The sequence below is a fragment of the Corynebacterium sp. L4757 genome, from assembly GCF_043673995.1.
Lineage (GTDB): Bacteria > Actinomycetota > Actinomycetes > Mycobacteriales > Mycobacteriaceae > Corynebacterium.
In genome coordinates this window covers 172,447-221,815 of record NZ_JBIMEN010000006.1, presented here as the reverse complement: position 1 = coordinate 221,815, position 49,369 = coordinate 172,447, and the positions used below count along the sequence as shown (strand labels likewise).

Genomic DNA, 49,369 nt, shown 5'->3' with positions numbered 1-49,369 from the left:
TGTTAGGACCACGGATTTAGTAACACCGTGGTGAGTATCCAGTAACGCCCGGGTGAGTATCGAGTAACACCCGGGCGTTGACTATGCGCCGCTACTGCGTATTGGCTTCGAGGCGCATGTTCGGACCTTCCAGCGTGATGATCTCAGCGCCAACGACAAGCCGATTCAGTATCGACTCGGCGATGACAGCATCCGGGATGGACTTGTACCACTCATCGGGCGTGAACTGGGAGGTGACAATGGTTGATCCCCGGTGTTCACGCTCAGCAAGAATGTTGAGCAGCTGGTGTGCTGTGGCAGCATCAATCGGCGTTGTTAAGAAGTCATCAAGCACGAGTACATCCGCCAGGTGGAGATCTTGAAGAAACTCCATGCGTGCTGCGTCATCATGGCGCAGCACCATCAGCTGGTTAGCCAGGGTGTCTGTGCGGAAGAAACGAGCAGAGTAGTCGTTTCTGCACGCAGCGGTAAGTAGTGCTTGGGCCAGGTAGGTTTTGCCGACGGATGATTTGCCGAGGATGACAATGCTTTGCGCTTTTTGACACCATTGGCAGTGAGCGAGTCTGGTGATTTGCTCTTTGTTGAGGTTGCGGCCGGGTGTGTAGGTGATGTCTTCGATACACGCATCGAGATTTGGCGATCGGGATGCTTTGAGTAATTTGTTGACTCGTCGTTCACGCTTGGCCGCAACTTCTTTATCGAGTGCGTAGAGCACCTTGTCAGAAAAACTCCATGAGTCGAAGATGGGATCTGCTGCAATATCAATCACGGTTCGGCCAAAAGCCGTCATCCGGAGATCGGTAAAGACAGGCAGGATCGATTCATCAAGAAAGCGCGCTGATGCTGACGCTGGTTGTGGCTGTGTCATGACTGCGAAGGTCCTTTCTTCGTGAGGTTTTCCATACTGAACTGGGCAGACCCACCCAGATATGCACCGCGGGTATCGCGTGCGTGTTCCACCGGTGGTGTTTCAGGCGGTGTTGCAGCTGGCAGATCATGGCCTGTCGGGCGGGTTGATTGGTCTTTGCGTACCGCGGCCATCATGTTTTTCACCGCGGTATACGACACAGCCCTCCTGGTGCCATCAGGTGCGATCAGGCGTGCACAGGCTTGTTCCAGAATCACTTTGTTGGCGTGTTTGCCCATATTCAGTACGTTTCGGCACGACTGAAATGCCTGGACAGGGATTGCCTTTGCGCTGATGAGTTCTTCGATGACTGTCCGGGTTGCTGGACCGATCTTGGCTGCTTCACGGTAGAAGTACTCACTGGTCCACAATCCTGTGGTATCAGCCATGTTGGCAGGAATATGATCCACATCGGTGACATAGATCCCACGGGCTTGGGCAAGCCGGTGGGTTGCAACACGCTGCCCGGCATCAAAGACGGTTACTTCATTGCCAGTGATACGTACATCGACAGTCCGGCCGACAAGCTGGTAAGGCACCGAATAACGTGCAGTGTTGACGGTGATGTGGAAGTTGGGGGCGACTTTCGCACGTTTCCATTCGGTATGCTGCCACGGTGTTGTGGGAAGTTCGCCGAGTACATCGTGTTCAAACTCGTCAAAGAGCATCCTTCTGCTGGTGTTGTTACCGCGAAACGGTACCGCGTCATTGATGCCGTCAACCAGGCTGCGGATGCGTGCATTGAGTTCATCGAGCCCAACGCATTGATGCCCGTGGAGGGTGTGGATGACTTTTTGGGTGATGATCTTGACTGCTGCTTCTACATTCGCCTTGTCCTTTGGACGCCGAGCACGAGCAGGCAGCGCGGCAGTGTTGTAGTGCTCAAGGAATTCCTCGTAGGTGGAATTGACCTGCCGGTTGCGGTCAGCAGCACTAATTGCGTGTGATGCTGTCGAAGCATTATCAGGCACGATGACTTCAGCAACCCCGCTGAAGTATTCAAATGCTTGGATATGTGCCCACAGCCACGCTTGTTGTCGCTGGTTCGGGCAAGCACAGGCAAATAACATGCCGGAATACGGTAGTGATGCTACGAAAATGCTGACTTTTGCACCTCGGGCATGGGTTGGGTCGAACAGGCGCATTGCGGTGCCGGCCCAGTCGACTTGCATGGTGTGTCCCGGGGCATGGGTAATGCGTGCTGTAAGTCCTGTGACATCGACGTGTTCAGCAACAAGCTGGCGGAAGCGCTCGTAGCTGTAGTAACGCTGGGATGGGTGGGCTGGTTGGGTGGTGTAGCGGCCCCACAGGACTTGGAGGGTGACTTTGTTGCGGCCGGTGCGTGCTTTGGTCACTGCGTCGAAGTCGATGGGTACGAAGTCGCCTTGGGCAGCACTTCGGCCATCAACAAACCATGTGGCCATTTCTTCGTCGGTAATACCGGCGAGTTGTTCGCAGGTTGTGATCTGGTGTGCCGCTATTGTGTGGCGGGCTTTTTGGACTGTGGTGTGTGAGCATCGCACAGTCGAGCAGATTTGGCGGACGGACCAGCCTTGTAAGACTAGGTCCATCACGGCCCGGTAATCAGTCACGATCGGACTCCTCTGATGATGCCGCGTGCCCTGTTGTCACGCGGTCAGAAGAATCTTCTCCCAAAGCGTTACTCGATACTCACCATTGCGTTATCCGATAGTCACCACGGTGTTACTAGATACCCCCGCGCAACAAGCCATTCCATATGACTTTGATCTCTAAACATGGCATTGTTCTTATGTCAGGTCATTAGTATTTTGCCTTCTTTTCGAGGCAATCAGCGCTCAGTTGTCCCTGCCTGGCTGGTGGCCGTCCTCGAATTTTCTACTAGACCTTTCTCTCGCTGCATAACCGGCAGAAATCGGGGAGATCCCGTATTCCCGTCTTCACGGCCGTCCGGTAGATTGTCAGAGGTAATTGTTTTAAGACAATATCTCCCGGTTCCTGCTTAAGGAATGCGTGAGTGTGAGGAAAGTACCGGAGTATATGAGCAACCAGAACACTTCTACCCCTGGCAATGGGGCGGATAATGATTCCGTCCCGGAATCTGGCAGTGAAGAAAACGCCGGCGTAGGTGAGTCATCGGCAGCGACCAAGGAATCGTTGGGTGATAAGGCAGCGGCGCGTGCGATTAATTTGCACAAGCAATATGGTGAGGGCGAAACCGCCGTTGTAGCGATTGACCACATCAACATCGAGTTTGAACGCAATAAGTTCACTGCGATCATGGGGCCATCGGGTTCTGGTAAGTCGACTCTGATGCATACGATGGCGGGCCTTGACCGTGCTTCCTCCGGCGGCGTCTTTATCGGCGACACTGATCTGTCTTCTCTTAATGACAAGCAGACCACTGCGATTCGCCGTGACCGCCTCGGCTTTATTTTCCAGTCTTTCAATCTGGTTCCAACTTTGACGGCGGAAGAAAATATCACTCTGCCAACTGATATCGCGGGCAAGAAGGTAGATCGCGAGTGGTTTGAGGAGATTACCACCCGCCTGGGTCTAGCTAAGCGCCTTCAGCACCGTCCGGCAGAGCTCTCCGGTGGTCAGCAGCAGCGTGTTGCTTGTGCCCGTGCTCTCGTGTCACGTCCTGAAATCATCTTCGGCGATGAGCCAACCGGCAACCTGGATTCGAACTCCTCCGCAGAGGTGCTGGATATTCTGCGTACCGCGGTGGACAAGGATGATCAGACCGTGGTCATCGTTACTCACGATCCGAAGGCGGCTGCTTATGCCGACCGCGTCGTGTTCTTGTCCGACGGCAAATTCATTAATGAACTGCAAGACCCATCTGTAGAAGCCATCCACCAGGTGATGGCGGAGATTGAGAGCTAATGGCTAGTGGATCAACTATGCGCAGGGTGTCCCTGCGTAATATTCTCGCGCACAAACTAAGGCTCGCGCTGACGATTCTCGCGGTGGTTCTGGGTACCTCATTCATTGCAGGTTCTTTCATGTTCACCAAGACGTTGTCGGATACCTTCGACTCAGCTATTTCCTCATCTTTTGATGGGGTGGATGCGGCAGTGAGCCCAGCTGACGGCCAAGACGGAATTTCTGAGGAGACCCGTCAAGCCATCGCCGCTGATCCAGAGGTCGGCTCAGTCAATGTTCGTGGCAGCCAGACCGTGGTCGCGGCTAATGAGGACTCTGAGGCTTTCCAAACCGGTGGCGGTTCCTCATCATTGGTGCCTTTCTATCCGGAAGACGAGTATGTCGGTGAGTCCTACACCATGTCTGAGGGAAACGCCCCGGAAGGCACGGATGAGGTAGTCATCAACCAGGGTGCTGTCGATGAATATGGCATCGCTGTGGGGGACACGTTGATTCTGGTGACCCCAGATGAGCACATCAATGTTGAGGTCTCAGGCATCTACGATCCGCCGGTAAGCTCCGGGTCCTCGATCACGTTGATGATGGATGAAGCCGGCTACTTGGAGCGCTTTGTTACCAATGGCGTAGTTACCTCCTTAGCCGTCTCTGGTGCTGGTGATTCTGAGCCAGATGCACTGGTTGAGCATCTCAATAATGAGTATGACGTCTCAGCCGAATCTGGTGAGAAGCTAGCGGAAGAGATGACCGAGGCAATCGCGCAGGGCATGCAGTTCATCAACTACTTCCTCGTTGCTTTCGGTCTCATCGCGCTGCTGGTGGGCACGTTTATTATCGCGAATACGTTCTCGATGATTGTCGCGCAGCGCACCAAGGAATTCGCGCTGTTACGCGCATTGGGCGCATCGCGGCGCCAAATCACTAATTCAGTGGTTACGGAGTCCTTCATCGTTGGTGTAATTGGTTCTGCGGTCGGTGTGCTGGCAGGCATGGGTCTGGTTGCCATCATCAAGCTAGTACTCAATGCCAATGAGATGCCGATGGGCTCAGGTCTTGGCCTGACTCCAAGCGCGGTGCTGGTGCCAATGATTTTGGGCACCATTGTTACCGTCATTTCCGCTTGGGCGCCAGCACGTCGCGCTGGTTCCGTAGAACCGGTTGAAGCGATGCGCACGACCGAGTCCGCTGCAGGTTCTTCGCTTAAGGTTCGCACCATTATCGGTACTCTGATGCTGCTAGTAGGTGCAGCATTCGCTATCTGGGGTGCGGTATGGACCGATGGATCCACCGGCAGCCGCGCCTCCTTGGTTGGCGTGGGCGCATTACTGGTGGTCGTCGGATTCTTCCTTGCCGGTCCTGCACTGAGCTTGCCGATCGTCCCAGCGTTCGGACGACTTATTGGCGCACCATTTGGTGCGGTGGGTTCTCTTGCGGCGACCAACTCGAAGCGTAACCCGCGCCGTACCTCGGCGACGGCATTTGCACTGACCTTGGGTCTTGCGCTGGTGACTGCGATTGGCATGCTGGGCGCGACGATGAATAACTCCATTGAAGATTTGATGGAAGATAACGTCTCCGCCGATTACATTTTAAGCGGACCGACGGATGGCTCTTTCCCAACCCCCGGTAATACCGCTGAGGTGGCGCAGGAAGCAGAGGGCGTGGCAACAACCACCACCGCTGGTATGGCGCCAGTGCTTATCGATGGCCAGTCTGCCATGAACTATGGTCCCCAGTTTGAATTCAGTAATTACGTAATTGGTAACCCTGAAGAACTGGTGACATTCGAGGTCGTTGAAGGTTCCATGAACCTGGAGGAGAATCCGGGATTCATTGCGGTTGACACCATCGCTGAAGAAAACGGTTGGGAAGTCGGTGAGTCCTATGAACTTACCTCCCCAGTAGCGCCAGGGGAGACCCGTGAGGTTGAGCTGATTGGTACCTATAAGCAAAACCCAATGCTGGAAGGCTTTGCGGTATCGAAGTCCATCTTTGAGGATTTCGTTCCTGATAACACCGGTTACCTGCTGTACGTGGGCGTTAACGGTGAAGAAGGCATCGACCAAGAAGAGCTGCGCACGAATCTGGAGGAGTCCCTGAAGGAACTCATCGTTGTCCAAGTGATGACCTCTGAAGAATATGGTGGTGAGGCAACCGCCATGATTACGCAGATGCTGTCGATTCTCTACGCGCTCTTGGCTCTGGCGGTCATCATCGCCATCCTGGGCATTGTCAACACCTTGACCCTGGGTGTCATTGAGCGCCGCCAAGAAATTGGCATGCTGCGCGCTGTAGGTACACAGCGCCGCCAGGTCCGCACCATGATTACGCTCGAGGCAGTTCAGATCGCTGTCTTCGGTGCAGTCATGGGTATGTTGATTGGTCTCGGCCTGGGCTGGGCATTTATTGAAGTGCTTTCCGGTACCGGCCTTGAAGGTGCGGTTGTTCCGTGGGGTCAGCTGGCCATCATGCTGGTCTCCTCCGCAGTTGTTGGCGTGATTGCAGCCATCTGGCCATCAGCCCGCGCAGCGAAAACCCCGCCGCTCGAAGCCATCGCTGATTAGTGATTAGCGCGAAAGCTCCGCACTAAACAGTAGTCAAAGGTCACTGTCAGGATTGATTCCTCACAGTGACCTTTTGTATTTCATGCGCACGCTTCACGGCAGGTGTCTAGCTGGGAGTGATTCCCCAACCGTTGTAGATACGCCCGGCCCAAATAGTGCCGCGGTGGGCAACAATTAAACCAACGGCGAGGGTGAAAAAGAGATATCGAATCAGCCGCTTATAACGCTTGGATTTGATGAGCCCAGAAAGCTCGGATGCAAGGGTGGACCACGTGGACAAAGCTCCAGCGAAGCCAGTAGCGACAATGGCCGGGAGCATGGTGGAGAGTGAGTCAGATTCAACAAGCGTGGCAAACCCGATTGCCAGCCCGGCGGCGAGCGAGGCGAACATATTGGCCACGAAGGTGCCAACGTAGCGAGGAAGCCACTGCGAAAGCATAGAGCGCAGCATGCCGCCTAGAAACGCGGCGGCAGCAAAACCAGTGATGAGTATAATTGTGTCAGTCATGCTGCACGTACCTCGCGCTGCTGAAGGAGTTCACCGGCCATGTAGCAAGCAATACACCCGGCAACGGTGAGGACTACGTATGCGATGGCTCCTTGTGCAGTCATCGCGACAGTAGCAGTGGCGAAAGCAGAGAAACTTGTGAAACCACCTAGTACGCCTTTGCCCCAAAACGGACCAGGCTGAAAATAGCCCATCAGCGCAGCGCCGATGAAATTGATGGCTAACAAAGGCCAGACCGGCGCGAACGCGCTTAGCGCGAGCGTCAGTCCCCATCTGGCGAATGCGCCCACGACGGCCCCGGCGCCGACTAATAAATGTTCCCGCATGGCCTAAATCATACGTCCGCAGTCAGGGGAGTCGTGTAAAGATGCACTGCAAAGAAGTGCACTACGGGGGATACTAGAAGAAACATCGCTTTCACCAAGGAGAAACCAACATGGCGCATGAGCGTGCCGGGCAGCTGGCCCAACCCAGTGATTTGATTGATATTGCGAACCTGGTCACCGCGTATTACACGCTGAAGCCGGAGGTTTCTAACCCCGATGAGGCAGTGTCCTTTGGCACCTCCGGTCACCGCGGTAGCTCCTTGGATAAGGCGTTCAATGAGGACCATATTCTGGCGATCACGCAGGCTATCGTGGATTACCGTGCTACCCAAGGCACCACTGGCGCGATCTTTGTTGGACGCGATACACATGCGCTGTCGGAGCCGGCCATGGTTTCTGCATTGGAAGTTCTTCTGGCAAATGACATTGAGGTCCGCGTGGATGGCGCGGGACGGTTTACACCGACCCCTGCGGTCTCGCACGCTATTTTGACCAACCCGGGCACCGATGGCGTCGTGATCACGCCTTCGCATAACCCTCCGCGTGATGGGGGATTCAAATATAACCCGCCAACCGGTGGCCCAGCAGATTCTGAAGCTACTGACTGGATCGCGCAGCGCGCAAATGAGTACTTGGGAAAGGAACTCGAAGGCGTGCAGCGCCTCAGTGTGGATGGCGTACTGGATGAGCGCTTGGTCAAGTGGGATTTCATGGGCAATTACGTGGAGGATTTGGCCAATGTGATTGATATGGAAGCCATCGCGAAGTCGAAGATTGCGATTGGTGCGGATCCGATGGGCGGGGCCTCGGTGGACTACTGGGGAGCGATTGCCAAGCGCTACGGGCTGAACATGACCGTGGTCAACGAGGACGTTGACGCCACTTTCCGCTTCATGACGTTGGATACTGATGGAAAAATCCGCATGGATTGTTCTTCACCGCATGCGATGGCCTCGTTGATTGAGAACCGCGAAAAGTTTGATCTGGCAACGGGTAATGATGCTGACTCGGATCGTCATGGCATTGTGACTCCGGATGCGGGATTGATGAACCCGAACCACTACTTGGCAGTGGCTATTGACTATCTCTTTAGCCATCGTCCGCAGTGGGGTGATGCTGGTGTGGGTAAGACTTTGGTGTCATCATCCATGATTGACCGCGTGGTCGAGCAGTTGGGCAAGACACTTGTTGAAGTACCCGTTGGTTTTAAGTGGTTTGTGGATGGTCTGCTCGATGGCAGCATCGGCTTTGGCGGTGAAGAATCCGCCGGTGCGTCCTTCCTACGCTTTGATGGCAGCGTGTGGACCACGGATAAAGACGGCATCATCCTGAACCTGTTGGCAGCAGAGATCATTGCCGTGACGGGGAAGAGTCCATCGCAGCGTTATGCGGAATTGGCTGAGCAATTCGGTGCGCCGGTCTACGCGCGAACTGATGCTCTAGCCAACCGCGAGCAGAAGGCCGTGCTGAAAGCACTGTCCCCAGAGCAAGTGAGCGCAACGACGCTAGCTGGCGAGGAGATCACGGCGAAGCTGACCGAGGCTTCTGGCAATGGTGCTGCGATTGGTGGGTTGAAGGTCACCACCGAGAATGCGTGGTTCGCGGCACGCCCCTCCGGAACAGAGGATAAGTACAAGATCTACGCAGAATCCTTTGTTGATGAAAAACACCTGAGAGAAGTGCAACAAGAAGCCCAGAGTCTAGTGTCCGGGGTTTTAGGGGACGCATCAACCGACTAGGGTATTAAGGGTGAAATTTCTTAACAAGGCGTTCATTCTTGACTGTGTCAGCGCGTTTGCGCGCTTTTACATGGCATATATCTGGATTTCAGCAGGTATTTCGAAGCTGGACCAGCACGCCACAGTCGCGATGACCATCCGAAACTATGATATTTTCACCGGCGAATGGTCGAATTTCCTTGCACACCTCATCGGGCCTTTGGAAATCATGGGTGGTGTGCTGCTGCTTCTCGGCCTGTTTTTGAAGAAATCCAACACGGTGGCAATCATCGTGCTGACCTTGTTCGTCATCGGTATTTCGCAGGCCTGGATCCGCGGGCTCGAAATTGACTGTGGTTGCTTCGAAGCAGATCCAAATGCGACCGACGGTCCAATGAACTATCTGAAGACTATCCTGCGAGATGTTTTCTACATTGCGTTGTCAGCGTGGACAATCTTCCGCCCATTTAAGAAATTCGCCATCTACCCTTAAGAGATGACTCACTATGGGGCGAATACCAGGCGGGAAGTGCTGCACCCCATAGTGTTTGTTTGATCAATATAAAGTAGCATCTAGGTGCGAAAACCTATTACGTATTAGTGAAGAAAGTTGGAGCGAACTTATGGCTAAGACCGCCAAGGTTTCAGACCCGAATAAGAAGGGCGGTGCCGGTTTCCTGTGGGGCATCGTTGCCTTGCTCGTCATCGTTGCTATTGTCATCGGCTACATCGTTATCAATGGTCAGCGTGGCCGTGCAGCTGAGATCGAAGACGTGAACTTCAACGTTGCATTTGAAGATGATGCGGTTGTGATGTCATCCGATAGCGCTACTGCGGATACTCCACAGGTTGACCTGTACGAGGACTTCTCTTGCCCTCACTGCTCGGACCTGTCCATTGAGACCTCCGATGATATGAAGAACGCTGTTGAAGCGGGCGACTTGATCGTCAACATTCGTCAGCTGAACTTCCTTGATGGCAACGATCCTTCAACCAATGAGGGCCACTCCACAATGACCGTTGCTGCAGTTACCCCATTGGCTGAGGCAGGCGACGCCAAGGCATGGTGGAACGTACACAAGGTCTTGATGCAAGACCAGCAGCGCGTCTACAACAACTGGTCCGCTGATGACGTTGCAGATCTGGCTGCTGAAGCTGGCGCTGATTCTGAGGTTGTAGATGAGGTACGCAACTCTGAGCTGTCCACCGGCCAGGAAATTGCTACCGCCAACTATGAGCTGCTGGAAAGCCAGACCGGCTCTGTTTCCTCCCCACGCGTTGTCATTGATGGCGAGGACATCCCGGATGAAGAGCTCAACAACTGGGTTGCATACTCCATCGAAAACGCCTAGAACCAGAGCTAATCCTCTATAGACTTCAGGTGTAGTGACCTCACCCGATAACACCGCCAGCGATTTGGTTAACCAATCGCTGGCGGTGTATCTTATAACAAGTGCTTTCGGGCACTATGAACACATGTTTTCATGTGTTTGGGGCTATGGCGCAGCTGGTAGCGCACCACACTGGCAGTGTGGGGGTCACGGGTTCGAATCCCGTTAGCTCCACAAATAACCCTCTTTCCACTGGTCAGAGGGTTTTAATTTTTGCGTGGAACTGTTGGGATAAAGTTCCGTGATGGCTTAATGAGAATGCACGACAGTCAAGAGAACAGCGCTATCCTCGAGCGCGGTGAGACCATGGCGCTGCTGGGGGACTACTGCGTGGTCGTTTGCTCCTAGTTCGAGGGAATCTTCCGCGGCGGTCAGCTTCACCCGTCCGCGCAGAACATGGAGTAGGGCCTGTCCAGGATTCTCATGTTCCGAAAGTTCTTTGCCTTCCTTCAGGATGAGCAGCACTTGTGTGAGGGAGCCGCCAGGTACCGCACGAAATGGGTGGGTAGCGCGGCCGCTGGACACTGATGCGGCCTTTTCCATCAGCTCATCAATCAATGAATCTAGATTTACGCTATTCAAGGCATCTGACATGGCCTGCACTCTCTTTCTGTGGAAGGGTGAACAAGGAAACACGCTCTATAGCCGAGCTTAGACCGCGTGGCAGATGTTGGCTATAGATCTTGAGTAGTTCCTCGGACTGCTTATCGTGGGGGTCTGTCTTGCGTAGTGTGGGCGACATGAATGAATTGATCGTGACGGAAATGATCAGTCTCGACGGCGTCATGGAGGCCCCTGGTGGTGAAGATGGCTACCGCAATGCCGGATGGACGTTTCAAGGAATTGAGTTCGCCCCAGCTGCCTATGAGATGAAAGGCACGGAACAGCAAGAAGCTGGCGCGCTCTTATTAGGCCGGGTGAGCTATGAAGCATTCGCTCCGGTGTGGCCTGCGATGGAAGAGTTCGCCGGATATAACGCCATGCCGCGCTTTGTTTTATCCACCACGTTGGATTCCGATGATGAGCGCTGGCCCGCACAGATCTTGTCGGGGATTGATGAAGTGTGGGCGTTGAAAACGGGGGAGCATGGCACTTTTGACGGGCCGATTCTCGTGCACGGCAGTGCCACGGTGGTGAAGTCACTGCAGGAAGCAGGGCTTATCGATAAGCTGCACCTGCTGGTGTTTCCTGTGCTGCTTGGGGAAGGCAAGAAGCTATTCTCTGACGCTAAGCTCTCCGCGCAGCACCTTGAGCTTGAAGACTCTGAAAGCTATTCAAATGGCATCATGAAGATGGTGTACCGGTTCAAGAAGTAGCAAGAAAAGGGGAGGGCTATGTCAACGTTTACCAAGACGACCACCGTTGCTGACCAGGCCGGTGCTGAGGCAGCCGGGCTGAAGTGGTTGGCCAATGCCACCGAGGAAGCAGCTGCGCACGTGGTGGAAGTAGTTGGGGTCAATGGAAACCAGCTGATGGAAAAGCGGGTGGAAACAGTACTCCCGGACCAAGAATCGGCGTTTGAATTTGGGCGCGTTCTGCGGGGCATTCACGAAGCCGGCGCTGACGCTTTTGGTGCACCACCAGAAGGCTGGAATGGTAAGAACTACATTGGCCGCATTGAACAGTCGTGTATTCCACAAGAAAGCTGGGTAGAATTCTATACCGAGCAGCGGGTGTTGCCTTTCGCGCGTCAGGCAAATCTACGCCCAGATATTTTAGAGGCAGTGGAGAAGGCGTGTGAGAACATCGTTAAGCATGCCGATGCCCCGGAATTTAACGTAAAACCTGCACGCATTCACGGCGACCTGTGGGCAGGCAATGTGCTCTTCGGCCCTGATGGTGTGGTCATGATTGACCCGGCCGCACATGGCGGGCACCCGCATACTGACCTAGCCATGCTGGAGCTCTTTGGCACACCACATCTGGTGGATATGTTGGCCGGATATGGCAATCCCGATGTGGACTTTGCACTGCATCAGCTTCATCCTTTAGCAGTGCATGCGATGACCCATGGCCTGGCTTATCACCGTGCACTCGGGGATGCAGCCCACCAGGTGCTTACGCGTTTTAGCTGAACGTCCATACGCGTAAGCACGGTTAATGAGGGCAAACCTATTCTTCACCATAAGTAATTGGGCCTTGCGGCATGTGGCGCTTGTGCGCGCCGCGGCGCCATAAGGATTCGATGGTGGCGGCGGAATCGGCAGGCACCTGCTTGCCCTCCAGATAATCATCGATGTGGGCATAGGTGACGCCGAGCGCCTGCTCATCTGGCAAGCCCGGCTTATTATCTTCCAAGTCGGCGGTAGGCACCTTGGCCCATGTTGATTCTGGTGCGCCGAGATACTCGAGCATCTGCGCGCCCTGGCGCTTATTAAGCCCCTCCAAAGGCAGAAGGTCGGCTGCGCCATCGCCCCACTTGGTGAAAAATCCCGTGACATTCTCCGCCGCGTGGTCGGTGCCAAGTACCAGCAAATTCCTCTCACTTGCCACGGCATATTGCGCAATCATGCGCAGGCGAGCCTTGACATTGCCGCGGTTAAAATCACCCAAATCCTGCCCGCCAAGGCTTTGCGCCACCTGGTCATCCATGGCTTTGGTGGCATCAGCGATATTGATAACTAAAGAGTGATCTGGCTCGATGAAGCCCAGTGCTACCTGCGCGTCTTCTTCATCTGACTGCACACCATGCGGCAAGCGAATGGCATAAAACTGCGCACCCTCAACTTTGTCGGTGGCTAACTGTGCGAGCTTGCCCGCCAGCGTAGAATCCTGCCCTCCGGAAATTCCCAGCACGAAACCCGCAGCGCCAGTGTTTTTCAAGTAGTCGACCAAGAATCCGACGCGGTGCTCGACTTCCTCACCCGGATTAATGCTGGGCTTGGTGCCGAGGGCGTCAATAATGTGCTGCTGCAGGTTGTCCATGTGGCCATTCTAACCTTTGTTGCCAGGCAGTATTACTGGTCATCTTGATGGATCAAGAAGGTGCGCGACTCTGGGCATGGAAAGTAGCTCGGTGCTTAAATAGTTTCTTGTGAGTAATGACAGATATGTAAAGCTAGTCGCAGCAATCGCGGCATTAGGCGGCCTCCTCTTCGGCTATGACACCGGCGTTATGTCCGGTGCTTTGTTATTTATTAGCCCAGAATTCGACATGACCGCCCACCAAGAAGGTTGGGTAACCTCCATGCTCTTGGTCGGTGCAGCTGTAGGTGCGCTCATTGCTGGCCGGGCAGCCGATGCACTAGGACGGCGCACGACCCTGCTGATTGGTGGCGCGGTCTTCGTCTTGGGCTCCATCTGGTGTGCGCTGGCTGATTCTATTTTCATGCTCGGCGCTGCCCGGACCTTCCTGGGCGTGGCTGTTGGTGGTGTCTCCATTGTCTCCCCGATGTACATCGCTGAGATGGTCCCACCAGCTATCCGCGGACGCATGGTGTCTTTGAACACTTTGATGATTGTGGTCGGTCAACTGCTGGCTTATTTGGTCAACTCCGCGCTGGCGCCAACCGGGAGTTGGCAATGGATGCTGGGGCTGGCCGCAGTACCAGGCGCAATGCTTTTTGTCGGCATGCTTTTTGTCCCCGATTCCCCGGTCTGGCTGGTCTCCAAGGGGCACGTGGATGCAGCGCGCCGGGTAGCTGGTCAGCTTGGTATGGGGCTCGATGAGCTCGCGCCACCTGAAAATAGCCGTGGTACGGCAACAGAATTCTCCGTGCTGAAATCCACCCGCTGGATTCGCGTGACCGTCTTGCTGGCCATGCTTATGGGGTTGACGCAGCAAATTACTGGTGTCAACGCCGTGGTGTACTTCGCGCCAACCATGATGAATCAGGTCGGCATTTCCACCACCAACTCCGTCTATACCTCCATTGTTATCGGCGTTGTATCGGTGCTGGCATGTTGGGTCGGGCTGAAAGTAGTGGATCGCATTGGACGGAAGCGCCTGCTGATGATCGGTTTGGCCGGCAATACCGTGTCTCTATTCATTTTGGCCGTGGTGTACTCATTTGCTGATGGTTCCTTCTTCTTTGCCATGTTGTCACTGTTCTTTATGGCAACGTTTATCGCATTCCAGCAGGCCGCTGTATCTCCTGCGACGTGGCTGCTGATCTCCGAGCTCGTTCCGGCGCAGGTGCGTGGTTTGGGCATGGGTATTGCCGGTCTGAGCCTGTGGGTGACCAACTGGGCAGTGGCCCAATACTTCCTGCCGCTGGTGGAGTGGTTGACTGGCCCCGTTGCCTTCGCAGTATTTGGTGTCCTCGGCATTGTTGCTTTGGGCTATACCCGCGCCCTGGTACCAGAGACCATGGGTAAATCCTTGGACGAGGTTGGTGCTGAGATGCGTTCGCGTTATGATCGTGGCTAGGAAGGTGCAGCATGCGCCGCACGCTCTAGGGCACACGTGTTGATTTCACCATTTTGGTCTTTACGGTGCTATAGGGTAATATTCTCCCTCGTGTCATGACCAGGGTTTTGAACAAACTCTTCAGTCATGCTTGAACAGTATTAACCGCAATTAATCTTAAGGCTCGTCTATTGTTGGATGGGTCAGGATGCGCATAACGAAAGGAGCGCCCGATGAAGGTTCGCAAGTCGCTTCGGTCGCTGAAGAAGAAGCCGGGCGCCCAGGTTATTCGCCGCCACGGTAAGGTCTTCGTGATCAACAAGAAGGATCCACGTTTCAAGGCTCGTCAGGGCTAAGATACGCCGATTCACCCTAAAGCCACCCAGGTATCCCTAGTGACTACCTCGGGTGGCTTTAGTCTTGCCTTCGGGGGCTTGAATTCTAGGCGTCATTGCTCGTCTCGATACTTGCCTAGGGAACCTCTTCCAAGATGCCAAAGGCGATTAAGTGGCGTAGGCCACTCAACTTGGGGGATACCATACTAAAATGTGAACTTAGTCACAAAGGGTTTGGCGGAAAAGGTAAACCTGCAGGTAATTTCACGGATGTAGTTCTGGGGAGTTTCAACGATGTAATTGTTGAGGCCTACATGTGGGGTCGAGGGAATGTCTATCCTGGTAATTTCACGACTGTAACTACTACATGTTGTTATGGTTGCGGGTTATTGGCACAAAGTATAGTGTTGTCAGTGTTGCTCAGCGGATAGGGATAACCGCTCGAGAATTGTTCTAAAAGGCTCAAATCGGGCGCATACGCAGCCCACATGAAATTAACAAAGGTTAGGTTCGCACCATGTCCATCACTCTCTACACCAAGCCAGCTTGCGTCCAGTGCACCGCTACTAAGAAGGCCCTTGACCGTGCGGGACTGTCCTACAACACTGTTGATATCTCCATGGATGATGAAGCACGTGACTACGTCATGGCGCTCGGCTACGTTCAGGCTCCAGTTGTTGAAGTAGACGGCGAGCACTGGTCTGGCTTCCGCCCAGAGCGCATCAAGCAGCTCCAGGCAGCCTAAGCCATATTGCAGTTATGTGGAGGGCCTAATCCCTCTGCGAGCGTGCCTGCTTTGCCCTGTGGGGCACGCTTAGTGCCAATCCAGTAAGGCGCTAGAAGAAGTACTGGAAGCTAGTCGCATGAGAGTTCAACAAGGAGGGGGTCGGCCGTGCTGGTCGTCTACTACTCTTCTGTCACTGATAACACCCATCGCTTTGTTCAAAAGCTCGGCCTGCCGAATGTTCGGATTCCGCTTCGGTTAAAGGACGAGCCTTTAATTGTTAATGAGCCTTATGTGCTGGTGTGTCCAACTTATGGTGGCGGAGTTTCGCTTAATCACGAAAATAGTAAGCCTGTTCCGAAACAGGTCATCAAGTTCTTAAATAACGAACATAACCGCAGTTTCATCCGCGCTGTGATCGCCGGCGGAAATAGTAACTTCGGTCCAGACTTCGGCAAGGCCGGGGATATTATTTCCGGAAAATGTAAAGTCCCATACGTGTATCGTTTCGAGTTGATGGGAAATGACGAAGACGTTCATCTCTGCCGAGAAGGTCTTCTCCAAAACGCCCGCAAGCTGGGGTTGCTTCAGCAAGCAAGCTAAAACTCAAGGCCGTAAATACTATTAGGAATTACGTCTTAAATTTTTTGATGAAAGGTCGAGTGCTTCACAGTGACTCAACAATTGGGAAAGACCGTAGCTGAGCCAGTAAAGCAGGAAGAGAAGCTGGACTTCCACGCGCTCAATGCACTGCTTAACCTCTACGACGAAGATGGCAAGATCCAGTTCGATATGGACCGCGAGGCCGCGAACCAATACTTCTTGCAGCACGTTAACCAAAACACGGTCTACTTCCATGACTTGGAAGAAAAGATTGAGTACCTGGTTGAGAATAAGTACTACGAACCAGAAGTTATTGAAGCCTATGACTGGGAGTTCGTGAAGTCCCTGTTTAAGCGCGCTTATTCCTTCAAGTTCCGCTTCAAGTCCTTCTTGGGCGCATACAAGTACTACACCTCTTACACGCTGAAGACCTTTGATGGTCGCCGTTACTTGGAACGCTTTGAAGACCGCGTTTCCATGACCGCATTGTTCTTGGCTGATGGTGACACCGCTATCGCTGAAAGCATGGTGGATGAGATCATGTCAGGCCGGTTCCAGCCAGCAACCCCAACCTTCCTCAATGCTGGTAAAGCACAGCGCGGCGAGCTCGTGTCCTGCTTCCTGCTGCGTGTTGAAGACAACATGGAGTCCATCGGTCGCGCAATCAACTCCTCCCTGCAGCTGTCCAAGCGCGGTGGAGGCGTCGCTTTGCTGCTGTCCAATATTCGTGAGTCCGGCGCTCCTATTAAGCACATTGAGAACCAGTCTTCAGGTGTTATCCCAGTAATGAAGCTGCTGGAAGACTCCTTCTCTTATGCCAACCAGCTAGGTGCCCGTCAGGGCGCCGGTGCCGTTTACTTGAGCGCACACCACCCAGATATCTTGAACTTCCTGGATACCAAGCGCGAGAACGCGGATGAGAAGATCCGTATTAAGACCCTGTCTTTGGGCATCGTTATTCCGGACATTACTTTCGAGCTGGCAAAGCGCGATGAGGACATGTACCTGTTTAGCCCTTATGACGTTGAGCGTGTCTACGGCAAAGCATTCGGTGACATCTCCGTGACCGAGCACTATCACGAGATGGTGGAAGACCCACGTATCCGTAAGAAGAAGATCAACGCACGTCACTTCTTCCAGACCGTGGCTGAGCTGCAGTTTGAGTCCGGTTACCCATACATTATGTTTGAGGACACCGTCAATGATTCAAACCCAGTGAAGACTGGTCGCATCAACATGTCCAACCTTTGCTCCGAGATTCTGCAGGTCAATGCACCATCTACGTTCAATGATGATTTGAGCTATGAGAAGATGGGCAGCGACATTTCCTGCAACCTGGGTTCCATGAACATCGCTTTGGCGATGGATTCCCCAGACTTCGGTGCCACCGTTGAGGCAGCAATCCGTGGCTTGACCGCAGTTGCGGATAAGACCGCTATTGATTCTGTACCTTCCATCCGCAGCGGCAATGATAAGTCCCATGCGATTGGCCTGGGTCAGATGAACCTGCACGGCTACTTGGGCCGCGAGCACATCTACTATGGCTCCGAAGAAGGCTTGGACTTCACCAATGCTTACTTCGCGGCAGTGCTTTACGCAGCGCTACGCGCATCCAACAAGATTGCGAAGGAACGCGGTGAGACCTTTAGCGAGTTCCCACAGTCTGAGTATGCATCTGGTGCTTTCTTTGACCGTTATAACCCAGCGGACTTTGAGCCAAAGACCGAAAAAGTCAAGGGACTATTTGCTAACTCTTCTATCCACACTCCTTCCGAGGAAGACTGGGCGGATCTGAAGAATGAGGTTATGACCCACGGTCTGTACAACCGTAACTTGCAGGCTGTTCCGCCAACGGGCTCCATTTCCTACATCAATAACTCCACTTCCTCGATTCACCCAATCGCTTCCAAGATTGAGATTCGTAAGGAAGGCAAGATTGGCCGTGTGTACTACCCAGCGCCACACATGGACAATGACAATCTTGACTACTTCCAGGATGCATACGAGATTGGTCATGAGAAGATCATTGACACCTATGCGGAAGCCACCAAGTACATTGACCAGGGTCTGTCATTGACCTTGTTCTTCAAGGACACGGCCACCACCCGTGACATCAACAAGGCTCAGATCTATGCATGGCGCAAGGGCATTAAGACCTTGTACTACATCCGTCTGCGTCAGATGGCTCTGGCTGGTACCGAGATTGAGGGCTGCGTATCCTGCATGCTCTAAAGCCCGGCTCAATACAACACAAAAATTGAGCTGAGTGTGACGAAGGCCTGCGATAAACACCACAGAAGGTGACTATCGCAGGCCTTTGTTGATCTCCAACCAAAAGTTCGAGGAAACTTTCAAGGAAGCTACTGATAAAGCTCGCTCGTTTCATCACGACTATCGAGCAAAATGCGGCGGTTCAGTTCTTGGGCCTCGACGTGCTGGCGGTTATTAATCGCTTCCGCCAATTCCACGTGCAGGCTGGCAGTATTTCCCACTGGGTTGCGCTTTTTCGAGCCGAATATTGACTTGCCCTTGAGAATCATCAGCAGCGAAGGCGCGAGTGCAACAAACATTTCATTGTGCGAAGCAGTGAAAATCAGGGTATGAAACTTCAGGTCTACTTCCAAGGCTTCACCCACGCGTGAGGAGGGGTTGGTTTCCAACTCTAAGAGACGGTGCGCCAACGTTAAGATTTCCTGTCGTTCATCCTCTGTGGCCGACCCTGCAGCTACGGACGCGGCGATTGGTTCGACAGCAAAGCGCAATTGGTTCAACGAACGCTGCTGTGCAGGGCGTGCCTTGTCATTATTGAGCCGCCAGGAAATCACATTCGGGTCAAAGCTCACCCAGCGCGAAGAAGGCAGCACCGTCAGACCCACGCGGGGAGAAGTTTCCACTAGCCCCATGTGTTCAAGAGTGCGCATGGTTTCGCGCGCAACGGTACGAGAGACATCAAACCGGTCAGTAATGTCGGTCAGTGTAAATTTCTCACCCGCAGGAATTTTGCCTGTGACAATCTCATTGCCGATTGATTCAAGCACAGGATTAACCAAAGGCACACGCCGCGGATCCGTCACGTTGGTCTCCTTATCACTATTCGAGTTTTTCAATCCAAGACCCAAGATGGAACATCTTTCCACTTGCGGCCGATGAAATATTCTTTAGCTCTCCATCATATTCTTATCTCTGGATTCAACACCTTTCTGCCCGTGTGCAAGTGAGTATTTGAAGAGGAAACTTTTGGCGTTTGAACTGGTCAAACGTTCCGATACGCCAAGGTCTCCCTGACGCTGTGTCGATTTCTAGAGTTGGGTATGCTGGGTGAGGAATTAATCGGATTTTGAAGACTAAGACAGGTGGCTTGATTTCGTGTCTAACGAATATGACGAGTATGTCTCCAACCATACGGAACCAGTTAAGGCGATTAACTGGAATGTCATCCCAGACGAGAAAGACTTAGAAGTATGGGATCGTCTGACCGGCAATTTCTGGCTGCCAGAAAAGATTCCAGTTTCTAATGACATCCAGAGCTGGAAGAAGATGACGGAGAAGGAACAGGAAGCCACCATGCGTGTGTTTACTGGTCTGACCCTCCTAGACACCATCCAGGGCACTGTTGGTGCTGTTTCTTTGCTGCCTGATGCAGAAACCTTGCACGAGGAGGCCGTGTACACCAACATCTCCTTCATGGAGTCGGTGCACGCGAAGTCATATTCCAATATCTTCATGACTCTGGCATCGACGCCACAGATCAATGAGGCATTCCGCTGGTCTGAGGAAAATGAGAACCTTCAAAAGAAGGCAAAGATCATCATGTCCTACTACCAGGGAGATGATCCTTTGAAGAAGAAGGTTGCCTCCACCTTGCTGGAGTCATTCCTGTTTTACTCAGGCTTCTACTTGCCGATGTACCTTTCTTCCCGCGCGAAGCTGACCAATACTGCAGATATCATCCGTTTGATTATTCGTGATGAGTCCGTGCATGGCTACTACATTGGTTATAAGTACCAGCAGGGCGTGAAGAAGCTCTCGGAAGAGCAGCAGGAAGAGTACAAGGCGTACACCTTCGATCTGATGTATGACCTGTACGAAAACGAGATTGAGTACACCGAGGATATCTATGATGAGCTCGGTTGGACTGAAGATGTGAAGCGCTTTTTGCGCTACAACGCTAATAAGGCTCTTAACAACCTGGGCTATGAAGGTCTCTTCCCAGCAGACGAGACCCGAGTATCGCCGGCGATTTTGTCCTCGCTCAGCCCAAATGCTGATGAGAACCATGACTTCTTCTCTGGCTCTGGTTCTTCTTATGTCATTGGTAAGGCAGAAGACACTACCGATGATGACTGGGATTTCTAACACCTCCCAGATATTTCACAGAAACCTCGGCTGAACCCTGTTGATTTCTGTGAGTTAAGGCGGCGGAGCCGACACTTTATGTGCGGGTCCCGCCGCCTTTATTTCATGGTTTAGATCTGCGCAAATGCCCGAAGAATTAGTGGGGGAGAGGTTGGCAAGATTTACATCATGTGCGCGTCATTCTTAAGGTTGACATCAACTGGGGGTGTAAGGATGGCGGCAACCTGCGGGTTTTGAACTAGAAGCTGGAGCAAAAGTGTGGTCTATCCCACCTAAATGCCGGGAACCGTTTTTGTCCCCGCTACGACACCGGCAATCTTGCTGCAGCAATGCCGTCACTTTAGTAACAAAGGCCTAATCAGGTGGGGGAGGAAGGATTATGATGAGCTGGCAATAAGGGGAAAGAATGCCTAATATAAAGCGAGTAAACCTTTAAGTACGTCAGGTTTGGTACTGACGTGCTTTATATTCAGGAGGAAAACAATGACCGCTGTGGCGCCACGGTTGGACGACTACGTTCAACCAACTCGTCCAGAGCCAACCGGTAACGCGAAGACCGGTTCCAAGGCCTGGATGATGCTGACCACCACCGACCACAAGCAGCTGGGCATCATGTACATCATCATGTCCTTCAGCTTCTTCTTTCTCGGTGGCTTGATGGCCCTGCTGATCCGCGCTGAGCTTTTCACCCCGGGTCTGCAGTTCCTGTCCAATGAGCAGTTCAACCAGCTGTTCACCATGCACGGCACCGTGATGCTGCTGCTATTCGCAACCCCAGTTGTTTGGGGCTTTGCAAACTATGTCCTTCCACTCCAAATCGGCGCGCCTGACGTGGCTTTCCCTCGTCTGAACGCATTTGGTTTCTGGATTACCTCTGGCGGCGGCCTGATCATGCTGTCTGGCTTCCTGACCCCAGGCGGCGCAGCTGACTTCGGCTGGACCATGTACATGCCTCTGGCAGACAGCATCCACACCCCAGGTGTTGGTGCTGACATGTGGATCGTCGGCGTTGGTGCAACCGGTATTGGTACCGTGCTGTCCGCAATTAACATGCTGACCACCATCCTGACCATGCGTGCACCAGGCATGACCATGTTCCGCATGTCCGTATTCACCTGGGGCATCTTCGTTACCTCCATCTTGGCTCTGATGATCTTCCCACTGCTGCTTGCTGCAGCGTTGGGCGTTCTCTATGACCGCAAGCTGGGCGGCCACATCTTCGACTCCGCTAACGGCGGCGCCATCCTGTGGCAGCACCTCTTCTGGTTCTTCGGTCACCCAGAGGTATACGTTCTGGCACTGCCATTCTTCGGCATCATTTCCGAAGTTGTTCCAGTGTTCTCCCGTAAGCCAGCCTTCGGCTACATCGGCCTGGTCTTCGCAATGCTCGCGATTGGTGCACTGTCCATGGCTGTGTGGGCACACCACATGTTCGTAACCGGCGCAGTTCTGCTGCCATTCTTCTCGTTCATGACATTCCTGATTGCGGTGCCAACCGGTATTAAGTTCTTCAACTGGGTCGGCACTATGTGGAAGGGCCACATCACCTGGGAAACCCCAATGATTTGGGCAATGGGCTTCATGTCCACCTTCCTCTTCGGTGGTATGACCGGCATTATGCTGGCTGCGCCAGCACTGGACTTCCACTTGGCTGAGTCTTACTTCCTTATCGCTCACTTCCACTACACCCTGTTCGGTACCGTTGTATTCTCCGCATTTGCTGGCCTGTACTTCTGGTTCCCGAAGATGACCGGTCGCATGCTCGACGAGCGCCTGGGCAAGATTCACTTCTGGCTCACCTTCATCGGCTTCCACGGCACCTTCCTGATTCAGCACTGGGTCGGCAATATGGGCATGCCACGTCGTTACGCTGACTACCTGGAGTCTGATGGTTTCACCATCTACAACCAGATCTCCACGGTCTTCTCCTTCGTTCTCGGCGCATCCGTTATCCCACTGGTCTGGAACGTCTTCAAGTCCTGGCGCTACGGCGAGGTTGTTACCGTTGATGACCCATGGGGCTACGGCAACTCCCTCGAGTGGGCAACCTCTTGCCCTCCTCCACGCCACAACTTCAACTCCTTGCCACGCATCCGCTCTGAGCGTCCAGCCTTCGAGCTGCACTACCCGCACATGATTCAGCGTCTGCGTCGAGAGGCCCACTTCGGCCAGCACTAAAGGATTGAGATAGTGCGCAAGCGCTACTGATCCTCCTGACATCAAGCCACCTACCGAATCTTCGGCAGGTGGCTTTGTCGTATCATGACTGATGTGACTACTACTCAAATGCTCATCATGTACGGCACCACCATTCCCGAAGGCATCTCTCAGAAAATAGAGGCTTCGGGATTTGTGATTGATTCCCAGCGCGAAATTTCCACCGCCGGTTGGCCCGGCGTTGAGTATCTCGTCTCAGGTGATGGCTCCGCAGAATCTTTGGCAGATATTGCCAAGGCCAATGGCGTTGATGTCGCTCTACTGGCGCAAGCTGAGCACCCTGACCGTGGCCTAATCTGCTTGGACTGTGATTCAACACTGATTACGGGTGAAGTAATTGAAATGCTCGCTGCTCACGCGGGCAAGGAGGCGGAGGTTGCGGAGGTCACCGATCGCGCCATGCGCGGCGAGCTCGACTTCGAAGAGTCCCTGCGTGAACGCGTAGCCACCCTGGCGGGGCTGGACGCATCTGTGATCGAATCGGTGTCGAATGCGATTGAGCTGACCCCCGGTGTGAAGGACGCATTGGCAACACTGAAGGCCAATGGCTTCCGCGTAGCCGTAGCATCCGGCGGGTTTATTCAGGTACTGGAGCCTCTGGCGCGTGAGCTGGACTTAGATTATGTTCGCGCCAATACCCTGGAGATAGAAGACGGCAAGCTGACGGGCCGTGTAACCGGCAAGGTCGTGGACCGTGCAGCCAAGGAAGAATTCCTGCGTGAATTCGCCGCTGACTCCAACCTGGATATGTCCCAGACCGTTGCTGTAGGCGATGGCGCCAATGACATTGACATGATTAATGCCGCGGGCTTGGGTATCGCCTTCAACGCTAAGCCAGCGCTGCGCGAGCACGCGGATGTGTCTATCAACCTGCCTACTCTGGCAGGCTTGGTGCACATCCTTGGTGCAACGTCGGAGTAATTAGCTCTCCTGGTTCATTGAGATAGTTATCGGATGGAATCATTGGGGAGGAAGATTCGTTGAAGAATGATGTGATTACGGAAGAGTTTAAGATTGCGCATGAGCGCCTCGTGGATGCCTGCACGGGCCGTTCCTGGCGTGATATTGATGAGGACCCGGAGCATCCGGAAACTATTCAAGCTATGCAAATAGCGCTGAATATGCCGAAACAGGATCCTCCTTCGCGCACTGAGCTCTTGGAATCTGCTGCGCGCGCGGTTGTCGCGGTCTGCCTTGATGAGCAAGCCGGTCAAGAAGGCTTCTTCGCCAAGTCATTGGGGGACTGGTACGGCCACCGCATCCGCAAGGTAGCTCGCCGTGCCCGCAATAAGGCATGGGATGACGTGCAGGGACTTGCTGGTGCAACGATCAACAACCAAGCACGCGCATTTATCCCCTCCGCCGTCAAAGACGTGCACCCGCTGATTGCGAAGCTCCAGATCGGCCACACTGACATGGTTCATGATGAGCCCGGTGCACCGGAGCAGAATGCACCGGTGATCTACGTTGATGATGCCTTGGAGATGACTGCTGGAAAGGCCGCCGCACAGGTAGGCCATGGGTCCATGTTGTTCGCAGCTTCCTTGACCACCGAGCAAGCTTGGGAATGGGCACAGCGGGACTATGCCCTGAGCGTGCGGGAGGTAAGCCGCGAGGTATTTAACCAAGCACTGGCTGTAGATGGCGCGGTGGTTATCCGGGATGCCGGCTATACCGAGGTTGCACCTGATTCCGCCACCGTGGTGGCCGTGCCACAGCCCGTGGAATCCGCTTAAGAGGCAACTAGGCGCTTGAGGGCGCCGCGTACTACTTGTGGGTCGGTGGTGGGCCAAAACCGTGGCATGGAGTTCTTTAAGAAGCTGCCATAGCGTTTGGTCTCTAACCGATTATCTAGCACGGCGACCACGCCACGGTCGGTGGTGGCACGCAGCAAGCGGCCAGCGCCCTGCGCCATGAGCAGCGCTGCATGGGTCGCGGAGACCTCCATGAATCCACTACGGCCGGCAGCATTGGCGGCATCAGTGCGTGCCTGCAGCAGCGGCTGGTCGGGCCGAGGAAACGGAATGCGGTCAATGAGCACCAGCGAGCATGCCGGGCCCGGAACGTCCACGCCCTGCCACAGCGTGAGCGTGCCAAAAAGACAAGAATTCTCATGCTTAGAGAATTTCTCCACCAACGCACCGGTGGTGTCTTGGCCTTGGACGAAGATTTCAAAAGGTACTTGCATCCGCAGTTTCTCTGCAGCCTCTTCTGCTGCACGGCGGGAAGAAAACAGGCCCAGGGTGCGGCCACCAGCAGCCAAGATGAGCTCTTTCATCTCATCTAGAGTCTCTTTCGCCAGACCATCGCGGCCAGGAGCTGGTAGATGTGAGGCCACATATAAGATTCCGGACTTCGCCGGATCAAAAGGCGTTCCGGCATCCATAGAATCCCACGTACCCTTCGGGATACCCCATTGGGCAGCCATGACATCAAAACGTCCACCCAAGGCCAAGGTGGCTGATGCCAGTACCACGGTATTTTGGCCGAAGAGATTTTCGCGCAGCAAGTCCGCAACCGAAAGCGGGGCGACGGCGAGTGAAGACTCATCCACCCAGACCACGTCATCTTGGTCCGCTGCGTTGTCAGTATCAAAAACCTCTAGGATGCGGTGAATAGTTTCCGCCATCTCCGACAGGTGATTGGTAAGATTTTGGCGCTCAGCGTACTTTTCCGGGTCATTCGCCGATTCCCCTTCAGGCGTACGCGAGACTGCCAACTTGCAGTCAATAATCGCGGTTGCCAAACCATCCAGTTGGCTCTTCGAAGGCTCGTCCATGTCCACCCAACGGCCGGAATCATAGGAGCCGATGAAGATGGCAAAGTCATCGGCAAGCTCTGCTAAACGTACGTCTTTTCCTTCGGCGCCAAGCGACTTGGCGCGGTTGGCGGCCATCTTGATAGAGCGCGCATTAATCTCTGCCGTCGACACGGAAGTAATACGGGCATCTAGTTCATGCGCCTCATCCACGATGACCACGTCATGTTCTGGAAGGATCTGCGTTTCTGCTGCGGCATCGATCGCCAAAAGCGCGTGGTTGGTCACCACAACGTCCACCTTGGACGCCTTCTGCTTGGCCAATTCGGCGAAGCATTCTTCACCTTGCGGGCAGCGGGACGCGCCCAGGCATTCGCGGGAGCTGACCGACACCTGGCGCCATGCCAAATCAGGTACGCCGGGGGTGAGGTCATCACGATCGCCGGTCTCCGTTTCATCGGCCCACTCAAAAACCCGCTGAACGTGCTTGCCCGTCCATGAAATCTCTGATTCCTCAAAGAGCTCTTCTTCCGGTGTAACACCGGCTTGTGCGACCTTGTTGAGGCAGACATAGTTCTGCCGGCCCTTCATGATGGCAAACGTGGGCTTGCGCTCCATTACGGGCTCAAGTGCCTCCACGAGTCGCGGCAGGTCGCGTTCAACCAGCTGGCGCTGCAGGGCAATCGTCGCGGTGGAGACGATAATGCTGGAATTCGTATTATGCGCATGGCGAATAGCTGGCACCAGATACGCCAAGGATTTACCGGTGCCAGTACCCGCCTGAACCGCTAGGTGTCGTTCTTTTTCTAATGCTGCGGTCACAGCATTAGCCATTTTGTGCTGGCCCTCGCGGCGGGCACCACCCAAGGCAGCGACGGCATGGTCTAGCAGGGTGTCCGTTGTCTGATTGAGTGGTTCATCCTTCACCACACTGAGTCTAAGCCATAGCCTTCATAAACCCAGAACGCCCCTTCGGCTCGAGAGCACTGGGGCGTGCAAGAGTCGAAGGGGCGGATAAGGCCAAGATGGGATTAATGAGTCTTAGTCGAAGCCGACATAGCGCGTGTGCACCGCTGGCTCATCGCGGGTTAGCGCCAGGCCTTCCCATGGCAGGGTCTTGATATTTTCTGCCAGGTATTCACGGGACTCGTCCAGGCTGTGCTGGCCTTCGACAATCTCGCCATCGCGAATCAGCGGCACGGTGAGCATCTTGGAATCGAGGTGGCCGGTGTCAGGAACATCAGCGGCGAATGGGAAGATGATCTCTTCAATCGCAACACCGGAAGAGCGGTAGGAGCGAATCGCGCGCTTAGCGCCGCCCACGGATTTCTTGGATTCGGAGCGCTTAGCCACCGGATGGCCATCTACTTCCACAACCTTGTAGACCATGCTGGCCGTCGGTGCGCCGGAGCCAGTAACCACGGAAGTGCCCACGCCATAGACATCTACTGGGTCACCACGCAGGCCAGCAATCGCGAATTCATCCAGGTCAGATGAGACCACAATCTTGGTATTGTGTGCGCCCAAATCATCGAGCTGCTTGCGCACACGGCGGGTGATGGCGCCCAAGTTGCCGGAGTCAATGCGCACGCCACCAAGTTCAGGTCCTGCTACCTCGATGGCATTGGCGACACCCTGGGTGATGTCGAAAGTATCCACCAGCAAGGTAGTGCCCACGCCGTGGGTCTTGATCTGTGATTCGAACGCCGCCTTTTCATTTGGCGTGCCATCATCATTGACGTGCGCTAGGGTCCAGGAGTGCGCAGCGGTGCCGGAAGCTGGAATGCCATATTCAGCCGAGGCTTGCAGGTTTGAGGTGGACTGGAAGCCTGCCAAGTACGCGGCGCGCGCCGCGGTCACAGCTGACTTTTCATGGGTGCGGCGTGAGCCCATCTCAATAATTGGGCGACCATCAGCAGCAACCACCATGCGCGATGCCGCCGAAGCCACCGCCGAATCAGAATTCATGATGGACAAAATAACCGTTTCCAGCAGGATAGATTCAGCAAAAGTGCCACGCACCGTCAGCAGCGGGGAGTTCGGGAAATATAGCTCACCCTCGCGGTAGCCATCAATCTGGCCCGAAAAACGGTAATCGCGCAGATAAGTCTTGGTCTTGTCATCTAAAAAGTCCAGGGAATCTAACTGCTGTTCGCTGAAACGGAAATTCTTAACCGCTTCCAGCACGCGCGGAATACCGGCGACAACACCATAGCGGCGCTCATTGGAAAGTCGGCGCGCAAATACTTCGCACACGACTGGGCGCTCAGCGGTGCCATCGGCGAGCGCTGCCTGCAGCATAGTCAGCTCATACATGTCAGTGAGCAGCGCCGTGGATTGAGGTTGAATCGTCTTTGGGTTCACAGCGAACCAGTCTAACGCCTCCAAGGCGCAAACCGTTCGATTTTGCTCAGGACTTCACGCTTTTGCTTGCCGATGCCTTCTCTATGCTTGCCGATGCAGCGCCCTGCGGCGGGGATAATCACTCGAATTGAATAACCAGCCACACGGTGTCATCATGCGCCGAATATGCGGTGCCGACCGCCATGAACTGATTGGTTGGCTCCATTAGAACGTTATAGTGAGGCTCAGACCCACGGAAGGCTTCAATGAATTCATAGCCAGATGCTGCGGGAACCAATATTTCGCCATCTGGTCCGACTTCGGCTTCACGCGGCAAGTGATGCTTCAGCATACCGATATTTTCATCGGAGTCTTCCTCGGTACCGGTCACCGCGTTGTACTCAGCCTTACGCTGTGCTTCCTCGGCTCGCTCGGGGTATTCAAAAGCATTGCCCAAGCCGCCTTCAGCACGCATGAGATTGACGGCGTCATATACTTCCGACTGAATGGTGTTGAGCCTTTGCTGCACATCAGCGGGTGGTGCCTGATAATCAGGAGCATCGGGATCCTCGGGGGAGGTATTCCCACCGCCATCCTGGGATGAGCCATCATCATTATTATTCGGTGCGCTGCTTCCCGCGGTAGCTGCGGTGAGCAAAGTCAGTACTAAAGCTATGGCAGTGATGCCAATTCGGGTCATATCGGCGGGGCTTTTTCCGGCAGCAAATTGATCGTAGATGCGCTGTAGAGGCTGCGGCAGATTCATGTGAGTGAAGACCTTCTTTGGGTTTCCTTATTACTGTATTGGGATTAACTGTAGCGGTTAACGCCATGTAAAGAAATAAAATTAGTTAAGCTGGTTGGCATGTGCGTGCAATTAAGTTCCCCCATGGCTTCCCCGGAGCTAGATGAGGCCATTGATGTCTCCGTTGCTTCGGAAGAAAACCTGCCTTGGATGTGCATCGTCTGGGATGATCCCGTCAATCTCATGAGTTATGTTTCCTACGTATTTCAAACCGTTTTGGGTTATGACAAAAAGCGCGCGAATGAGCTGATGATGCAGGTGCACACCGAAGGCAAAGCAGCCGTCACTTCCGGCGAGCGTGACAAAGTAGAAGCTGATGTAAAGAAGCTGCAAGTAGCAGGCCTGTGGGCCACCATGCAGCAGGCAGGTTAAATAGATGCAACCATGGCGTAAAAAGAAAGCGCTCCTTCGGGGCGTAAAGTTTCAGACCGTTTTGGAGCCCATGGAACGTGAAGTTCTGGGTAATTTGACCTCAACGGTGAGTGAGGCGATCATCTCTCGTGCGCAATCTGCGCCTAAAGATGAGCTGGCGGAGATGATGGACATGCCCACCGGGCATAAAGAGGCTCCAGAAGATCCATCTTTGCGTCGGCTGTTCCCAGAATTCTTTGCCGAAGGTGAAGAAGAATATGACGGCGATGCCGGTCTGATGCGTTCATTGCATGAAAATGATATTGCTAAGAGCAAGCTGACCAATCTCCAAGTCATCAACCATGCGCTTGGCCCAGTTGGTGGGGTAGAGGTTTCCATTGAGGAAGCCGATGCTCACGCATTCTTGGCAGGGCTCAATGACCTGCGCTTGTACCTCGCCAGCGGTCAAGTCATCAGCGAGGAAGATGAGCAAAACCGTGATTCACTCGTGGATTGGCTCGGCTACTGCCAGGATTCTCTGCTTGAAGCCTTGATGGGCTAAGCCTGGCTGAAAGCTTGCTCATTGACACCCTTGAATTTCCTAAGGGGCGTGTGGGCGCAACTGCGAACCACGGCAATTGTTGCGCCCCTAGGTTAAACTTGGCTGCATTATGACTTACCCGATGCCCAGCCCTACACCGGCAAATAGATCCCCGCGTAATAAGGGAATCTCTGCCAACTACACCAAGCGTGGCCGTATTGCCACGGGCGCTACCTTCGCCTTTGGTTATGTTGCTGTGCTGTGGATTGTGCATCTGGTTAACACATTTCTTTTCGGCGGTGGGCTGACTTATTTCGGTATCCACCCCCTGGATTTCAACGGTCTGCTGGGAATTATCTTCTCCCCGCTGCTGCACGCAAACTTTGAGCACCTGATTTCCAACTCGATTTCGGGCGCCATTTTCTGTTTCCTAGTTGGTTTATCGGGTCGTCGGGCATGGTGGGAAGTCACCATCCTGGTCGTGCTCATCGCAGGTATCGGCACGTGGCTGCTGGGCGGGCCGGGCACTAACCACATTGGCGCATCCGGATTGGTCTATGGCTGGTGGGCATATCTGCTGCTGCGCGGTATCTTCAACCGTTCTCTCTCGCAGATTGCGTTAGGCGTAGTGCTCGGTATCTTCTACTCCGGTATGGCGTGGGGAGTCCTGCCGATCTATGAAGGAGCGTCCTGGCAGGCTCACCTCTTCGGTGCGATCGGTGGTGTCATTGCTGGCAGTGTGATTACTTCTGATGACACCAAGGCGCAGATTGCACGGCGAAAGTCGAAGGCGATCAAATAGTGGATCCTCTAGCTCCCATCGGCATCTTTGATTCAGGTGTCGGTGGTTTAACAGTCGCGCGCACCATCATGGAGCAGCTGCCACAAGAATCGATCATCTATGTGGGCGATACCGCGCACAGTCCCTATGGCCCGCGTGAATTAGCAGATGTGCGCAATCTTTCGCGCGCGATTGCTGATGACCTCGTTGAGCGCGGCTGCAAGATGCTGGTTATTGCGTGCAATACCGCAACCGCTGCTTTCTTAGAAGAAGCTCGTGAACGCTATGACATCCCGGTTGTTGAGGTGATCCGTCCCGCGGTCAGACGTGCGCTGGCGACCACCCGCAACCACAAGGTGGGTGTCATTGGTACGGAGGGCACCATCCACTCGCAGGCGTATCAGGACCTCTTTGCCCAAGCCGGAAACGTCGAAGCACACGCAGTAGCCTGTCCTGATTTTGTGCCTTTTGTCGAGCGCGGCATCACCGCCGGACGGCAGATTCTAGGCGTTGCTGAATCCTATCTGGCTCCACTTCAGTCCGCGGGGGTGGACACACTGGTTCTGGGATGCACGCACTATCCACTCTTAACGGGCATTATTCAGCTCGCGATGGGCGATAATGTGACCTTGGTGTCTTCAGCCGAAGAAACCGCGAAGGACGTGCTGCGTATTTTGACCGAGCGTGATGAACTCGCACCCACGGACAATGAGGCGTCCCACGTATTTGAATCCACTGGGGACGCAGAAACTTTTGCACGGTTAGCGCAGCGTTTCTTAGGTCCGCGGCTTTAAGCTGACATTGCAGATATTCTCAGGTGAGGATGAACACATATACAGAACTTTCGTGTCTTTAGGCCAGAACGGAAGAATTTTTTGAAAATTCATGACACCATAGCTTCATGAAGTTGACCATTTTGGGTTGCTCGGGAAGCATCCCCAGCCCTCATAACCCTGCGTCAGGTTACTTGGTTTCTTTCCCAGACGCTCCGTCCATCATTATGGACCTAGGTCCCGGCACTTTTGCTGCGCTGCAGGAAATCCAAGACCCATGTGATGCACACATGACCTTTAGCCACTTGCATGCTGATCACTGCACCGATTTCCCATCGTTGATGGTGTGGCGCCGTTTCCACCCTGAAGCGCCAGCTGCCTCCCGCAACTTTATGTTCGCGCCCAAAGACGCACCTGTGCACCTGGGGCGTATGAGTGCAGACCACGTGGATGAATGGGATGATTTCTCTGATACCTTCGCTTTCTCCGCATGGGAGCATGGCCAGCGTGAGCTCATTGATGACGTGTATATGACGCCATATCGTGCCATCCATCCAATCGAGGCATATAGCCTGCGCATGGAACATTCACGCACCGGCAAGGTGATTTGCTACACCGGTGATACCGCATACACCGAAGACCTCGTGCCAGCGGCACAGGATGCGGATATCTTCCTCGCTGAGGCAGCGTGGGGATGTGAGACTGAAGGCCGTCCACAGGGCATGCACATGTCTGGCAGCCAAGCAGGCAAGCTGGCGCGCCTTGCAGGAGTGAAGAAGCTCGTGCTGGTGCATTTGCAGCCATGGAGTAACCCACAGGCCACCCTGGATGCGGCAAAGACGGAGTTCGACGGGGAAATTATTCTGGGTAAGCCGGGCATGGAGTTTGATTTAGGCTAAGCGCTGTACCCTTGAGAGCATGACTGATTTTCAACGTGCTGATGGTCGTGACCTCGACCAGCTGCGAAGTGTCCGTATTACCCGCAATTTCACCACCAACCCAGCCGGTTCCGTTCTCGTAGAATTCGGCAACACCCGCGTGATGTGTACTGCTTCTGTTCAGCAGGGCGTCCCACGCTTTAAGAAGGATTCGGGTGAGGGCTGGTTGACCGCGGAATACGCAATGTTGCCATCAGCTACCCATGACCGCATGCCGCGTGAATCCATGAAAGGCAAGGTCAAGGGCCGTACCCATGAGATTTCTCGTCTGGTTGGCCGTTCCCTGCGTGCGGCAATTGACCTGTCTGAGCTGGGTGAGAACACCATTCAGATTGACTGCGATGTGCTGCAAGCTGATGGCGGCACCCGCACCGCATCGATTACGGGTGCATACGTGGCGCTTGCCGATGCCATCGCGGTACTCAAAGAACAGGGCGTTGTTCCTGGTGAGCCACTGCTGCAGCCGATTGCGGCTATTTCTGTCGGAATCGTGGACGGCCACGTCTGCCTGGATTTGCCTTATGAGGAAGATTCCCGTGCAGAGGTTGACCTGAACGTGGTCATGCAGGAATCCGGCAACTTTGTGGAAATCCAAGGCACTGGCGAGCATGGTCTCTTTGGCCGTGACGAGCTTAACTCGATGCTTGATGTTGCGCAGAAGGGCTGCTTTGAGCTGATCGCTGCTCAGCGCGCTGCACTGGGGATCTAGTATGAAGCTTCTTGTCGCCTCTAATAATGCAAAGAAGCTTGCTGAGCTGGAAAAGATTCTGGCTGATGCCGGTATTGATTCAGTTGAGCTTGTCCCGCTGCGTGATGTTGAGCCCTATGATGAGCCGGTTGAGGACGGTCGGACTTTTGCCGATAATGCGCTGATTAAGGCGCATGCGGGGGCTCGAGAGACTGGTCTGCCCTGTATCGCCGATGATTCCGGCATTGCGGTTGAAGAACTTAACGGCATGCCGGGAGTGCTTTCTGCGCGTTGGTCAGGCCAGCATGGCAATGATGAGGCCAATAATGAGCTGCTGCTGGCGCAGATGGCGCATGTACCAGCAAGCCGCCGCCAGGCTGCCTTTGTTTCCGTGTGCGCTTTGGTGACGCCTGCAGGCCAAGAGCACGTGGCTGAGGGCCGTTGGTCAGGCACCCTGCTCAGCACCCCGCGCGGTGAGGCTGGATTTGGCTATGATCCGCTTTTCCAACCAGAAGGTGAAACCCGCACTTCAGCGGAGATGACTCCGGAAGAAAAGAATGCTGCGTCGCATCGTGGTCGCGCTTTGGCGCAGCTCGTGCCAGTTATTTCCGAGCTTGCGAAATAACCTATAAGTAGCGCTGACCTCAGAAGCAGACGGAAGAGGCAGACTGAAGATAAAGAAAGGCCGCACAATCACCGTGACAGTGATTGTGCGGCCTTCTTGCATTGAGGCGTCAGCTTATTTCAGCTGGAACATTTCCTTCACCTCATTGCGGCGCTTGATTTCCATGTAGAAGGAGAAGAAAGGAACCACGCCGGCAAGGGCAGTGGTGAACCATTTGCCCACGGACCAGCGGGCCTTTGGCGCCAGGTTCAAGATGGACAGCAGATAAACCATGTACGCCAAACCGTGTGCCTGCGCTACCAGTGTTGCCCAGTCAGGCATCTCCATGCCCACGATGTATTCCAATACCATGCGGATAACCAGAATCACCAGGAAAATACCGGTGATGGTTGCTGCCACGGTGAAAAATGTCAGCGCGGTAGAAACACGCTTCTGGCGTTCTGGGTGAACCTGCTGCTGGGAGGTCATGGAGATACTAATCCTTAGTGGTTATTGTTTTCGAAAGTTCTTAGAATTCTGCGTGAGTATCTGAAGAAACCTGGCCGCGGCGCTGCTGGTTTAAGTCATTGAACTCTTCGATGCTGAGCTGCTTGCGCTGCGGGAGGAAGTTCTCATCAATTTCAGTGACTTGGTCATCGGTGTTTTGCGGTGCTTGGTAGACATAGTCATCACTGCCAGTCTCCGCCGCTTCATTCTCTGCCTCAATACGTTCATTCTCGTATTTCATGGCAGTGCGATAGGCGTAGATGACGAAAGCCGCAAAGAGTGGCCACTGGAAGGCGTATCCCAGGTTTTGAAAAGAGCCGGAGCCAGACTGAAAGCGGGTCCACTGCCAGTACGCGAGTCCCAGAAATGCGACAACAAAAAACGCGATCAGGAGGATATGCCACCAACGAATTTGAATTTTATTACGCTTCTCACTCACTCTTCCCACCTTACCGATGATTTTCCAAAAGCCATATTCCCCCAATTATTATTTCTGACACGTTCTGCGGTACTATCAATCTCGCAAGCGCCCGTGGCGGAATTGGCAGACGCGCTAGATTTAGGTTCTAGTGTCCAGAGGGCGTGTGAGTTCAAGTCTCACCGGGCGCACAGCATATCAAGGCCTCCTGAAAATTCAGGAGGCCTTTTGCATATTCACGTGAGTGTGATGATTCACGGTCTGGAAAATATGGATGCGCTGAAATTAGTTTTGTGCCACGATGGAAACGAAATACTAATTCAATCTGTACAGCACAAAGTTGGATGACTTCCTTCCAAAGAAGCATCCGCACGAATAGTGATCGGTGATAATCGTGGTAGGCCTAATAATTTCCGTAATTCTCTTACTCATAATCATATTTACGCTCTTTGACGGTTATTACATCGTCCGTACGCGTGAAGCCGCCATTGTGGAGCGCCTGGGTAAATTCAACAAGGTTGCGCATGCAGGCTTCCACTTCAAACTGCCGTATATCGACCGTGTTCGTGACAAGCTGTCGCTGCAGATTCATCAGCTTGATGTCATGGTGGAGACCAAGACCAAAGACAATGTCTTCGTTCAGATTCCTGTCGCTGTTCAGTACGAGGTCGTGGAAGGCCGCGAGCGCGAAGCTTTTTACCGTCTGTCTGACCACGAGCAGCAGATCATTGCCTACGTGCAGGATAACGTTCGTTCCTCAGTTGCGAACATGAATCTGGATGACTCTTTTTCTTCCAAGGACACCATCGCCCAAAACGTCGGCCTGTCCCTGCGTGACAATATGGCGGAATATGGCTGGAACTTCGCAAATACCCTGGTGACCGATATCCGTCCAGATGCACGTGTCCGTGAATCGATGAACTCCATTAACGCCGCGCAGCGTGAGCGCGAAGCAGCAGTAGCACAGGCCGAGGCTGAGAAGATTCGTGTCATTAAGGAAGCAGAAGGTTCTGCTGAAGCACGCAAGCTGCAGGGCCGTGGTGTTGCTGAACAGCGTAAGGAAATTGTTGAAGGTATCGCAGCGCAGTATGAGATGCTGCGTGCCGCAGGTATTGAAGAATCACCAGAGGCTCTGATGCTGGTATCCCAGTACCTTGATGCGATGGTGGATGTCTCCAGTAATTCCAACTCCAACGTGCTCTTTATGCCTTCCAACCCAGGCGGCATGGGTGACCTCTTTGAGGGTATGCGCGATGTGCTCATGTCCTCTCACGCTCTGCAGGAAAATGGTGGTTCTCCGGCAACCCCGGCACCAAAGCCTCGCCAGATTGAGCAGCAGCGCCAAAGCCAGAATCCTGCGCAGTCGAATTCTGCCCCGCAGCGCCAGCCACAGCAGCAAGCCCAGCAGCAGGTGCGTTCCGCACGTGACTACTTCAATGAGCTCCGTAACCAGCTCGGTGAAGAAAATAAGTAAGAATCCGTCACTGATGTAATAAGCGCGGAAACTATGAAAGCGACCTTGCCATCTGGCAAGGTCGCTTTCATGTTGGTAGGAGGGAGTGAGTGATAGGTGGGTCTAGGGCCAAGGGTGAGTGAGGCTGCGGCGGATGGCCCATGCACTTGCCAGCATTGGGATGCCGGCGACCGCAAGTACCATGGCGAAGCGCTGCCAGGATTCGAGAGTTACTGGAATGAACCACTCCTGTTCAATGGCGCGCATTGAGGCCAGGTAAGATAAGTAGAGGGAAATGGCTGCTAAGACAATGAGCCCGAGGAGGATGGCGACAGCTACTGTGGTAAGTTGCGGCCAATAACGAACGGACATGCCGATAGCTAGCCCGGCGATGACAAACACCAGGAAGACAGCAAAAGTGATCAGCAATGTCCACAGCAGGGACGTGGTCTGTATTCCGGCATCATCGAGGACATAAGGATCACCATTGGTGTCGATGTGCTCAACCGGTCCTGAGGTGTTGAGGAACCAGTCATAATAGGCGTAGTAAGGGGAATTACGCTGCATGAGAACGCCCGCCACTGTTGCAATGACTGCCATTACTGCGGACCACAGCACAGACATCCCGAGTGCATCTTTAATCCAGCTTCGAGCGGGGACATCAAGTGCATGTAGTGCGGACCAGTGCCTTCCGGCAATAACAAAGACTAAACCGCTGAATAGCACCGCGAACCAGGTCCATAGTCCTCCATCGAGGGCAAAGAAGCGTCCCAAGCCAAGGGGGATGGCAGCGATAAGGAAGTACAGCACCCATTCCATTTTGATGGGGCGGAGGAAAGTCTTAAACATCTCAGTTCCTTTCAGCGGCGGCGAGCAAGTTGATGAGGGTGCGGTCATCGGCAAGCGAAAGCTCGATGCCTTCGGCCTGCGTGCGGGCGGTCTCCGAGGATGAAAGCGGCTGGCCCAAGGTCACAGCGGCAGAATGTCCAAGTACTCGTTTATCCAGTACTTGCTTGCCGGCGACGATTTCTTCAATGACAGTGGCGGAACCAGTCAAGGTTGGGAAATCTTCACGTGCGGCATCCAGCTGTACCGGCTCAGAGACGGTGTTCTCATGGACGGTGATGACATATTCAACAAGGCCGACTAGGTCTTCTGCGCGATGCGTTGCGATGACCAGTGTGCGCTGCGGGTCCTCGAGCAACTCAATGAAAATGGTGCGTAGCTTATCGCGAGTGGCAACATCGAGGCCATCGAGTGGCTCATCAAGCAGCAACATTGGTTTATCTGAAGCCAGCGTGGTGGCAAGCGTGAGCAACCGGCGCTGTCCGGCGCTCAATGAGCTAAAGCGAGCCTTGAGCGGGATATCACCAAGGATTCGGTGCGTTAGCTCATCATTGAAACCGGGCCGGGCCAGGTGCGCGCAATCTAGGTGCCTGCCCACGGTCATGCCGGCGAAGGTGGCATCGGCAGTCGCGGGCGCGATTGAGGCATTGCCTCCTGCATGCCACTTGCGCATGAGCGTGGTCTTTCCAGCAGCATTAGGGCCAATTAGCCCATATGCGCCAGGTGCTGGTGCAAGGGTGTCGTGGGTCATGGACGGTTCCTTTCCTCATTCAGCAAACGGTCCAGCTCATCATCGGAGAGGCCGAGTGCGCGCGCTTCATCTAGAAGTGGGCGGATGAATGTGGCTGCAAGGGCTTCGCGCCGGGCAGCACGGACTTTTTCACGGGCACCTTCGATAACGAACATTCCGAGTCCGCGGCGCTTTTCTAAAAGCCCTTCATCAACCAGCGTGGTGAGCGCTTTGGCGCTCGTCGTGGGGTTGACGGAGTGGAAGGTGGATAGCTCATTAGTTGAGGGTGCGCGCTCGCCCTCGGGCAGCAGGCCAGAAGATATCTGGTCGCGGATGCCAGCGGCGAGTTGTTGGTAGATGGGACGACTATCGGGCATAGGGCGGCTCCTTCAGTTAGGGGGTTTACCACCTATGTGGGTAACCATATAGGTAAGTTAAGTCTGAAGCAATACTGACTTTCACCTTGGTTTAGTTTTCGCAGGTAGCAAGCTGTGTTTAAAGTGCTTGCTTTTTGGCTTCGGTGACCCGCACGCCGTACTTTGCTTCGGTGTCAATGTTTTTGCGGCCTTGCCGGCATGTTAAATCGGCATGCAATCGCCCCTCCCGCAGATGCGGCTGGGGAGTGGCGCAGGGTGAGCCTACATATGGGCTATGGAGTTTCTGAGGGGGACTTTTTGAGGAGTTGGCCTACGCGCCCATAGGTGATGCCCAATAAGAAGGCGATGTCGCGGTAGTTGTATCCGCCATCTGCTAACTCGTGGGCTAGGCGATTGATTTCTTGTAGCTGGGCTTCTTCAGCTTTGCGTAGTCGTTGGAGCTCTGTGTGGGCTGACTGTGCTTGATTTTCAGCTTCTCCTTCGATGGAAATCTGAATTATTGCATCGTTTGGCGAAGGGGTGAGCTCAGGGAAGAGCGTCAGCGCATCTCTTATAGCGTTGGCGACCTGGTCTAGTCGGCGGGTTTGGGTCACGACCCCTGGGTCTTCGATGAGTTGGGCAACCCACCAGTTCCCATCCCGCTGTACGTGGGCGGTAAAGCTATTCATTACTTCATCCCTATCTGGTTGTATATCTTCTCGGCCAAACGGTTGGCTATTTCGGCGTGGCGGGGAATGGTTGTATATCGTTCTCCCACCCAAAGTCGGGTGTGGGTTGCTCCCTCTTTGATGGTGATCTCTTGGTTGGTGTCTTTTGCATATTGTGAGATCTTCTTCAGGATTTCTTTTCGCTTTGTCACAAATCTTAGTATAGCCGCTTATACTGCATCAAGTATAGGTTGCTATACTTGCTTGACTTCCTTTTTCAGCAACGGTCAAGGTTTGCCTTGAGTGCTTCCTTTTCGGCTTCGGTGACCCACACGCCGTACTCTGCTTTGACGTCAATGATGCTGCGGGCGTACTCGCAGCGGTATCCGCGCTGGGGCGGGAGCCACGTCGCGGCGTCGCCAGCGCCTTTTTGTTGATTGAGACTGCCTTTGACAGCCTTCAGATTGCGCGGGTCATTAGCGAAGTTTTCTCGCTTTTCTTCGTCCCATTGCTGCGCGCCTTTCTGCCAGGCATCGGAGAGCGCAACGACGTGGTCGATCTGTACTTGAGAAGACGTGGACTGCCCGCGCACGAAGTCGATGGTCTCACCGCTATAAGGGTCGTGCAGGGTTCCCGAAAGAACCAGACAGCCATGGGTGCCTTCTTTGATTTCGAGATCCACGAGGTCACGGCGCAGGATGTCATTGCGCGTATCGCAGCCATTGTGGCCGAATTCAACGGTGACATCATCGCTCCAGGCTTGGCCGAAAAGGTCACGGTCATAGCCCGTGCGTGGGGCGCGACCGGCAACGCGAAGGGACTCCAGGGTTTGCGCGTAGTGGTCCGATGCTGCGGTGGGCGCGGCGGAGGAACTAAGCGTTTCGCCGCTGGTACCAGTAGCATGTGGCTCTGTTGCCGAGGTTTCTTCCGCGCGGGATGCCACGGATGTAGTTGACGTAGCGGCGGGCGAGGAGGTTTCGTTCTCCAGGGTTTGCACGGATGTGGGAGAGCTGACAGGAGACGAATCCTCGCGGGAGAAAGCGACGGCCACGATGATGGCGAGCAGAATCAATATCTGAAAAACAATTGTCAACGCGCGCTTAATACCCTTAGTCATAATGGCTCAATATTCTAGACCGCGGGTCGGACTTCCCGTTAAGCGCACGAAGACAGGTGTTCGAAACTCGTTGGGGTACTAATTGCGGATAAGCGGGACTGGGCTAGGACACTGCTACCGATGACGCGCGCAGCCGGGTGAAAATAAGAATTGTTGCGCCTAGCAGGATGGGGACGGTTCCGACAATGACGAGGTAGGTCATTTCACGTGCAGGTGACGTGGGGTCATAAAAAGTAGAGAGTGCGCCAGCCAGGGAGGAGCCAATGGCCATGGTCAGGAAGTAGAGCGCGGAGAATCGGGTGGCAAAAGCGCGTGGGGCATGAGCGCTGGTTGCTGACATTCCAACGGGGCCGACGAAAAGTTCGCCTATTGTCATCGTGAGAATCGTGAGCGCTAGGACTAAAAATGGGGTGGAGGAAGTACCGGCATTAACGAAGGGAAGCAGCAAGTACATTCCGGCGCCAGCAATGATGACGCCGAGGCTGGCTAAGGTGCGACGATGAGGGCCCTGGGAGCCACGGCGGATGAGAAGAGCGGCAAAGAGTGGGCCCAGCGTCAAAATGAAGAGGGGATTGAGTGACTGTGTCCAAGCCGCGGGGATAGTGAATCCCAAAATTTCACGATTGAGGCGCTGGTCGGAATAGACCGCGAGCACGCCATAAATTTGTGCTTGCAGGCACCAGTACGTCGCGGAGCAGAAGAAAATGGGTAGATATTGCTGGACCTTGACTTTCTCTTCGCCTGTTACCAGCGGGGAGCGGAACATGCTCCAAAAGAGATAGGCGGCAGCGCCCACGGTTAAGGCGACCAGAACATAGGAAATGGTGGCGGGTGTCAAAGCAAAGAGTGCGATTGCTGCGGCGATACCGCCGAGAATGACAAGAACCAGAGCGCGGCGGCGTCCGGCTTGATCCAGCGGCAATGTCGGCGTGGTGATGAGCCTTAATAGGTCGTCATCCGCACTGTTGAGAAGCCGTCGGCGGCCAAAGGCATAACCGATAACCCCGATGAACATGAGTGCGGCAGCAGCGATGAAGCCGGTGTGATAGCTATAGCGTTGAGCCAACCAACCCGTGATGAGCGGGCCGCAGAAAGCGCCCAGATTGATGCCCCAGTAAAAGATTTGAAAGCTGGCATCGCGCGCGGATGAGTCCGGTGGAAATGCAGCGCCAAGAATTGTAATCGCTGCGGTCTTGAGTAAACCGGACCCCAGCGCGATGGGAAGAAGACCCAAGATAAGGCCCGTGTATCCGGGAATTAAGGAAAGCTGTAAATGCCCACAGATGAGCAGGAGAGCGCCGGCAAGCAGTGTGCGCTCTGCGCCGAGTAAGCGGTCAGCAATCCAGCCGCCGAAGAAAGTGCAGAGATAGAGCGCACTGCCGTATACGCCTAGCAGTGCGGTGGCGTGAGCCTTGTCCATGCCCAGCCCGCCCTCGGTGAAGGTGGAATATAAATAGTAGGCCAAGATGGCTTGCATGCCGTAGAAGCTTAAACGTTCCCACATCTCTACGCTCACCATCGATGTGGTGGCATGGCGTGAGGTAGTAACCGTTCAGTGCGGGGATGAAAATTTCAACCTCGACGCTGTGGAGGCAATCGACTCAAGTCATATTTGGCATCCCTATGCAGCACCCGGGCGAGAGGTGCGCGTGGTGTCCCACACGCAAGGGGTGTACCTGCATATGGCGAATGGGGATCGGCTTATCGATGGCATGTCATCGTGGTGGTCGGCCGCCTTTGGTCATGGTCACCCGCGGTTGGTCGCAGCGGCGAAGGAACAAATCTCGCGCATGAGCCACGTGATGTTTGGCGGGCTCACGCATCAACCAGCGGCGCAGTTGACACGCAACCTCATGGAACTGACTCAAGGGTACTTTCAGCAGGTCTTTTATTCGGACTCTGGTTCGGTCTCAGTGGAAGTTGCGATGAAAATGGCGCTGCAGTGGGCGCGCGGTAAAGGAAAGGATGCAACGAAGTTCTTGACCTGGCGTTCGGGCTATCACGGAGACACTTTTGCAGCCATGAGCGTGTGCGATCCGGAAGGCGGCATGCACGCGATGTGGGGTGAGGGCGTGCTTTCGCAACAGGTCTTCGCGGCAGCGCCACCTACTTGCGGTGCGACGACTCAGGAGCAGGCAGACTACTTGACGTATTTCGAGAGCCATATTGATGAATCAATCGTCGCCGTTCTCATTGAACCGGTGGTCCAGGGTGCTGGCGGTATGCGATTTCATGACCATGAGTTGGTCGTGGGGTTAAGAGACATCTGCAACCGCCACGATATTTTGCTCATCGTGGATGAAATCGCCACCGGTTTTGGGCGCACTGGAGACTTATTTGTGTCTCAAGCTGCAGGGATTGTGCCCGATATTATGTGCATCGGCAAAGCGTTGACTGGCGGTTTCATGTCTTTGGCAGCCACGTTGGTGGCACCGCGTGTCGTGGATGAAATGGAACCCAAAGCGGTCATGCACGGGCCAACCTTTATGGCCAATCCTTTGGCGTGTGCAGTTGCCGCCGAAGCCACAGCAATCGTGGGGAGGTGGACTGGCAAGAGGCAGTCTTAAGGATTGAAGCCGAACTGGAAGCAGAACTGGCCGCGGCACGGAAGGTGCCAGGTGTTGTGGATGTGCGCGTGCTGGGCGCAATCGGCGTGATTGAAATGGATCATGACGTCGACATGACTAAGGCCACCGCAGCAGCAGTGGATGCAGGGGTTTGGCTGCGGCCCTTTGGCCGGCTGATTTATGCCATGCCGCCCTATGTATGCAGCACCGAAGAAGTAATAAAAATCGCTCGCGCCATGATAGCGGCAGCGAAACAGGCATAGGGAAATAACAGGAAAAGGGGAGCTAAGAAATGATCATTTTTATAACAGGTACTGGAACGGATGTTGGCAAAACCATCGCCACTGCGGCACTGGCAAGTGTCTATCAACAACAAGGCAATGAGGTGGTTGTTGCCAAACCTGTTGAAACAGGAGAGCCTGAAGGCTCCGGTGATGCTGTCACCATCGCAGGCCTTGTAGGAGTGGAAACAGCAGAATTCATTCGCTACCCAGAACCTTTGGCGCCGAACCTCACTGCCCGGCGCGCCGGGCAGCCGCAGCTGGTGAAAGAAGAATTGCTCGCATGGATTTCAGAGTTGGATGCTCTGGGTCGAATTGTCTTGGTTGAAGGGGCCGGTGGGTTATTGGTGCGGCTGGCAGATGATTTGACGCTCGTGGACCTGGCGTCAGATTTAAATGCCCCGGTCGTGGTGGTTACGTCCCTGGGGCTGGGCAGCCTGAATTGGGCGGAGCTGACTGTGCGGGAAGCGCAGCGTCATGGATTAGACGTTGCTGGCTTGATTGGCGGATATCTGCCGGCAGAGCCAGACTTGGCAACCACGCTTAACGTTAATGAATTAGAAAATGTCACTGGGGTAGAAGTCTTAGGCTGTATTCCGGAAGGTGCGGGAAGGCTTGCTCCTGATGAGTTTGCCCAGATGGCCCGCGGCGTCTTTGGCCAGCTTCCTATAGCTTCGTCGAGTTCGCCGACCCTGGGGTGAGGAGCTAAATAGCCCGATGTGATTAATGGCAGTGCGGGAGGCAGGAACAAGGCGCAAAGAATTTACAATGGCTGAGTAACCGTCACTGAGTGGATCTCACTGAATGCCAAGTGTTCGTGGAAAGGGTCGATGTGAGCATAGATTTCATATTTGATGAATACCTGGAAGATAAGGGAATTCAGCGCAGTGCCCAGGTGGTGCCGGATCACGCTTGCCAGATATTTGATGAAAATGACGTGCCCAGTGAAAGCACGGGCGGGAAATCCACTGCGAAGAAGGCTGAGTCAGAGACGGAATTAGAGCGGGCGCGACGTACAGTGGATGAAATGCTGAGCAAATAGATATAGTTCAGGTCACAAACGTATATCTGAGTGAAATTATCCCCCGGAAACCGCTAAAGGTGCATGTCATTTACGCCATGAGTGAAAAGATGATGGTTTCCTCATGATTTTGTGGCATGCTATTAAACCAGCTGAATTTTTGGCCTGCCCTTTTATCAATTGCTGATGGCATTCTTCGTGCTGTCAGCTGGTTTGTTTAAAACACATAAAAGCAATGCCATTGGTCAAAACCGACATCACTAGGAGTTAAACGCATCGTGACTATTGACATCTCCAACCACCGCCTGGTGAACCAGTTAGAGGATGAAAAATTTGCCCTGAGCTTCTCAGGTCAAGGTTTTAGCTGGTTGCCATCCCTGCGCTCTGTTGTAGCCGGAGGCAGTGGCGCCCAGGTGAATGCTGCAGTCGCAGATGCGCAGAAGCTTTTGGAGCCGGTCGCTGATGAGTTGGCAGCAGCATTGCCTCATGGTTTTGATCCCATCGCGTGGGCCAGTGTGGAAGAAGATCCAGCATTTGATTTGGCTGATTCTGCTATCTCCACCCCTGGCATTGTGGTGGCGCAGTATGGTTTGCTGACCTCGCTTAATAGCCAGGGGCTGGAGACGGCGAATGCTGTTTCCCACATCGGTCATTCACAGGGCGCGCTAGCCACCTATATTTCTTCTTCACGCGCGAAGCCAGCTGATGTTATTGCCCTTGCGCAGCTGGTTGGCGTTGCTATTTCCAAGACCGCGCGTGCCACGGGCCTTATTCGCTCCGCAGCGGGAGCCCCGATGGTCTCTATCGCCGGCATTACTCGTGAGCAGCTGGAGAAAGCTCTTGCCGCAACCGGTGTGGGCAGCGTTATTGGTCTGCAGAATAACCGCAATACCTTTGTCATCGTTGGTACGCCACAGGACAATAATAAGGTCATTGAGCTGCTTGAAAAGATGGCGGCCAAGGACGAGAAGGCGATTGAGAATAAGGAGCGCGGCGGAAGCCCATTTGCCCCACGCATCAATGCTCTCGACGTGCAGTCCGGCTACCACCACCCAGCCATGCAGCAGGCAGTCGAGATGGTTGAGGCGTGGGCACAGAAGGTTGGCCTGGATGCACAGCTTGCTACCGATGGCGCGAAGGCAGTGCTGACTGACCTGGTGGATTGGCCACAGGACGTGCAGTCGGCGATAGATGCCGGCGCACAGTGGATTTTGGAATGCGGCCCCGGCAAGGGCATGGCTGCTGTCACTAAGACTGTCGTGGCAGGCCAGGGCATTGGCGTGCAGGTGGTTTCTACCGATGAAGGCCAAGCAGAGCTTTTCGATGTCGGCATGGCCCCGGCACGTCCGCTGAACTTTGAGAAATTCGCTCCTAAGACTTTTGAAGCAGGCGGCAAGACTCGTCTGTCCACGCGCTTTACTGAGCTAACCGGGTATTCACCAGTGATTTTGGCTGGTATGACTCCGACCACCGTGGACCCAGCGATTGTTGCAGCAGCTGCGAATGCTGGTTTCTGGGCGGAGTTGGCCGGTGGTGGACAGGTCACTGACGCCATTTTGAATGATTCGCTGGAGCGCCTCGAGCAGATGCTGAATCCGGGCATCAACGCGCAGTTCAACGCAATGTACCTCTCGCCAAAGCAGTGGCGTAACCAGATTGAAGGCCGCCGTGCAATCCCACGTGCGCGTGCCAATGGCGCTTCCATCAATGGCGTGGTCTGCTCCGCCGGTATCCCGCCGCATGATGAAGCAGTGGCACTGGTTGAGCAGCTCCAGACCGACAATATCCCATGGGTTGCATTCAAGCCTGGCACCGTGCGTCACATCAAGCAGGTGCTGGCTATTGCCGATTCCCTGCCGGATACCACCATCATCATGCAGGTCGAAGGCGGCAAGGCCGGCGGACACCACTCCTGGGAAGACCTCGATGACCTGCTGATTGACAGCTATGCAGAGATTCGTGAGCGCGACAATGTAGTGCTCATGGCCGCAGGCGGCATTGGCGCCCCAGAGCGCGGTGCGGATTACCTCACCGGCGCGTGGTCGAAGGTCTATGACCTGCCAGCAATGCCTGTCGATGCCATCATGATTGGCACCGCCGCCATGGCAACCCGAGAATCCACCGCTTCTGAATCTGTGAAGCAAGCGCTAGTGTCCACACAGGGTCTGGAAGATATTCCTGGTGGCGGCTGGGTTCCCGCCGGTGGCGCTAAGGATGGCATTGCCTCTGGCCGCTCCCAACTGGGCGCAGATATTCACGAAATTGATAACACCTTTGCCCGCGCCGGTCGCCTCCTGGATGAGGTCGCTGGTGATGCTGAAGCAGTTGCCGCACGCCGTGAAGAAATCATCGAGGCCATCGCGGGCACCGCTAAGCCATATTTCGGTGATATCAACACCATGACTTATGCGCAGTGGTTGAGCCGCTACGTGGAAGTCTCCTTCATGGGCTCGTGGGTAGATAAGTCCTGGGCACGTCGCTTTGAGCAGATGATTGCGCGCGTTGAAGCACGTCTGACCGACGTCGATCATGGCGAGTTTGAAGCTCTCATTAGCGTTGATGAGGCCAAGCCAGAGCGCGCAATCAAGGAGCTGGTGCGCGCCTACCCGGCAGCGGAGAAGCATACCGTTATTGCTTCTGATGAAGCGTGGTTCATGGACCTGTTGCGTGGCAAGGGCAAGCCACCTGCATTCGTCCCAGTTATTGATTCCGATGTGCGCCGCTGGTGGCGCCAAGATTCACTGTGGCAGGCGCATGATGAGCGCTATACCGCAGAACAGGTTGGCATCATCCCTGGCACCACCGCAGTGGCGGGTATTACCAGGGCGAATGAGCCAGTTGCTGAGCTTCTAACTCGTTTCGAGGATGCCGCTGTTCAGCGCGTAGTTGATGCTGCCGGCACAACCGCCGAAGCAGATATTGCCCGCACCGCCATTGAGCGCGTGCTGGCAGCGAAGTCGGTTGATTGGGCAGGCCGTCAGCGTCCGAACCCAGTCACCCAGGTCTCTCAGACATGGCAGTTGGAGGGAGCGTTAGCCACAGCTAACGCCTCAGCCGAAGGTGCAACGCTAACAACCATTGATGATGAAACCGTGGAGTTGCGCGTGGCATTGACCGGTTCGGTTGCCGGTGCAGAACTGAAACTACGCATCACCGTGCCTGCCGATGCCCCTCTGGGCTCCACGCCACTGATTACCGCAGCAGCCGCTGAAGAATCCATGGCGGCTTTAGCTGGTATCGCAGCCGGCGGAACTCTTCCAGAGGTTACAAATGGCCAGGCTGAGTGGACTGCGTCTTTGAGTCCCGCAGAATTGGCAGATTATGCCGGTGTGACCACCGGTTATATCCCAAGTGCTGAAGCGACCTCGGCGATTGCGCCGGATGTGATTGTGGGCCGCGCATGGCCGGCAGTATTCGCGGTCATTGCCAATGCAATCATCCCTGGTACTGACTCAGCTCGTGTGGTGGAAGGCCTGCTCAACCTTGTGCACCTGGAGCACAACCTGCACCTGCACCAGGCTCTGCCATCGGAGGCCGTAGAACTAAGCATCACCGCCACCTGCGGCGATGTTCGCGATACCTTGGTTGGTCGCGTTGTGGAAGTCACCGTCAAGGTTGGCATCGCAGGCGGCGATACCAAGGAAAACGGTGATGCCAACGGAAATGGTGAGCTGGCGACTCTGCAGGAACGCTTTGCGATTGTCGGCCGCACCGGAAACGAAGACCTCGCACCGCTGAACTCCACCGAGCATGTCACGGATGCGCCAGCATCCTTCCGCCACCAGATGACGGTGACTGCACCACAGTCCATGCACCCATTTGCAGTGGTTACCGGTGACCGCAACCCGATTCACGTCTCCGATGCCGCGGCACGCCTGGCGGGTCTGGACAATGGCGTCATTGTGCATGGCATGTGGACTTCTGCGATTGCACAGCTTGCTGCTGGATTCGATGGGGTAGCGGTGGCCGAATGGTCCGCGAATATGCTCAGCCCGGTCCTGCCCGGCGCGCGCGTTGATTTCGTTGTTGAGCGCACCGGCCTGGACTCTCGTCCCGGCTCCGGTGAGGTTCGCACCGTGACTGCAACTGTCGATGGCGATGTCGTACTGCAGGCCACCGCAACGATGGCCGCACCACGCACTTTCTATGGTTTCCCAGGCCAGGGTATTCAGTCTCAGGGCATGGGCATGGACAGCTATGCGTCCTCAGCTGCCGCGCGCGATGTGTGGGAGCGCGCTGATGCGCACACCCGCTCCAAGCTCGGGTTCTCCATCTTGGAGATCGTGCGCACTAACCCCAACGTAGTGGTGGTTGATGGTGAAGAATTCACCCACCCGGATGGCACGTTATTCCTCACCCAGTTCACGCAGGTCGCCATGGCCACCTTGGGCTGCGCCCAGATCGCGGAGTTGGCTGAGGCAGGCGTGAAGTCCGCCGATACTTTCTTCGCTGGCCACTCCGTGGGTGAGTACAATGCGTTGGCTGCATACGCGCAGGTACTCTCCCTCGAAGCCGTCGTGGAAATTGTCTATGCCCGTGGACTGACTATGCACCGACTGGTTGACCGCGATGAGCAAGGCAATTCCAACCATGGTCTGGCAGCGCTGCGCCCCAATAAGATTGGTATCAAGGCTGAAGAGGTCTTCGATTATGTCGCGCAGGTTTCTGCGGCCAGTGGAGAATTCCTCGAGATTGTTAACTACAATATCGCCGGCGTTCAATACGCCGTAGCTGGTACCCGTGCAGGTCTTAAGGCCTTGGCTGCTGATGCTGAGTCTCGCGCACCGGGTCAGCGCTCTTTCATCATGATTCCGGGCATCGATGTGCCTTTCCACTCCTCGCACTTGCTCGGTGGTGTGGATAATTTCCGCGCGCATCTTAATGCGCTGATTCCAGAGCACGTCGACCTAGATGTACTGCAGGGCCGCTATATTCCAAACCTGGTGGCTCGTCCATTTGAGCTCACCCGTGACTTCGTGGAATCCATGGCCAAGGTTGTTGACTCTCAGTACGTCAATGACATCCTCGCGAACTTTGATAAAGCACTGGAAAACCCAGTCAGGCTGGGCCGCACGCTGCTCATTGAGCTGCTGGCATGGCAATTTGCGTCGCCTGTGCGCTGGATTGAAACCCAGGATCTGTTGCTTTCTGCACCATGTGTCACTGCCGGTGCCGGCACCCCAGGTTTGGGCGTGGAACGCTTTGTTGAAATCGGTGTTGGTTCTTCCCCAACTCTGGCCAATATGTTGGGACAGACCTTGCGGTTGCCGCAATATGCGGGCAATCCTATTGAGGTGCTCAATGTTGAGCGTGACCGCGCAACCGTCTTCGCTGAAGACGCCATCGAGCGTCCTGCAACAGAGGCTGCTGATGCTGCGGCGGATTCTGCTGCTAGCGCTCAAGAAGTCGCAGAAGCAAATGCTGCTCCAGCCGCTGTCGCACCAGCACCAGTCGAATCCGCTCCTGCTCCTACGGTCGTTCCTGCGGGTGCCGCCGCAGGCGGCAGCACCCCGGATGACAGGGCATTAAGCGCTGCTGATGCCACCGAGATGCTCATCGCTATCTGGACCAAGGTGCGCCCGGACCAGATGGGTGCAGCAGATACCATCGAGCTCCTTGTTGAAGGTGTGTCTTCTCGCCGTAACCAGCTGCTGCTGGACCTAGGCGTGGAATTTGGCCTGGGTGCCATTGAAGGTGCTGCTGACGCGGAAATCTCAGCGCTGAAGGACCAAGTCGCTGGCATGGCGAAGGGCTATAAGGCCTTCGGCCCAGTCCTATCGGTTCAGGTAGCTGACTCGCTGCGTCGAATCACTGGCCCTGCTGGTAAGAAGCCTGCGTATATTGCGCAGCGCGTGACCGAGACCTGGGGCTTGGGCTCCGGCTGGGTCGATCGTGTGACCGCAGAATTAGTACTGGGCTCCCGCGAAGGTGCATCCTTGCGCGGCGGAGACTTGGCCCTGC

The 49,369-nt window shown here is 54.6% G+C and carries 46 protein-coding genes, 2 tRNA genes and 1 pseudogene (1 of these 49 cut by a window edge); 30 read left to right on the top strand and 19 right to left on the bottom strand.

All coding sequences use genetic code 11. From position 1 onward, the window contains the following. Positions 1 to 91: 91 nt before the first annotated feature. Entirely contained in the window at positions 92 to 868 is a 777-nt protein-coding gene (locus tag ACG98I_RS09330; protein ID WP_394719293.1) for an ATP-binding protein, read from the bottom strand. Further along, positions 865 to 2,499, bottom strand: coding sequence for an IS21 family transposase (gene istA / locus ACG98I_RS09325; RefSeq protein ID WP_394719292.1), 1,635 nt, complete (start codon positions 2,497 to 2,499; stop codon positions 865 to 867). The genes ACG98I_RS09330 and istA overlap by 4 nt, the downstream gene beginning before the upstream one ends. A gap of 427 nt (positions 2,500 to 2,926) precedes the next feature. Here istA and ACG98I_RS09320 point away from each other — a divergent pair, with 427 nt between their 5' ends. Then, positions 2,927 to 3,775, top strand: coding sequence for an ABC transporter ATP-binding protein (locus tag ACG98I_RS09320; RefSeq protein ID WP_394720261.1), 849 nt, complete (start codon positions 2,927 to 2,929; stop codon positions 3,773 to 3,775). Next, positions 3,775 to 6,336, top strand: coding sequence for an ABC transporter permease (locus ACG98I_RS09315; protein WP_394720259.1), 2,562 nt, complete (start codon positions 3,775 to 3,777; stop codon positions 6,334 to 6,336). The genes ACG98I_RS09320 and ACG98I_RS09315 overlap by 1 nt, the downstream gene beginning before the upstream one ends. Before the next feature lie 106 nt (positions 6,337 to 6,442). Here the strand turns inward: ACG98I_RS09315 and ACG98I_RS09310 are convergent, their stop codons facing one another. Continuing rightward, positions 6,443 to 6,844 (bottom strand): CrcB family protein, encoded by a 402-nt coding sequence (locus tag ACG98I_RS09310; RefSeq protein ID WP_394720257.1) that lies wholly within the window; start codon positions 6,842 to 6,844, stop codon positions 6,443 to 6,445. Beyond that, the gene (locus ACG98I_RS09305; RefSeq protein ID WP_394720256.1) at positions 6,841 to 7,170 is read right to left on the bottom strand and encodes a fluoride efflux transporter family protein; all 330 of its coding nucleotides are present in this window, start codon (positions 7,168 to 7,170) and stop codon (positions 6,841 to 6,843) included. Before ACG98I_RS09305 ends, ACG98I_RS09310 begins: the two co-directional genes overlap by 4 nt. A gap of 110 nt (positions 7,171 to 7,280) precedes the next feature. Between ACG98I_RS09305 and pgm the strand changes: the two genes are divergently transcribed. The 4 genes from pgm to ACG98I_RS09285 all read left to right on the top strand — a co-directional run bounded on the left by pgm (position 7,281) and on the right by ACG98I_RS09285 (position 10,453). Beyond that, positions 7,281 to 8,909: a phosphoglucomutase (alpha-D-glucose-1,6-bisphosphate-dependent) gene (gene pgm, locus ACG98I_RS09300; protein WP_394720254.1), complete on the top strand. Its 1,629-nt coding sequence runs from the start codon at positions 7,281 to 7,283 to the stop codon at positions 8,907 to 8,909. A 10-nt stretch (positions 8,910 to 8,919) separates the two neighbouring features. Beyond that, positions 8,920 to 9,381: a MauE/DoxX family redox-associated membrane protein gene (locus tag ACG98I_RS09295; protein WP_394720252.1), complete on the top strand. Its 462-nt coding sequence runs from the start codon at positions 8,920 to 8,922 to the stop codon at positions 9,379 to 9,381. A gap of 130 nt (positions 9,382 to 9,511) precedes the next feature. Further along, the gene (locus tag ACG98I_RS09290) at positions 9,512 to 10,240 is read left to right on the top strand and encodes a DsbA family protein (protein ID WP_394720251.1); all 729 of its coding nucleotides are present in this window, start codon (positions 9,512 to 9,514) and stop codon (positions 10,238 to 10,240) included. Between the two features lie 140 nt (positions 10,241 to 10,380). Then, positions 10,381 to 10,453 (top strand) — tRNA-Ala (locus tag ACG98I_RS09285). Between the two features lie 75 nt (positions 10,454 to 10,528). Here ACG98I_RS09285 and ACG98I_RS09280 read toward each other — a convergent pair. Next, positions 10,529 to 10,873, bottom strand: a complete 345-nt coding sequence (locus tag ACG98I_RS09280; RefSeq protein ID WP_394720249.1) for a cupin — start codon at positions 10,871 to 10,873, stop codon at positions 10,529 to 10,531. Positions 10,874 to 11,019: 146 nt separating this feature from the next. Between ACG98I_RS09280 and ACG98I_RS09275 the strand changes: the two genes are divergently transcribed. Both ACG98I_RS09275 and ACG98I_RS09270 read left to right on the top strand, forming a co-directional pair. Continuing rightward, positions 11,020 to 11,595: a dihydrofolate reductase family protein gene (locus ACG98I_RS09275; protein WP_394720248.1), complete on the top strand. Its 576-nt coding sequence runs from the start codon at positions 11,020 to 11,022 to the stop codon at positions 11,593 to 11,595. A gap of 18 nt (positions 11,596 to 11,613) precedes the next feature. Continuing rightward, complete coding sequence (locus ACG98I_RS09270; protein WP_394720246.1) at positions 11,614 to 12,354, top strand: fructosamine kinase family protein; 741 nt, start codon at positions 11,614 to 11,616, stop codon at positions 12,352 to 12,354. Between the two features lie 37 nt (positions 12,355 to 12,391). On the opposite strand, the gene nadE is transcribed toward ACG98I_RS09270, so the two are convergent. Further along, positions 12,392 to 13,204 (bottom strand): ammonia-dependent NAD(+) synthetase, encoded by an 813-nt coding sequence (gene nadE, locus ACG98I_RS09265; RefSeq protein ID WP_394720244.1) that lies wholly within the window; start codon positions 13,202 to 13,204, stop codon positions 12,392 to 12,394. A 109-nt stretch (positions 13,205 to 13,313) separates the two neighbouring features. On the opposite strand from nadE, the gene ACG98I_RS09260 reads away from it, so the two are divergent. The 5 genes from ACG98I_RS09260 (at position 13,314) to nrdE (ending at position 18,521) form a co-directional block, all read left to right on the top strand. After that, positions 13,314 to 14,648 carry a sugar porter family MFS transporter gene (locus tag ACG98I_RS09260; protein ID WP_394720242.1) on the top strand — a complete coding sequence of 445 codons (1,335 nt, stop codon included), beginning with the start codon at positions 13,314 to 13,316 and terminating at the stop codon, positions 14,646 to 14,648. Between the two features lie 212 nt (positions 14,649 to 14,860). Further along, a complete protein-coding gene (ykgO, locus tag ACG98I_RS09255) occupies positions 14,861 to 14,983 on the top strand; it encodes a type B 50S ribosomal protein L36 (protein WP_003847162.1) in 123 nt (40 codons plus the stop codon). A gap of 496 nt (positions 14,984 to 15,479) precedes the next feature. Further along, positions 15,480 to 15,707: a glutaredoxin-like protein NrdH gene (nrdH, locus tag ACG98I_RS09250; RefSeq protein WP_394720240.1), complete on the top strand. Its 228-nt coding sequence runs from the start codon at positions 15,480 to 15,482 to the stop codon at positions 15,705 to 15,707. A gap of 147 nt (positions 15,708 to 15,854) precedes the next feature. Beyond that, positions 15,855 to 16,289: a class Ib ribonucleoside-diphosphate reductase assembly flavoprotein NrdI gene (nrdI, locus tag ACG98I_RS09245; RefSeq protein WP_394720238.1), complete on the top strand. Its 435-nt coding sequence runs from the start codon at positions 15,855 to 15,857 to the stop codon at positions 16,287 to 16,289. Positions 16,290 to 16,358: 69 nt separating this feature from the next. Further along, on the top strand, positions 16,359 to 18,521 hold the full coding sequence (nrdE, locus tag ACG98I_RS09240; RefSeq protein WP_394720236.1) for a class 1b ribonucleoside-diphosphate reductase subunit alpha: 2,163 nt from the start codon (positions 16,359 to 16,361) through the stop codon (positions 18,519 to 18,521). Positions 18,522 to 18,649: 128 nt separating this feature from the next. Here the strand turns inward: nrdE and ACG98I_RS09235 are convergent, their stop codons facing one another. Beyond that, on the bottom strand, positions 18,650 to 19,363 hold the full coding sequence (locus ACG98I_RS09235; RefSeq protein ID WP_394720234.1) for a FadR/GntR family transcriptional regulator: 714 nt from the start codon (positions 19,361 to 19,363) through the stop codon (positions 18,650 to 18,652). Positions 19,364 to 19,655: 292 nt separating this feature from the next. On the opposite strand from ACG98I_RS09235, the gene nrdF reads away from it, so the two are divergent. The 4 genes from nrdF to ACG98I_RS09215 all read left to right on the top strand — a co-directional run bounded on the left by nrdF (position 19,656) and on the right by ACG98I_RS09215 (position 24,598). Continuing rightward, complete coding sequence (gene nrdF, locus ACG98I_RS09230) at positions 19,656 to 20,645, top strand: class 1b ribonucleoside-diphosphate reductase subunit beta (protein WP_394720232.1); 990 nt, start codon at positions 19,656 to 19,658, stop codon at positions 20,643 to 20,645. 483 nt (positions 20,646 to 21,128) lie between these two features. After that, a complete protein-coding gene (gene ctaD / locus ACG98I_RS09225) occupies positions 21,129 to 22,823 on the top strand; it encodes a cytochrome c oxidase subunit I (protein WP_394720230.1) in 1,695 nt (564 codons plus the stop codon). 93 nt (positions 22,824 to 22,916) lie between these two features. Then, a complete protein-coding gene (serB, locus tag ACG98I_RS09220; protein WP_394720228.1) occupies positions 22,917 to 23,783 on the top strand; it encodes a phosphoserine phosphatase SerB in 867 nt (288 codons plus the stop codon). 59 nt (positions 23,784 to 23,842) lie between these two features. Continuing rightward, a complete protein-coding gene (locus ACG98I_RS09215; protein ID WP_394720226.1) occupies positions 23,843 to 24,598 on the top strand; it encodes a peptidyl-tRNA hydrolase in 756 nt (251 codons plus the stop codon). On the opposite strand, the gene ACG98I_RS09210 is transcribed toward ACG98I_RS09215, so the two are convergent. From ACG98I_RS09210 to ACG98I_RS09200, 3 genes are all read right to left on the bottom strand, one after another. Beyond that, on the bottom strand, positions 24,595 to 26,547 hold the full coding sequence (locus tag ACG98I_RS09210) for an ATP-dependent DNA helicase (protein WP_394720224.1): 1,953 nt from the start codon (positions 26,545 to 26,547) through the stop codon (positions 24,595 to 24,597). The genes ACG98I_RS09215 and ACG98I_RS09210 overlap by 4 nt on opposite strands. Positions 26,548 to 26,661: 114 nt before the next feature. Continuing rightward, on the bottom strand, positions 26,662 to 27,984 hold the full coding sequence (locus tag ACG98I_RS09205) for a nicotinate phosphoribosyltransferase (protein ID WP_394720223.1): 1,323 nt from the start codon (positions 27,982 to 27,984) through the stop codon (positions 26,662 to 26,664). Positions 27,985 to 28,102: 118 nt separating this feature from the next. Beyond that, positions 28,103 to 28,729, bottom strand: a complete 627-nt coding sequence (locus ACG98I_RS09200) for a CAP domain-containing protein (RefSeq protein WP_394720221.1) — start codon at positions 28,727 to 28,729, stop codon at positions 28,103 to 28,105. 123 nt (positions 28,730 to 28,852) lie between these two features. Here ACG98I_RS09200 and clpS point away from each other — a divergent pair, with 123 nt between their 5' ends. The 7 genes from clpS to rdgB all read left to right on the top strand — a co-directional run bounded on the left by clpS (position 28,853) and on the right by rdgB (position 33,465). Next, positions 28,853 to 29,140, top strand: a complete 288-nt coding sequence (gene clpS / locus ACG98I_RS09195; RefSeq protein WP_394720220.1) for an ATP-dependent Clp protease adapter ClpS — start codon at positions 28,853 to 28,855, stop codon at positions 29,138 to 29,140. Between the two features lie 4 nt (positions 29,141 to 29,144). After that, on the top strand, positions 29,145 to 29,681 hold the full coding sequence (locus ACG98I_RS09190) for a DUF2017 domain-containing protein (RefSeq protein WP_394720218.1): 537 nt from the start codon (positions 29,145 to 29,147) through the stop codon (positions 29,679 to 29,681). Between the two features lie 109 nt (positions 29,682 to 29,790). Next, positions 29,791 to 30,462 carry a rhomboid family intramembrane serine protease gene (locus ACG98I_RS09185; RefSeq protein ID WP_394720217.1) on the top strand — a complete coding sequence of 224 codons (672 nt, stop codon included), beginning with the start codon at positions 29,791 to 29,793 and terminating at the stop codon, positions 30,460 to 30,462. Next, positions 30,462 to 31,235, top strand: a complete 774-nt coding sequence (murI, locus tag ACG98I_RS09180; protein ID WP_394720215.1) for a glutamate racemase — start codon at positions 30,462 to 30,464, stop codon at positions 31,233 to 31,235. Before ACG98I_RS09185 ends, murI begins: the two co-directional genes overlap by 1 nt. Positions 31,236 to 31,342: 107 nt before the next feature. Further along, positions 31,343 to 32,113, top strand: a complete 771-nt coding sequence (locus ACG98I_RS09175; protein ID WP_394720214.1) for an MBL fold metallo-hydrolase — start codon at positions 31,343 to 31,345, stop codon at positions 32,111 to 32,113. A gap of 19 nt (positions 32,114 to 32,132) precedes the next feature. Next, positions 32,133 to 32,861, top strand: coding sequence for a ribonuclease PH (gene rph, locus ACG98I_RS09170; protein WP_394720212.1), 729 nt, complete (start codon positions 32,133 to 32,135; stop codon positions 32,859 to 32,861). Between the two features lies 1 nt (position 32,862). Next, positions 32,863 to 33,465 (top strand): RdgB/HAM1 family non-canonical purine NTP pyrophosphatase, encoded by a 603-nt coding sequence (gene rdgB, locus ACG98I_RS09165; RefSeq protein WP_394720210.1) that lies wholly within the window; start codon positions 32,863 to 32,865, stop codon positions 33,463 to 33,465. Positions 33,466 to 33,579: 114 nt separating this feature from the next. Here rdgB and ACG98I_RS09160 read toward each other — a convergent pair whose 3' ends face one another. Together ACG98I_RS09160 and ACG98I_RS09155 are read right to left on the bottom strand one after the other, a co-directional pair. Next, positions 33,580 to 33,933: a DUF3817 domain-containing protein gene (locus ACG98I_RS09160; RefSeq protein ID WP_394720208.1), complete on the bottom strand. Its 354-nt coding sequence runs from the start codon at positions 33,931 to 33,933 to the stop codon at positions 33,580 to 33,582. 40 nt (positions 33,934 to 33,973) lie between these two features. Then, on the bottom strand, positions 33,974 to 34,390 hold the full coding sequence (locus tag ACG98I_RS09155) for a hypothetical protein (protein ID WP_394720207.1): 417 nt from the start codon (positions 34,388 to 34,390) through the stop codon (positions 33,974 to 33,976). A gap of 87 nt (positions 34,391 to 34,477) precedes the next feature. On the opposite strand from ACG98I_RS09155, the gene ACG98I_RS09150 reads away from it, so the two are divergent. Both ACG98I_RS09150 and ACG98I_RS09145 read left to right on the top strand, forming a co-directional pair. Beyond that, positions 34,478 to 34,560: transfer RNA gene (locus ACG98I_RS09150), tRNA-Leu, on the top strand. A gap of 203 nt (positions 34,561 to 34,763) precedes the next feature. Then, positions 34,764 to 35,843, top strand: coding sequence for an SPFH domain-containing protein (locus tag ACG98I_RS09145; protein WP_394720270.1), 1,080 nt, complete (start codon positions 34,764 to 34,766; stop codon positions 35,841 to 35,843). A gap of 102 nt (positions 35,844 to 35,945) precedes the next feature. Here ACG98I_RS09145 and ACG98I_RS09140 read toward each other — a convergent pair whose 3' ends face one another. The 7 genes from ACG98I_RS09140 to ACG98I_RS09110 form a co-directional block, all read right to left on the bottom strand. Next, positions 35,946 to 36,671: a hypothetical protein gene (locus tag ACG98I_RS09140; RefSeq protein ID WP_394720205.1), complete on the bottom strand. Its 726-nt coding sequence runs from the start codon at positions 36,669 to 36,671 to the stop codon at positions 35,946 to 35,948. Position 36,672: 1 nt separating this feature from the next. Continuing rightward, entirely contained in the window at positions 36,673 to 37,419 is a 747-nt protein-coding gene (locus tag ACG98I_RS09135) for an AAA family ATPase (RefSeq protein WP_394720203.1), read from the bottom strand. Beyond that, positions 37,416 to 37,775, bottom strand: a complete 360-nt coding sequence (locus ACG98I_RS09130; RefSeq protein WP_394720201.1) for a GntR family transcriptional regulator — start codon at positions 37,773 to 37,775, stop codon at positions 37,416 to 37,418. Before ACG98I_RS09130 ends, ACG98I_RS09135 begins: the two co-directional genes overlap by 4 nt. A gap of 272 nt (positions 37,776 to 38,047) precedes the next feature. Further along, positions 38,048 to 38,443 (bottom strand): hypothetical protein, encoded by a 396-nt coding sequence (locus ACG98I_RS09125; RefSeq protein ID WP_394720199.1) that lies wholly within the window; start codon positions 38,441 to 38,443, stop codon positions 38,048 to 38,050. After that, a complete protein-coding gene (locus ACG98I_RS09120) occupies positions 38,443 to 38,634 on the bottom strand; it encodes a toxin HicA (RefSeq protein ID WP_394720197.1) in 192 nt (63 codons plus the stop codon). The genes ACG98I_RS09125 and ACG98I_RS09120 overlap by 1 nt, the downstream gene beginning before the upstream one ends. Before the next feature lie 65 nt (positions 38,635 to 38,699). Beyond that, positions 38,700 to 39,539 (bottom strand): HNH endonuclease family protein, encoded by an 840-nt coding sequence (locus ACG98I_RS09115; RefSeq protein ID WP_394720195.1) that lies wholly within the window; start codon positions 39,537 to 39,539, stop codon positions 38,700 to 38,702. A 103-nt stretch (positions 39,540 to 39,642) separates the two neighbouring features. Continuing rightward, the gene (locus ACG98I_RS09110; RefSeq protein ID WP_394720193.1) at positions 39,643 to 41,058 is read right to left on the bottom strand and encodes a peptide MFS transporter; all 1,416 of its coding nucleotides are present in this window, start codon (positions 41,056 to 41,058) and stop codon (positions 39,643 to 39,645) included. Positions 41,059 to 41,125: 67 nt separating this feature from the next. On the opposite strand from ACG98I_RS09110, the pseudogene ACG98I_RS09105 reads away from it, so the two are divergent. From ACG98I_RS09105 to ACG98I_RS09090, 4 genes and pseudogenes are all read left to right on the top strand, one after another. Continuing rightward, positions 41,126 to 42,369: pseudogene (locus ACG98I_RS09105) on the top strand (adenosylmethionine--8-amino-7-oxononanoate transaminase). Positions 42,370 to 42,398: 29 nt separating this feature from the next. Then, positions 42,399 to 43,088, top strand: coding sequence for a dethiobiotin synthase (gene bioD, locus ACG98I_RS09100; protein WP_394720191.1), 690 nt, complete (start codon positions 42,399 to 42,401; stop codon positions 43,086 to 43,088). Between the two features lie 89 nt (positions 43,089 to 43,177). Beyond that, positions 43,178 to 43,429 (top strand): hypothetical protein, encoded by a 252-nt coding sequence (locus tag ACG98I_RS09095; protein ID WP_394720189.1) that lies wholly within the window; start codon positions 43,178 to 43,180, stop codon positions 43,427 to 43,429. A gap of 257 nt (positions 43,430 to 43,686) precedes the next feature. Beyond that, positions 43,687 to 49,369: the 5' portion of a fatty acid synthase subunit beta domain-containing protein gene (locus ACG98I_RS09090; RefSeq protein WP_394720188.1), read on the top strand. 3,392 nt of this gene lie beyond the right edge of the window; only the first 5,683 of its 9,075 coding nucleotides appear in the window; its start codon is at positions 43,687 to 43,689; its stop codon lies beyond the right edge, outside the window.

Bases quoted from the DNA above. Each gene is read 5' to 3' on its own strand.
- pgm (WP_394720254.1), top strand. From the start codon at position 7,281: ATGGCGCATGAGCGTGCCGGGCAGCTGGCCCAACCCAGTGATTTGATT.
- ACG98I_RS09280 (WP_394720249.1), bottom strand. From the start codon at position 10,873: ATGTCAGATGCCTTGAATAGCGTAAATCTAGATTCATTGATTGATGAG.
- ACG98I_RS09275 (WP_394720248.1), top strand. From the start codon at position 11,020: ATGAATGAATTGATCGTGACGGAAATGATCAGTCTCGACGGCGTCATG.
- rph (WP_394720212.1), top strand. From the start codon at position 32,133: ATGACTGATTTTCAACGTGCTGATGGTCGTGACCTCGACCAGCTGCGA.
- ACG98I_RS09140 (WP_394720205.1), bottom strand. From the start codon at position 36,671: ATGTTTAAGACTTTCCTCCGCCCCATCAAAATGGAATGGGTGCTGTAC.
- rdgB (WP_394720210.1), top strand. From the start codon at position 32,863: ATGAAGCTTCTTGTCGCCTCTAATAATGCAAAGAAGCTTGCTGAGCTG.
- ACG98I_RS09320 (WP_394720261.1), top strand. From the start codon at position 2,927: ATGAGCAACCAGAACACTTCTACCCCTGGCAATGGGGCGGATAATGAT.
- ACG98I_RS09135 (WP_394720203.1), bottom strand. From the start codon at position 37,419: ATGACCCACGACACCCTTGCACCAGCACCTGGCGCATATGGGCTAATT.
- ykgO (WP_003847162.1), top strand. From the start codon at position 14,861: ATGAAGGTTCGCAAGTCGCTTCGGTCGCTGAAGAAGAAGCCGGGCGCC.
- nadE (WP_394720244.1), bottom strand. From the start codon at position 13,204: ATGGACAACCTGCAGCAGCACATTATTGACGCCCTCGGCACCAAGCCC.
- ACG98I_RS09115 (WP_394720195.1), bottom strand. From the start codon at position 39,539: ATGACTAAGGGTATTAAGCGCGCGTTGACAATTGTTTTTCAGATATTG.
- ACG98I_RS09110 (WP_394720193.1), bottom strand. From the start codon at position 41,058: ATGGTGAGCGTAGAGATGTGGGAACGTTTAAGCTTCTACGGCATGCAA.
- ACG98I_RS09315 (WP_394720259.1), top strand. From the start codon at position 3,775: ATGGCTAGTGGATCAACTATGCGCAGGGTGTCCCTGCGTAATATTCTC.
- ACG98I_RS09190 (WP_394720218.1), top strand. From the start codon at position 29,145: ATGCAACCATGGCGTAAAAAGAAAGCGCTCCTTCGGGGCGTAAAGTTT.
- ACG98I_RS09130 (WP_394720201.1), bottom strand. From the start codon at position 37,775: ATGCCCGATAGTCGTCCCATCTACCAACAACTCGCCGCTGGCATCCGC.
- ACG98I_RS09290 (WP_394720251.1), top strand. From the start codon at position 9,512: ATGGCTAAGACCGCCAAGGTTTCAGACCCGAATAAGAAGGGCGGTGCC.
- nrdH (WP_394720240.1), top strand. From the start codon at position 15,480: ATGTCCATCACTCTCTACACCAAGCCAGCTTGCGTCCAGTGCACCGCT.
- clpS (WP_394720220.1), top strand. From the start codon at position 28,853: ATGGCTTCCCCGGAGCTAGATGAGGCCATTGATGTCTCCGTTGCTTCG.
- ACG98I_RS09305 (WP_394720256.1), bottom strand. From the start codon at position 7,170: ATGCGGGAACATTTATTAGTCGGCGCCGGGGCCGTCGTGGGCGCATTC.
- ACG98I_RS09310 (WP_394720257.1), bottom strand. From the start codon at position 6,844: ATGACTGACACAATTATACTCATCACTGGTTTTGCTGCCGCCGCGTTT.
- ctaD (WP_394720230.1), top strand. From the start codon at position 21,129: ATGACCGCTGTGGCGCCACGGTTGGACGACTACGTTCAACCAACTCGT.
- ACG98I_RS09330 (WP_394719293.1), bottom strand. From the start codon at position 868: ATGACACAGCCACAACCAGCGTCAGCATCAGCGCGCTTTCTTGATGAA.
- ACG98I_RS09200 (WP_394720221.1), bottom strand. From the start codon at position 28,729: ATGAATCTGCCGCAGCCTCTACAGCGCATCTACGATCAATTTGCTGCC.
- bioD (WP_394720191.1), top strand. From the start codon at position 42,399: ATGATCATTTTTATAACAGGTACTGGAACGGATGTTGGCAAAACCATC.
- ACG98I_RS09125 (WP_394720199.1), bottom strand. From the start codon at position 38,443: ATGAATAGCTTTACCGCCCACGTACAGCGGGATGGGAACTGGTGGGTT.
- ACG98I_RS09270 (WP_394720246.1), top strand. From the start codon at position 11,614: ATGTCAACGTTTACCAAGACGACCACCGTTGCTGACCAGGCCGGTGCT.
- ACG98I_RS09175 (WP_394720214.1), top strand. From the start codon at position 31,343: ATGAAGTTGACCATTTTGGGTTGCTCGGGAAGCATCCCCAGCCCTCAT.
- ACG98I_RS09185 (WP_394720217.1), top strand. From the start codon at position 29,791: ATGACTTACCCGATGCCCAGCCCTACACCGGCAAATAGATCCCCGCGT.
- ACG98I_RS09160 (WP_394720208.1), bottom strand. From the start codon at position 33,933: ATGACCTCCCAGCAGCAGGTTCACCCAGAACGCCAGAAGCGTGTTTCT.